The 56,329-nt window shown below is 71.4% G+C and carries 54 protein-coding genes (2 of these 54 cut by a window edge); 22 read left to right on the top strand and 32 right to left on the bottom strand.

The features are described 5' to 3' along the window. Window positions 1-117 carry the 3' portion of an ATP-dependent DNA ligase gene (locus ABFX54_RS02005; protein ID WP_428834486.1) on the top strand. It extends 954 nt beyond the left edge of the window, so the window shows 117 of its 1,071 coding nt (coding positions 955-1,071); its start codon lies beyond the left edge, outside the window; the stop codon is at window positions 115-117. Between the two features lie 26 nt (window positions 118-143). Beyond that, window positions 144-482 carry a hypothetical protein gene (locus ABFX54_RS02010; RefSeq protein ID WP_346101120.1) on the top strand — a complete coding sequence of 113 codons (339 nt, stop codon included), beginning with the start codon at window positions 144-146 and terminating at the stop codon, window positions 480-482. A gap of 95 nt (window positions 483-577) precedes the next feature. Here the strand turns inward: ABFX54_RS02010 and ABFX54_RS02015 are convergent, their stop codons facing one another. The 5 genes from ABFX54_RS02015 to ABFX54_RS02035 form a co-directional block, all read right to left on the bottom strand. Beyond that, window positions 578-1,765, bottom strand: a complete 1,188-nt coding sequence (locus ABFX54_RS02015) for a hypothetical protein (protein ID WP_346101121.1) — start codon at window positions 1,763-1,765, stop codon at window positions 578-580. Then, complete coding sequence (locus ABFX54_RS02020) at window positions 1,752-2,270, bottom strand: SigE family RNA polymerase sigma factor (protein ID WP_346101122.1); 519 nt, start codon at window positions 2,268-2,270, stop codon at window positions 1,752-1,754. Before ABFX54_RS02020 ends, ABFX54_RS02015 begins: the two co-directional genes overlap by 14 nt. Before the next feature lie 99 nt (window positions 2,271-2,369). Continuing rightward, window positions 2,370-3,080, bottom strand: coding sequence for a peptidoglycan editing factor PgeF (pgeF, locus tag ABFX54_RS02025; protein ID WP_346101123.1), 711 nt, complete (start codon window positions 3,078-3,080; stop codon window positions 2,370-2,372). 144 nt (window positions 3,081-3,224) lie between these two features. Beyond that, window positions 3,225-3,995 (bottom strand): enoyl-CoA hydratase/isomerase family protein, encoded by a 771-nt coding sequence (locus tag ABFX54_RS02030; protein ID WP_346101124.1) that lies wholly within the window; start codon window positions 3,993-3,995, stop codon window positions 3,225-3,227. Further along, entirely contained in the window at window positions 3,992-5,206 is a 1,215-nt protein-coding gene (locus tag ABFX54_RS02035; RefSeq protein WP_346101125.1) for a CaiB/BaiF CoA transferase family protein, read from the bottom strand. Before ABFX54_RS02035 ends, ABFX54_RS02030 begins: the two co-directional genes overlap by 4 nt. Window positions 5,207-5,324: 118 nt before the next feature. Here ABFX54_RS02035 and ABFX54_RS02040 point away from each other — a divergent pair, with 118 nt between their 5' ends. Then, window positions 5,325-6,257, top strand: a complete 933-nt coding sequence (locus ABFX54_RS02040) for a U32 family peptidase (RefSeq protein ID WP_346101126.1) — start codon at window positions 5,325-5,327, stop codon at window positions 6,255-6,257. Window positions 6,258-6,305: 48 nt separating this feature from the next. On the opposite strand, the gene ABFX54_RS02045 is transcribed toward ABFX54_RS02040, so the two are convergent. Then, window positions 6,306-7,379, bottom strand: coding sequence for a class I SAM-dependent methyltransferase (locus ABFX54_RS02045; protein WP_346101127.1), 1,074 nt, complete (start codon window positions 7,377-7,379; stop codon window positions 6,306-6,308). 129 nt (window positions 7,380-7,508) lie between these two features. Here ABFX54_RS02045 and ABFX54_RS02050 point away from each other — a divergent pair, with 129 nt between their 5' ends. Then, window positions 7,509-8,942, top strand: a complete 1,434-nt coding sequence (locus ABFX54_RS02050; protein WP_346101128.1) for an aldehyde dehydrogenase family protein — start codon at window positions 7,509-7,511, stop codon at window positions 8,940-8,942. Between the two features lie 19 nt (window positions 8,943-8,961). Further along, window positions 8,962-9,837 (top strand): tetratricopeptide repeat protein, encoded by an 876-nt coding sequence (locus ABFX54_RS02055; protein ID WP_346101129.1) that lies wholly within the window; start codon window positions 8,962-8,964, stop codon window positions 9,835-9,837. A 131-nt stretch (window positions 9,838-9,968) separates the two neighbouring features. On the opposite strand, the gene ABFX54_RS02060 is transcribed toward ABFX54_RS02055, so the two are convergent. Then, window positions 9,969-10,361 carry an RNHCP domain-containing protein gene (locus ABFX54_RS02060; RefSeq protein ID WP_346101130.1) on the bottom strand — a complete coding sequence of 131 codons (393 nt, stop codon included), beginning with the start codon at window positions 10,359-10,361 and terminating at the stop codon, window positions 9,969-9,971. Between the two features lies 1 nt (window position 10,362). Continuing rightward, a complete protein-coding gene (locus tag ABFX54_RS02065; protein WP_245955453.1) occupies window positions 10,363-10,710 on the bottom strand; it encodes an RNHCP domain-containing protein in 348 nt (115 codons plus the stop codon). A gap of 331 nt (window positions 10,711-11,041) precedes the next feature. On the opposite strand from ABFX54_RS02065, the gene ABFX54_RS02070 reads away from it, so the two are divergent. Then, the gene (locus ABFX54_RS02070) at window positions 11,042-13,195 is read left to right on the top strand and encodes an acyl-CoA dehydrogenase family protein (RefSeq protein WP_346101131.1); all 2,154 of its coding nucleotides are present in this window, start codon (window positions 11,042-11,044) and stop codon (window positions 13,193-13,195) included. Here ABFX54_RS02070 and ABFX54_RS02075 read toward each other — a convergent pair whose 3' ends face one another. The 4 genes from ABFX54_RS02075 to ligD all read right to left on the bottom strand — a co-directional run bounded on the left by ABFX54_RS02075 (window position 13,196) and on the right by ligD (window position 16,842). Then, complete coding sequence (locus ABFX54_RS02075) at window positions 13,196-13,813, bottom strand: class F sortase (protein ID WP_346101132.1); 618 nt, start codon at window positions 13,811-13,813, stop codon at window positions 13,196-13,198. A gap of 259 nt (window positions 13,814-14,072) precedes the next feature. Next, window positions 14,073-14,933 (bottom strand): MBL fold metallo-hydrolase, encoded by an 861-nt coding sequence (locus ABFX54_RS02080; protein WP_346101133.1) that lies wholly within the window; start codon window positions 14,931-14,933, stop codon window positions 14,073-14,075. 117 nt (window positions 14,934-15,050) lie between these two features. Beyond that, window positions 15,051-15,440 (bottom strand): hypothetical protein, encoded by a 390-nt coding sequence (locus tag ABFX54_RS02085; RefSeq protein ID WP_346101134.1) that lies wholly within the window; start codon window positions 15,438-15,440, stop codon window positions 15,051-15,053. A 427-nt stretch (window positions 15,441-15,867) separates the two neighbouring features. After that, on the bottom strand, window positions 15,868-16,842 hold the full coding sequence (ligD, locus tag ABFX54_RS02090; protein WP_428834483.1) for a non-homologous end-joining DNA ligase: 975 nt from the start codon (window positions 16,840-16,842) through the stop codon (window positions 15,868-15,870). Between the two features lie 403 nt (window positions 16,843-17,245). Here ligD and msrB point away from each other — a divergent pair, with 403 nt between their 5' ends. Further along, the gene (gene msrB / locus ABFX54_RS02095) at window positions 17,246-17,647 is read left to right on the top strand and encodes a peptide-methionine (R)-S-oxide reductase MsrB (protein WP_346101136.1); all 402 of its coding nucleotides are present in this window, start codon (window positions 17,246-17,248) and stop codon (window positions 17,645-17,647) included. 162 nt (window positions 17,648-17,809) lie between these two features. Here msrB and ABFX54_RS02100 read toward each other — a convergent pair whose 3' ends face one another. After that, window positions 17,810-18,217: a hypothetical protein gene (locus tag ABFX54_RS02100; RefSeq protein WP_346101137.1), complete on the bottom strand. Its 408-nt coding sequence runs from the start codon at window positions 18,215-18,217 to the stop codon at window positions 17,810-17,812. Between the two features lie 344 nt (window positions 18,218-18,561). Then, window positions 18,562-18,702 (bottom strand): hypothetical protein, encoded by a 141-nt coding sequence (locus ABFX54_RS02105; RefSeq protein WP_346101138.1) that lies wholly within the window; start codon window positions 18,700-18,702, stop codon window positions 18,562-18,564. A gap of 110 nt (window positions 18,703-18,812) precedes the next feature. Here ABFX54_RS02105 and ABFX54_RS02110 point away from each other — a divergent pair, with 110 nt between their 5' ends. Continuing rightward, the gene (locus ABFX54_RS02110) at window positions 18,813-19,295 is read left to right on the top strand and encodes an ABC transporter permease (RefSeq protein ID WP_346101139.1); all 483 of its coding nucleotides are present in this window, start codon (window positions 18,813-18,815) and stop codon (window positions 19,293-19,295) included. Window positions 19,296-19,322: 27 nt separating this feature from the next. On the opposite strand, the gene hemQ is transcribed toward ABFX54_RS02110, so the two are convergent. After that, window positions 19,323-20,024, bottom strand: a complete 702-nt coding sequence (gene hemQ / locus ABFX54_RS02115; protein WP_346101140.1) for a hydrogen peroxide-dependent heme synthase — start codon at window positions 20,022-20,024, stop codon at window positions 19,323-19,325. A gap of 5 nt (window positions 20,025-20,029) precedes the next feature. Beyond that, the gene (gene hemG / locus ABFX54_RS02120; RefSeq protein WP_346101141.1) at window positions 20,030-21,433 is read right to left on the bottom strand and encodes a protoporphyrinogen oxidase; all 1,404 of its coding nucleotides are present in this window, start codon (window positions 21,431-21,433) and stop codon (window positions 20,030-20,032) included. Between the two features lie 119 nt (window positions 21,434-21,552). Here hemG and ABFX54_RS02125 point away from each other — a divergent pair, with 119 nt between their 5' ends. Continuing rightward, complete coding sequence (locus ABFX54_RS02125) at window positions 21,553-22,602, top strand: DUF4349 domain-containing protein (protein ID WP_346101142.1); 1,050 nt, start codon at window positions 21,553-21,555, stop codon at window positions 22,600-22,602. Between the two features lie 101 nt (window positions 22,603-22,703). Here the strand turns inward: ABFX54_RS02125 and hemE are convergent, their stop codons facing one another. Next, window positions 22,704-23,732, bottom strand: coding sequence for a uroporphyrinogen decarboxylase (gene hemE, locus ABFX54_RS02130; protein ID WP_346101143.1), 1,029 nt, complete (start codon window positions 23,730-23,732; stop codon window positions 22,704-22,706). Between the two features lie 598 nt (window positions 23,733-24,330). Here hemE and ABFX54_RS02135 point away from each other — a divergent pair. From ABFX54_RS02135 to ABFX54_RS02155, 5 genes are all read left to right on the top strand, one after another. Continuing rightward, window positions 24,331-24,927: a DUF3000 domain-containing protein gene (locus tag ABFX54_RS02135; RefSeq protein WP_346101144.1), complete on the top strand. Its 597-nt coding sequence runs from the start codon at window positions 24,331-24,333 to the stop codon at window positions 24,925-24,927. Window positions 24,928-24,972: 45 nt separating this feature from the next. After that, window positions 24,973-26,199 (top strand): ribonuclease D, encoded by a 1,227-nt coding sequence (locus tag ABFX54_RS02140; RefSeq protein WP_346101145.1) that lies wholly within the window; start codon window positions 24,973-24,975, stop codon window positions 26,197-26,199. A 117-nt stretch (window positions 26,200-26,316) separates the two neighbouring features. Next, entirely contained in the window at window positions 26,317-27,462 is a 1,146-nt protein-coding gene (locus tag ABFX54_RS02145) for a Gfo/Idh/MocA family protein (RefSeq protein WP_346101146.1), read from the top strand. Beyond that, entirely contained in the window at window positions 27,459-28,625 is a 1,167-nt protein-coding gene (locus ABFX54_RS02150) for a dihydrodipicolinate synthase family protein (RefSeq protein ID WP_346101147.1), read from the top strand. The genes ABFX54_RS02145 and ABFX54_RS02150 overlap by 4 nt, the downstream gene beginning before the upstream one ends. Further along, window positions 28,622-29,488 (top strand): sugar phosphate isomerase/epimerase family protein, encoded by an 867-nt coding sequence (locus tag ABFX54_RS02155; protein WP_346101148.1) that lies wholly within the window; start codon window positions 28,622-28,624, stop codon window positions 29,486-29,488. Before ABFX54_RS02150 ends, ABFX54_RS02155 begins: the two co-directional genes overlap by 4 nt. Window positions 29,489-29,588: 100 nt before the next feature. On the opposite strand, the gene ABFX54_RS02160 is transcribed toward ABFX54_RS02155, so the two are convergent. The 7 genes from ABFX54_RS02160 to ABFX54_RS02190 all read right to left on the bottom strand — a co-directional run bounded on the left by ABFX54_RS02160 (window position 29,589) and on the right by ABFX54_RS02190 (window position 39,322). Continuing rightward, entirely contained in the window at window positions 29,589-30,203 is a 615-nt protein-coding gene (locus ABFX54_RS02160) for a class I SAM-dependent methyltransferase (RefSeq protein ID WP_346101149.1), read from the bottom strand. 149 nt (window positions 30,204-30,352) lie between these two features. Beyond that, complete coding sequence (locus tag ABFX54_RS02165; protein WP_346101150.1) at window positions 30,353-32,929, bottom strand: PEP/pyruvate-binding domain-containing protein; 2,577 nt, start codon at window positions 32,927-32,929, stop codon at window positions 30,353-30,355. A 161-nt stretch (window positions 32,930-33,090) separates the two neighbouring features. Continuing rightward, window positions 33,091-34,032, bottom strand: a complete 942-nt coding sequence (locus ABFX54_RS02170) for an alkaline phosphatase family protein (protein ID WP_346101151.1) — start codon at window positions 34,030-34,032, stop codon at window positions 33,091-33,093. Window positions 34,033-34,127: 95 nt separating this feature from the next. Next, window positions 34,128-34,901: a sugar phosphate isomerase/epimerase family protein gene (locus tag ABFX54_RS02175; protein ID WP_346101152.1), complete on the bottom strand. Its 774-nt coding sequence runs from the start codon at window positions 34,899-34,901 to the stop codon at window positions 34,128-34,130. A 250-nt stretch (window positions 34,902-35,151) separates the two neighbouring features. Further along, entirely contained in the window at window positions 35,152-36,144 is a 993-nt protein-coding gene (locus ABFX54_RS02180; protein ID WP_346101153.1) for a LacI family DNA-binding transcriptional regulator, read from the bottom strand. 223 nt (window positions 36,145-36,367) lie between these two features. After that, entirely contained in the window at window positions 36,368-37,576 is a 1,209-nt protein-coding gene (locus ABFX54_RS02185; RefSeq protein ID WP_346101154.1) for a hypothetical protein, read from the bottom strand. A gap of 234 nt (window positions 37,577-37,810) precedes the next feature. Beyond that, entirely contained in the window at window positions 37,811-39,322 is a 1,512-nt protein-coding gene (locus ABFX54_RS02190) for an LCP family protein (protein WP_346101155.1), read from the bottom strand. Window positions 39,323-39,530: 208 nt separating this feature from the next. On the opposite strand from ABFX54_RS02190, the gene ABFX54_RS02195 reads away from it, so the two are divergent. The 4 genes from ABFX54_RS02195 (at window position 39,531) to ABFX54_RS02210 (ending at window position 44,067) form a co-directional block, all read left to right on the top strand. Continuing rightward, window positions 39,531-40,259: a hypothetical protein gene (locus tag ABFX54_RS02195; RefSeq protein WP_346101156.1), complete on the top strand. Its 729-nt coding sequence runs from the start codon at window positions 39,531-39,533 to the stop codon at window positions 40,257-40,259. 61 nt (window positions 40,260-40,320) lie between these two features. Continuing rightward, the gene (locus ABFX54_RS02200) at window positions 40,321-41,484 is read left to right on the top strand and encodes a thiolase family protein (RefSeq protein WP_346101299.1); all 1,164 of its coding nucleotides are present in this window, start codon (window positions 40,321-40,323) and stop codon (window positions 41,482-41,484) included. Next, a complete protein-coding gene (locus ABFX54_RS02205; RefSeq protein WP_346101157.1) occupies window positions 41,481-43,583 on the top strand; it encodes a 3-hydroxyacyl-CoA dehydrogenase NAD-binding domain-containing protein in 2,103 nt (700 codons plus the stop codon). Before ABFX54_RS02200 ends, ABFX54_RS02205 begins: the two co-directional genes overlap by 4 nt. Window positions 43,584-43,680: 97 nt before the next feature. Beyond that, a complete protein-coding gene (locus ABFX54_RS02210) occupies window positions 43,681-44,067 on the top strand; it encodes an SSI family serine proteinase inhibitor (RefSeq protein WP_346101158.1) in 387 nt (128 codons plus the stop codon). Window positions 44,068-44,102: 35 nt separating this feature from the next. Here the strand turns inward: ABFX54_RS02210 and ABFX54_RS02215 are convergent, their stop codons facing one another. Both ABFX54_RS02215 and dxs read right to left on the bottom strand, forming a co-directional pair. Next, a complete protein-coding gene (locus ABFX54_RS02215) occupies window positions 44,103-45,575 on the bottom strand; it encodes an amino acid permease (protein WP_346101159.1) in 1,473 nt (490 codons plus the stop codon). A gap of 81 nt (window positions 45,576-45,656) precedes the next feature. Then, a complete protein-coding gene (dxs, locus tag ABFX54_RS02220; RefSeq protein WP_346101300.1) occupies window positions 45,657-47,555 on the bottom strand; it encodes a 1-deoxy-D-xylulose-5-phosphate synthase in 1,899 nt (632 codons plus the stop codon). A gap of 177 nt (window positions 47,556-47,732) precedes the next feature. Between dxs and ABFX54_RS02225 the strand changes: the two genes are divergently transcribed. From ABFX54_RS02225 to ABFX54_RS02235, 3 genes are read left to right on the top strand one after another with little or no spacing between them, the layout of a single operon-like run. Beyond that, a complete protein-coding gene (locus tag ABFX54_RS02225) occupies window positions 47,733-48,578 on the top strand; it encodes a neutral zinc metallopeptidase (RefSeq protein ID WP_346101160.1) in 846 nt (281 codons plus the stop codon). Between the two features lie 47 nt (window positions 48,579-48,625). Then, a complete protein-coding gene (locus tag ABFX54_RS02230) occupies window positions 48,626-49,438 on the top strand; it encodes a neutral zinc metallopeptidase (protein ID WP_346101161.1) in 813 nt (270 codons plus the stop codon). 16 nt (window positions 49,439-49,454) lie between these two features. Further along, on the top strand, window positions 49,455-50,213 hold the full coding sequence (locus ABFX54_RS02235; protein WP_346101162.1) for a neutral zinc metallopeptidase: 759 nt from the start codon (window positions 49,455-49,457) through the stop codon (window positions 50,211-50,213). Window positions 50,214-50,245: 32 nt separating this feature from the next. On the opposite strand, the gene ABFX54_RS02240 is transcribed toward ABFX54_RS02235, so the two are convergent. The 4 genes from ABFX54_RS02240 to ABFX54_RS02255 are packed head-to-tail and all read right to left on the bottom strand — an operon-like array spanning window position 50,246 to window position 54,683. Further along, the gene (locus tag ABFX54_RS02240) at window positions 50,246-51,451 is read right to left on the bottom strand and encodes an ROK family transcriptional regulator (RefSeq protein WP_346101163.1); all 1,206 of its coding nucleotides are present in this window, start codon (window positions 51,449-51,451) and stop codon (window positions 50,246-50,248) included. Window positions 51,452-51,486: 35 nt separating this feature from the next. Beyond that, window positions 51,487-52,749 carry a sugar ABC transporter permease gene (locus ABFX54_RS02245; protein ID WP_346101164.1) on the bottom strand — a complete coding sequence of 421 codons (1,263 nt, stop codon included), beginning with the start codon at window positions 52,747-52,749 and terminating at the stop codon, window positions 51,487-51,489. Further along, entirely contained in the window at window positions 52,746-53,510 is a 765-nt protein-coding gene (locus ABFX54_RS02250; RefSeq protein WP_346101165.1) for an ATP-binding cassette domain-containing protein, read from the bottom strand. Before ABFX54_RS02250 ends, ABFX54_RS02245 begins: the two co-directional genes overlap by 4 nt. Window positions 53,511-53,567: 57 nt before the next feature. Then, window positions 53,568-54,683, bottom strand: a complete 1,116-nt coding sequence (locus ABFX54_RS02255; protein WP_346101166.1) for a sugar ABC transporter substrate-binding protein — start codon at window positions 54,681-54,683, stop codon at window positions 53,568-53,570. Between the two features lie 380 nt (window positions 54,684-55,063). Between ABFX54_RS02255 and ABFX54_RS02260 the strand changes: the two genes are divergently transcribed. Next, the gene (locus ABFX54_RS02260; protein ID WP_346101167.1) at window positions 55,064-55,600 is read left to right on the top strand and encodes a GNAT family N-acetyltransferase; all 537 of its coding nucleotides are present in this window, start codon (window positions 55,064-55,066) and stop codon (window positions 55,598-55,600) included. Window positions 55,601-56,021: 421 nt separating this feature from the next. Here ABFX54_RS02260 and ABFX54_RS02265 read toward each other — a convergent pair whose 3' ends face one another. Together ABFX54_RS02265 and ABFX54_RS02270 are read right to left on the bottom strand one after the other, a co-directional pair. Further along, a complete protein-coding gene (locus tag ABFX54_RS02265) occupies window positions 56,022-56,147 on the bottom strand; it encodes a hypothetical protein (RefSeq protein ID WP_346101168.1) in 126 nt (41 codons plus the stop codon). A 141-nt stretch (window positions 56,148-56,288) separates the two neighbouring features. Beyond that, window positions 56,289-56,329, bottom strand: the end of a protein-coding gene (locus ABFX54_RS02270; RefSeq protein WP_346101169.1) for a sulfite exporter TauE/SafE family protein. 664 nt of this gene lie beyond the right edge of the window; the window shows 41 of its 705 coding nt (coding positions 665-705); its start codon lies beyond the right edge, outside the window; the stop codon is at window positions 56,289-56,291.

A 56,329-nucleotide genomic window follows, 5' to 3' on the forward strand; every position in this document is an offset into this window, starting at 1 on the left:
TTCCGGCACACCGCGCAGTTCCGCCGGTGGCGGCCCGACCGTACGCCCGAATCGTGCACGTATGAGCAGTTGGAGCGTCCAGTCAGTTACAACCTCGATGACATCCTTGCTCGATAGCCTCTAATCCCGTTATATCTCGACATATGACTACTGGGGATGAACTACGAGCCGCCGTGTCCGCGCGTCGCGACCTCGGGCCGGAGTTCGAGGACGCGGTCGTGGAGTCGTTCCTCGACCGGATGGGCAACGAGATCGACCGGCGGGTGGACGAACGCGTGGCCCAGCTCACCCCGGAGGCCGGCAAGGCGGCCCGCTCGGGACCGACGGAAGGGCAGCGACTGGCCCTGGCCATCGTCTCGATGAGCCTGGGCGCGGTCATGACCCTGGTGCTGGCGTTCGCGGACCGGACCAGCGGGCTCTTCTGGGTCTGGCTCGGGATCATCGTGGTGAACGGGATCTACAACTCCAATAAGAAGAGCTGACCCGGCACGTGTGACCCGGCTGCCGGCCGGGTGCGCGCCAGGCCCGCGCTGCCGAGCCGTCCTGCCGAGCCGTCCCTCGCGCGTGATGAGGACTCTCAGCTGAGAGCCTTGAGGTTGACCACCCAGATGACATCGCCCGCGCTCCTCGCCAGGAGCCGCCGGCCGCCGCCGGTGCCGGTGCCGGAGGGCGGGACTTCGTGCGAGCCCGGCGGGTCGAAGACGGCGCTCGCTCCCGTGGTGAGGTCGAACAGCCGCCGCCCGCCGTCCAGGACGGCGAACCGGTTCAAGGCCGGGGGCTCCGTACTGGCGCCGGGCAGTGGCACCGTCCGTGAGCCGTCCGTCCGCCGGGCGAACGGCTTGCCCGCCCTGTCTTCGCGGATGCACCAGTCGGACGAGCACAGGTGCAGCGGAGCATGCAGGCATGCGGACGACGCGCACAGGTCTGCCGTCAGTCGCCGTTTCTCTCCCGTCAGGACGTTGAGCGACTCGGCCGGTTCCTGACCGAGGACAGCGGGCTCGGTCGCGAGCAGCACCCACGGCAGGTCCAGTGCGAGGGCGTTGTCGGCGCCGGGTATCGGCTGGGGCTGACCGCCGGAGAGCGCCGTTCGACGCGCGCCGGACCCGTCGAGCGTGATCAGGTCGTCGCCGATGAGGTCGAAGGGGCCCCCGAGCGTCGGCGGCAGCTTGCGCGGAGTGCCCCCGGACAATGGCACCGTCCAGTACTCGGGGGTGCCGAGCTTCCGGAGCGAGGAGCTCGCCCGGTCCTGCGCACTGTCGATGGAACTGGAAGGCTGGGTCTTCCGCTCGGACGACTTGACGTTGACCGCCCAGACGACATGCCGTTCGTTGGCCCGTACCGTCCGGACATCGGCTCGGCCGGGCAGTCGCACCACTGGAGTGATCCTGCCGGTGGACGCGTCGTACAGGTCGAAGCCGCGTTCGCTGAGCAGCAACAACCGGTGAGTGTCGATCGCCTCGACCCCCTCGTACTTGTGGCCCTCCGGGGAACGGGCGGGAATGCGCAGGGTCGCCCGGGCGACCCTGTCCGTCAGGTCCGTCGCCATGGTGCTGGGAGTCGTCGCCGGCAGAGACACCGGCCAGGTCGGCCTCACCAGGGCGGTGACGACGCCCACGACGACGGCGACGGCGCACGCGGCCAGCGCCGCTCCGGCGCGGCGGCGCCTGCGGCGGCGGCGCAGGGCGTCGATTCCGGCGAGCAGATCCTCGGGCGGCCCGCACTTGGCCGCCGCGTTCAGCGTTTTCGTCAGCTCATCCTCGAACATCGATGTCCCCTGCGTGTTCGCGGTTCCAAGCGGCCTTGAGCTTGTCGAGCGCCCGTGCGGCCTGGCTGCGCACCGTGCCCCTGGACACACCCAGCGCGTCGGCGATCTCCTCGTCGGAGAGGTCGCAGTAGTAGCGCAGGACGACGACCGCGCGCTGGCGCGGGGGTAATCGCGTCACCAGGCGCCACAGCCCCGGTTCGCCGTCGAAGCGGGCGATGTCCGCGTCGGCGATGCCCTCTTCGGGAACTCTGCCGACCAGACGTTCCCGCTTGATCCGGCGCCAGGCGCTGATGTGCAGCCGCGCCATGGTGATGCGGACGAATCCTTCGGGGTCCTGCTTCTTGCGCACCCTCGACCAGGAGCCGCTGAGCTTCAGCAGCGCCTCCTGGGCCAGGTCGGCGGCATCGTGCGGGTTGCCGGTGAGCACGAGCCCGTAGCGCAGCAAAGCGGGCCCGCGGATCTGTACGAACTCCGCCATACTCCCCGGCTGCTCCACGTCGGTCACCTTTCATCTCTTTCCCGCCCAGGACGCGAGGCGAGACCCTGGCTGTTGCACGCTTCAGGGAACGAGATGTATCTGTGATGCCGGGCTACATGGCCGAGCTCAGGCGTCCAGCCAGATGAGGCCGGCGAAACGGCCGCCTGGGCGTTCGCGGCGGTGCGAGTAGAGCTCTTCCGACTCGATCGTGCAGCGTGCGTCGTGGCGCACGTCGGGGACGCCCGCCGCCCGGAGCTGGGACTCGATGCCGGCCCGCAGGTCGAGCGCGGGGGTCTCCCAGGAGGTGGTTGACCAGGTGGCGGGCACCTTCGCGGCGACCTGCTCGCGCAGGTCGGCGGGCACCTCGTAGCAGCGGCCGCACGCGCCGGGGCCGATCAGGGCGGCCATCCTGCCGGGCTCCGCGCCCTTGGCGGCCATCGCCTCCACCAGAGCCGTGGCGATGCCCGCCTCGGTGCCGGGGCGGCCGGAGTGGGCGGCGCCGATCATGCGCGCCACGGGGTCGGCCACCAGGACGGCGGGGCAGTCGGCCCCGAGTGAGGCCAGCGCCAGACGGGGCTCGGTGGTGAACACGCCGTCGAGCATGGGCGGGTCGTCGCCGAACGGCTCACTGACGTACGCCACGTCGGCGCTGTGGACCTGGCGCATGAACACGATGGCGCGCACGCCCAGCTCGGACGCCACGCCCGCGCGGTTGGCCCGCACGGCGGCCGGATCGTCGCCGACCATGCCACCGAGGTTGCGCGTGCCGTAGGGCGGGGCGCTGACCCCACCGTTGCGGTCGGTGATGGCGACGTGGACACCGGGAGCGAGCTGCATGCCTCCGATCTTAGGCCGAGCGTGGGGACGGGCCCGCGCCTCCGTCCCACGACCGCCCTCTCCGTCCCACGACCGGCGCCCCCAGGAACCGGCGCCGCCTTCCCGGGGACCGGCGCCCACCGTCCGCGGACTCGCGGGCCGCGGTCAGTGGCCCTGCCAGGTGGGCTGCTGCTTGGTGAGGAAGGCGGGGACGGCGGCGTGGAAGTCGTCGCTGCCGAAGACCGTGGCCACGATGTCGTCCCCGTCCGGCACGTTCGCCACCCGCAGCCGCCTGACCGCCTCCTTGGCCGCCCACATCGACAGCGGCGCGTGCGACAGCAGCCTTTCCTCCGTCTCCGCCTGCCGGGCGGCGAGGTCCTCGGGCTCGCAGACCTCGCCCACGAAGCCGGCGGCGTGGGCCTCCTCGGCGGTGAACATGCGGGCCCGCAGCAGCATGTCCAGGGTTCTGGCGGGACCGAGGTGGTGGACGAGCAGCGAGTACGTGTTCATGGACAGGCAGTTGCCGAGCGTCCTCGCGATGGGAACCCCGAACCGCGATCCCGGCACGGACAGGCGCAGATCGCAGGCGGCGGCCACGATGAGGCCCGCGCCCACGCAGTAGCCCTGGACGACGGCCAGGGTGGGCACCTTGACGCGTTCGAGGCGGCCGACGATGCGCTCGACCTTGCGCTCGTAGGCGACGCCGTCCTCCCCATCGGTGAAGGCGGCGAACTGGGCGATGTCCGTCCCGGCGACGAACGCCCGCCCGCCGGCCCCCGAGATCGTGAGCAGCTTGATGCCGGGGTCGGCGTCGGCGCGTTCGCAGGCGTCGTGGAGGCCGTCCCACATGGCCCAGGTCAGCGCGTTGTGCTGGGCGGGGCGGTTGAACACCACGCGCAGCACGGGCCCGTCGGTGGTGACGATCAGTTCGCTCACACGATCTCCTTCGGGGTGGCGGATTGTGCCGCCGCGCCTTCGGCGAGCAGCCGGTCGATCTCCTGCTCGGTCAGGCCGCACTCGCGCAGCACCTCGACGGTGTCCGCGCCGAGCGGCGGCCCGGCGCTCCCGCGCCTGGTGGGCGTGCCGGAGAAGCGCATGGCCGAGCCGAGCTGGCGTACGGGGCCCATCTCGGGATGCTCGGCATCCCAGAAGAAGCGCCGCCGGGTGAGGTGGTCGTCGGTGAACACCTGCGCGTAGTCGGCGATGGGCGCGCAGGGCACGCCGGAGGCTTCGAGCGCGGCCACGACGTCGGCCGTGGTGCGCCGGGTGGTGACCTTCTCGATGGCGGGGATGAGCTCGTGGCGCAGGCCGTGCCGGTCGTGGGCGTCGGCGTAGCGCTCGTCGGCGAGCAGGTGGGGCAGGCCGAGCGCGGTGCACAGGCCGTGCCAGGTCTTGGGGGTGACCGCGCCGACCGTGCACCAGCCGTCGCCGGTCCTGACGGCCTGGTACGGCGCCGTGCTCTGGTGCGCCGAGCCGAGCGGCCGGCCGGTCTCGCCGGTGGCGAAATACCTGCCCGCCTCCCAGACGGCGAGTGACACGGCCGACTCCAGCAGCGACACGTCCACGTGCTGGCCCCGGCCGGTCAGGGCGCGGGCGTGCAGGGCGGAGACGGCGCCGAGGGCTCCGTACAGGCCGCAGACCAGGTCCGCGACAGGCACGCCGACCTTGACCGGGTCGCCGTCGGGCATGCCGGTGACGCTCATGAGGCCGCCACGGGCCTGGGCCATGATGTCCAGCCCCGGCAGATCGGCCAGGGGGCCGTCCTGGCCCCAGCCGGAGGCGGAGACGTACACGAGGCCGGGGTTGAGCTCGCTGAGATCGGCGTAGCCGAACCCGAGCTTGCGCATGGCGCCGGGGCGCAGGTTCTCGACCAGCACGTCGGCCTCCCGGATCAGGCGGAGGAAGGCGGCGGCGCCGGGCTCCGACTTGAGGTCGAGGGCGAGCGATCGTTTGTTCCTGTTGAGCCGGGCGAAGGGGGAGCTGTGGCCGGCCGTGAACGGGCCGATGGCGCGTACCTGGTCGCCGCCGTGGGGATGCTCGACCTTGATGACGGTGGCGCCCAGGTCGGCGAGTTGCATCGTCGCGAAGGGGGCGGCCATGAACACGCCCACCTCGACGACTCGGACACCGGATAGTGGACTGGTCATGGGGTACGAAACCTCACTTCAGCCGGGTCTGATCTATTGTCTCCATAAGACCGGCAAAAGGGACAGAGATCCACCCGCTCGGCCGCGCCGAAGTGATCCATGACGAGGAGGCTTCCCGATGACCAGCCTGGCCGAGCTCCACGCGCTGATGGAGCGATTGGGGCACCCGGTGGTGCCTGCGCAGAAACCAGCCGCGCCCGCCGCGTCGCGCTTCTCGGACGGGGCTTCGTACCGCTTCGAGATCCCCAGCGTCGAGGGGCCCGAGGTGCTGGAGGCGGTGGTCGCCGAGGCCGACCGGCTCGGCGTGCCGGTCGCCAGGACCTCGCAGGGCAGCGGCGTGATGATGCTGACGGACGACGAGATCGGGCGGATGGCCAGGCTCGGCGCCGAACGGGGCATCGAGGTCAACCTGTTCCTCGGGCCGAGGGCGGCCTGGGACACCGGCGGCCAGGCCAAGCTCACCCAGGCCGTGGGCGCGGCGGCGCGCGGGAACGCGATGGTCGCCGCCTGCCTGGCCGACGCGCTGCGGGCCTGCTCGCTGGGCATCCGCAGCCTGCTAGTGGGCGACCTCGGCACCCTGGACGTGCTGCGGGAGCTCAAGGCGGACGGGACGCTGCCGCCGAACCTGGTGCTGAAGACGTCCGTGCTGATGCCGCTCACGAACGGACCGACCGCCGCCGTCTACGAGCGGCTCGGCGCGACCACGGTCAACGTGGGCACCGATCTCACCGTGCCGCACCTGGCCGAGATCCGCGCTGCGACCCGGCTGCCGATCGATCTCTACCTGGAGGTGCCGGATGATCAGGGTGGGTTCGTCCGGTTCTACGAGGCGGTGGAGATCGTCCGGGCCGCCGCCCCCGTCTACCTGAAGATGGGCCTGCGCAACGCGCCCAACATCTACCCCTCCGGGGGCCATCTGGGTGTGGTGCCGAAGGAGCTGGGCCGCGAGCGGGTCCGGCGGGCGGCGCTGGTGCAGCGGCTGATCGAGCAGCTCGATCCCGAGCTGGATAAGCCGTCCCAGACCTCCGACCTCGGCGTACCGGAGCCGTAGCCCGGCCCGTTTCAACCGCGGCCCGGCCCGGCTCAACCGTAGCCCGGCTCAGTCGTGCAGGCGGTGGACCGTGAGCGGGCCGCGGCCCCAGCGGCCGATCGCCTCCTCGTCGGCGAAGGCCAGCACGCGCATCATGTTGCCGCCGTCGCTCGCCTCCACACTGCGCCGCAGCCGGGCGGCGTGGGCGGGCGACAGTCTGGTGGTCCCGGCCTCGATCGTGTCGCCGTAGTGGTGGGCGAAGGCGACGCCGGCGAACCCGGTACGGGCCAGCAGCGTGCGCACTGTCTGCGGGGAGTAGAACATCAGGTGGTTCTTGGTGAAGCCGCTCCACTTCGACCCGTACGCCTTGAGCAGCAGCGAGCGGGCGTTCACGGTCAGGATGAGCAGCACCCCGCCCGGCGCCAGCAGGCTCCTGAACCGCTGGAAGTCCTCCAGCGGCCGGGGCAGGTGCGCGAGCACCGACCACAGCGTGATCACGTCGAACCCGCCGGCGGCGATCTCCGGCACCTCCTCCGGCGCGCCGAAGTAGGTGCGGGCCCGGCTCAGCCGCTCGTTGGCCTGGGCCACCGACTCGGGCGACAGGTCCACGCCGTAGGCGTCGAAGCCGCGCCGCTCGGCCAGTTCGAGGAAGAGGCCCACGCCCGAGCCGAAGTCGAGCAGCCGCCGCTCCTTGCCCTCGTCGAAAACGGGCGACATCGCCTTCATGGTCAGGTCGTAGCGGCGCTGCCGGTTGGCGGCGTACTTGCCGGTCAGGAAGGTGCTGTAGCCGGTGGAGTACAGGTCGCCGAGGCGTTCGGGCCGGACGTTGGGGTTGCGGTAGAGGAAGCCGCAGGCGGGGCAGCGGACGACGTGGTAGCGCCAGCCCTTGCCGCCGGTCGGCTCGAAGAGCGGCTGCTGGCGTGACTCCCCGCACATCATGCAGTCGAGGAACTCCTCGATCTCGCCCAGCGGGCGCAGCCGTTCGTAGGCGGCGCGCGACATGATCGGCGCGCGGCCGGTCAGCCGGCGCCACTGCGCCTCGCGGATGAGCCGCTCTCCCGGCCGCACGTAGACCCGCTGCGCCCAGGGCACGCGGTCGTAACGGGAGCCGTAGGCCAGTTTGGCCAGGATTCTGTTGGTCATCGCCACCACCCTTCGTGCGGTTGTGCCCGGGCCGTCCCCGTCTAAGCGTCCGCGTTCAGGCGCTTTACGTGATCTTTTGTGATTCCTCCGCCCTGGCTCCGCGAATCGAGCAAGCATATGCTTGGTCGCGTGCCTGACTACCGCAACCTGATCGGCGGCGAGCTGGTCCCCGCCGCACGCCAGATGGACACCGTCAACCCCGCCACCGGCGAGCCATGGGCCCGCATCCCCGCCAGCGGCGCCGCCGAGGCCGAGGCGGCCGTCGCCGCGGCCACCCGCGCCTTCCCCGCATGGTCGGCGCTGCCCGCGGCGGCCAGGGCGCACGTGCTGCGCAAGGTGTCGGAGCTGTTCGGCCGGCACGCCCAGGAGCTGGCCGAGCTGGAGACGCGCGACAACGGCAGGATCCTGCGCGACACGCTGAAGCGGGACCTGCCGGGGATGGCGTACCTGTGGCAGCTTGCCGCCGGGCAGTGCCTCGACGCGGTCAAGGGCGACACGGTCGTGCTCGGGCCGGACGCACTCGGGCTGACGCGGCGCGAGCCGTACGGGGTGGCGGTCTGCATCATCCCGTGGAACTCCCCCATCTCGACCTTCTCGGCCAAGGCCGCGTACGCGCTGGCCGCCGGGAACACGGTGATCGTCAAGCCGGCCGAGCAGGCGAGCGCGTCGGTGCTGCGGCTGGGCGAGCTGCTGGCCGGCGTCTTCCCGCCCGGCGTGCTCAACATCGTCAGCGGTCTGGGCGAGGAGGTCGGCGACGCCCTCGTACGCCACCGCGGCGTGGGCAAGGTCAGCCTCACCGGCTCGACCGAGACCGGCCGGGCCATCACCAGGGCCTCGGCCGACGCTCTGAAGCCGCTGACGTTCGAGCTGGGCGGCAAGTCACCCAACATCGTCTTCCCCGACGCCGACCTGGACGCCGCCACCCAGGGCGTCACCGTGAACTCCGTCTACACGGGCAACGCGGGCCAGGTGTGCGTGGCGGGCTCACGCATCCTCATCCACCGCTCGATCTGGTCGGAGATGCTCGGCCGGATCGAGCGCGCCTGCGCGGACCTGGTCCTGGGCGATCCGCTGGACCTGGCGACGACGATGGGGCCGATCGTGTCGGCCGGGCAGTACGAGCGGGTGACGTCATACCTGGAGCTGGCCGAGAAGGAGGGCGCGCGGCTCGTCTTCGGCGGGCGGAGCGGCGCCGAGGTGGTGCCTGAGCTGCCCGGCGGCTACTGGGTGGCGCCCACGCTCTACACGAGCGAGGACAACGCGCTGCGGGTGTGCCAGGAGGAGATCTTCGGGCCGGTGGCGGTGGCGCTGCCGTTCTCGACCGACGAGGAGGCGCTGGCGATCGCGAACGACTCACCGTACGGGCTGGCGGCCGGCGTCTGGACCCGCGACCTCGGCCGGGCCCACCGCTTCGTCCGCGATCTGCGCAGCGGCACGGTGTGGGTGAACACCTTCCGCCAGATGCCTCCGGGGCTGCCGTTCGGCGGGGTCAAGGACAGCGGGTACGGCCACGATTCGGTGCTGGAGTACACCCGGGAAAAGGCAGCCATTATCCAGATCTAGTCGGATACATTTACCCCTCATGAGCGAGGGGATCAAGGACACGTCAGGGCTGTCGGAAGCGGCCGCACAGTCCCGGGCATCGGTGCTGCGCAGCCGGGCCGAATCGTACATCGCCCTGTCGCGGCACGACGCCGCGATCGCGGATCTGACCGAGTCGATCGCGCTGGTGCCGGACAACGCCAGGGCCTGGCGGCTGCGCGGGGAGAGCCATCGCGTGATCGAACGGTACGAAACCGCGCTCGACGACTTCGACGAGGCACTGAAGCTGGAGCCGGACAGCGCTTACGCCCTGGGCTCGCGCGGCCAGACCTACGCCGCCATGGGCCGCCTGGAGGAGGCGATGGCCGACTTCGAGCACGCGCTCACCCTGTCGCCCGACTCCCTGTGGATCCTGGAGGCGAAGGCCGACGCCCTGGTGGACCTGGACCGGCTGGACGAGGCCCTGGCCGAGCACGGCAAGATCATCGCGTTGAACGACGAGCTGGCGTACTCGTGGGTCGCCCGCGGCGATCTCTACCAGCGGATGAACCTCTACCCGGAGGCGATCGACGACTACACCAAGGCCCTGGAGGCCGACCCCGACTACGTGCGGGCGCTGAGCCGCAGGGGCGAGGCGCTGCGCATGGCCGACCGCTACGAGGAGGCGCTGAAGGACCTCAACCGGGCGCTGGAGCTCGACCCCGGCAACGACCGGGCGCTCGGGAGCCGGGGCGCGGTGCTGAGCGAGCTGGGCGACAACGAGGCGGCGCTGAAGGACCTCGACGCCGCGATCGAGCTGGATCCCGACTACATCTGGGCCTACCGGGTGCGGGGTGAGATCTTCCAGGAGCTGGACCGGCACGAGGAGGCGGTGGCCGACTTCACCCGGGCGCTGCACCTCGAAGCCGATGACTGACACGCGTCACACGGCGGCCCCGTAGGGCGGCTCCCTACCCTCCCGTGGGGCGGCCCAGTACTCGCCGTTCATGTGGGGCGGCCCCGTTCCCGCCGGGGCCGCGGGCGTACCGCGGCTCCGGCGGGGCGGGATCACAGGGCCAGCAGGGCGCTGACCGGCAGGCGGGTGTCCGACAGCGGGCGCATGGCGATGCGCAGCAGCGCCAGCGCGTTGTCGTCGCCCGCGATGCGGTTGGCGCTGAGCCCGCCGCAGGACTGACAGCAGTGGATGATCAGCCACTCCCCGTCCCCGCGCACGGACACGCTCAGCGCCGTCATCCTGCCCCGGCACTCGGCCCGCCGATCCCCCGGGATCCGGTCGTCGACGTGCAGACTGGTCAGGCAGTTCGGGCAGTGGTTGCGGTGCGCGGTGCCGGGCGCGAGCATCGGCACGTCCAGCCGGCACCCGACGCAGCGGAACGCGTCCGCGTGGAAGAGCTCTTTACGTCGCTGGGGCCGTTCCCGGCCCGGATTCCTCCTCGGCATGTCACAGATCACCGAACGCCTCTAGCGGGAACGGCGGCTGCGCCAGCGGCCTGACGGCCATGCGCATGAGGATGAGCTGGTTGTCGTCCCCGCAGATGGGGTTGGACGTCAGCTCACCGCACCGGGTGCAGCGATGGATGACCATCCATTCGCCGGTGCGCAGGACGGCGATCGAGATCGGGAGCATGCGTGATCTGCACTCGTCCCGCAGGTGCAGCGAGTGCAGGCAGCTCGGGCAGTGGTTACGGCGGGCGCCGTCGGGTGCGACCGCGGCGACGGTCAGGCCGCAGCGTACGCACGGGAATGTCTCGGTGTTCGCGAGCGAACGAGGTTTTCCGTCGGTGGACAACCTGGGTACTCCTTGCCGGAATGTCATCTTTGACGAGAGTTCGCGAAGGCTGCGAGAAGGTTCGCGAAATGGCAGCAAGGAAGCGCCCGAGCGGGCCTCGCGGGGCACGCCGGTGGAAGGGCGGACGGGTGTGGTGACGCCTTACGGGGTCGGGATCCGCCTGTGGGTACGGCGAGGCGCGCTGGGCGCGGTGCCGGGCATAGACCCCTCCCCTACGGGCGTGACTGCCCGGAAGCTCCACTGAACGGACACGGCGAGCGTAACGAGGCATGGCGTCCGGTCGCCAGCCATTTTTGTGGAGATGGGCGGAATGATGTTCTAGATTCGGCCCATGGGCATCGGGCTGACCGAGGAACACGTCGAGCTGGCCGCCTCCGTACGCGGCCTGGCCGGCCGGGACCGCAGCCACGCGGCCCTGGCCGGGCAGGGGCTGCTGGGGCTGCACCTGGACGAGGAGTGCGGCGGGCACGGGTACGGCCTGCTGGAGTTGTGCGTCGCGCTGGAGGCGCTGGCCGAACGGCGGGTCGGCGGGGCGTACCTGCCGTCCGTGCTGGCGTCGGCGGCGCTGGCCTGGGCGGACGGCGCCCGTCCGCTGACCGACGACGTGCGGGCCCTGATCGGCGGCCTCGCCGACGGAACCCTGACCGCCGCCGTAGCCATGGGGCCGCCCACGAACCAGGGCTTTCTGGCGCTCGGGTCAGTGGAGGCGGATCTGTTCCTCGTTCCGGTCGAGGGTGCGGGCGGGGCGTGGGCGGTGTTCGATCGCGGCGACGTCAGCGCCGAGCCCGCCGACGGCGTCGATCTCGACCGGCCGCTCTGCTCGGTGACCGCGCGGACCGTACCCGCCGCCCGGGTGCTCGGCGACGTTCCGGTACGGGAGCTCGCGGCCGTCCTGCTCGGCGCGGACGCGTGCGGCGTGGCGGAGTGGGCCGTGACGACGGCGGCCGAGCACGCCAAGGTCCGCGAACAGTTCGGGCGGCCGATCGGGCAGTTCCAGGGCGTCAAGCACCGGGTGGCCGACGCCCTGGTGACGCTGGAACAGGCCAGAGCCGCCGTGTGGGACGCCGCCAGAGCCCTCGACGAGCATCGCGCCCCGGACAGCGACACAGGAAACAGCACGGCCGGCGACACCGCTGGCACCCCGGAGGCCGGCATGTGCGGTGAGGTACGGCTGGCGGTAGGCGTGGCGGCGGTGCTGGCGCCTGATGCCGCTGTCCGGTGTGCGGCGGATGCCATCCAGGTGCTCGGCGGCATGGGGTACACGTTCGAGCACGACGCCCACCGCTACTACCGCAGAGCGCTGTCCGACCGCATGCTCGCCGGCGACCCAGGCCCGTGGGCGGAGGAGACGGCGCGGCTGGCTGTGGCGGGCGTGCGGCGGCGGATGGAGCCGGACCTGCCGGAGGAGGCCGCCGCGCTCAGGGACCGGATCAGGGCCGAGGCGGCGTCACTGCGGGCTGAGGAGCCGGCGGCCAGGCGCGGGCGGTACGCGCGTGAGGGCTGGCTGATGCCGTACCTGCCGCATCCCTGGGGCCGGGACGCCGGGCCGCTCGAACAGGTGATCATCCACCAGGAGTTCCGCGACCTGCGCCGCCCGAACCTGGGCATCGCCGCCTGGGCGGTCCCGTCCATCGTCCGGTACGGCACCCGCGAGCAGCAGGAACGTTTCCTGCCCGGCACGTTCACCGGCGAGATCGTGTGGTGCCAGCTCTTCAGCGAGCCCGGCGCCGGCTCCGACCTGGCGGGGCTGACGACGAAGGCGGTACGAGTGGAGGGCGGCTGGTCGCTGACCGGCCAGAAGATCTGGACATCCCTCGCGCAGTACGCACACTGGGGCATCTGCCTGGCCCGCACCTCCCCCGACCGGCCCAAGCACGACGGCATCTCCTACTTCCTGGTGGACATGGCCTCCCCGGGCGTCACCGTCAAACCCCTCAAGGAGATCAACGGGGACGAGATCTTCAACGAGGTCTTCCTCGACACCGTCTTCGTACCGGACGACCTGGTGGTGGGGGCGGTGAACGACGGCTGGCGCGTGGCCCGCGACACGCTCTCCCATGAACGCGTCGCGCTCGGCGACTCCTGGGGCCCTGGATCGCGGCACGCGGACATGGCCGCGCTCATCGCCCGCCTGCCCGAACTCCGGCAGGCGCAGCGCGAGCGCGCGGGCCGGCTGTGGGCCGAGGGTCAGGCCATCTCGGCGCTCGGCCTGCGGGTGACGCTCTCCCAACTGTCGGACGCCCAGCCGACGGGCTCCCGGCAGGCGGGCGCGGGAGGCCGGGGCACCGCCTCCAGCGTACGCAAGCTGCTCGGCATGCGGCACTCCCAGGAGATCTCGGAGTTCTGCTGGTCGCTCGCGCCCGCCGACCCGTACTGGAACCGCATGATCCTCACCACTCGCGCGTTCACGATCGGCGGAGGCACGACGGAGGTCCAGCTCAACATCATCGCCGAACGCGCCCTGGGCCTCCCGCGCGATCCGTGATCAGTCTTTGAGCCGGTACGGGGCCGCGAGGTGGGCGTACACGATCGTGTTGTCCGCGTAGCTGTGCGCCCGCCGGTCGAACGTGCCGCCGCAGGTCACCAGCCGCAGCCCGGGGTAGGCGAGCTTGGCGTAGACCTTCTTGGCGGGAAATGTGCGCTTCGGGGTGTGCTCGACCTTGTCCACGACGAAGACGGCCACCGAGCGGTCGGCGCGCAGCACCTGCACCTGGTCGCCGCGCCGAACCTCCTTGAGCCGGGCGAAGACGGCCGGCCCCGAGCGCGTGTCCAGGTGGCCGGTTATCACGGCGGCGCCGCGCTGTCCGGGGACGGGGCCGTAGCGGTACCAGCCGGCCAGGTCGGGAGGGTCGAACGGCGGGTTCTCGATGGCGCCCTCCGCGTCCAGGCCCAGCTCCATGAGGGGCGCGGCCACGCCGATGGAGGGGATGTAGACGGCGGTGGGCTTGGCGGCCTTCATGGGCCTGGCCACCTTCGACAGCGGCACGTCCATGATCGGCAGGTCGCTCGCCGCCGGTCCGGGGGCTTTGTCCTGCCGGGCGACCGGCGCGGGATCCGTACCGCCGTCCAGCACCCCGGCGATCCCCAGCCCGATCAGCGCCACCCCGGCCAGCGACGCGACCGCCGCCGCACCCGCGATCAGCCGAGCTCCCGCCGCCCGCCTGACTCGCGGTCCGGTGTCCAGCCCGGCATACGGCCCGGTGCCCGATCTGGCATCCGGCCCAGGATCCGGCGTCGCGTCCGACAGGCGACGCCGGGCGGGCTCTGGCTGCGGGAACGGCGACGCGGGCGGTGGAGGCGGAGAATGGTGGCGGGGGGGGGGGGGGGGGGGGGGGGGGGGGGGGGGGGGGGGGGGGGGGATGCTAACCGTCCCCCCCACCGCCGCCGGCCCGGCCGGAGGCGTCGCGTTCGCGTCTTCTGGCGAGGCTCTGGAGTTGCCCGTTGTGCACCTCGGCCACCCACTCCCAGCCGGCCCTGGCCGACGGGCCCACCCGAGGGTCGCTCGGCTCGCGGCCTTCACGCAGGGCGAGCACGTACGCCCGGTCCAGCTCGATCCGCGCCCGAACCTGACCGGGCCCGCCGACCGACCCGTGACCGGGGACGACGAACTCGACGCCGTCCGCCACCTCCTCCAGCAGCCGCAGCGCGGACAGGTAGTCCTCGATCGGGTCGGCCCCGTCCTCCACGTCGAGCATCGGGACCAGGACGTCGGACAGCATGTCGCCGGCGACGAGGACCCCGCGTTCCTCGACGAACAGCGCCGCGTGGCCGGGAGCGTGCGCCTGGTGCTCGATGATCCGGGCCAGCGGGCCGTCCCAGGGAACCTGCTCCGTCCCGGCGGGCAGGGCGGTGATGTCGCCGAGCAGGTCCGTCGGGACCTGCCCGGCGATCTCCGTCTCGCTCAGGTGCTCGGCGACGCGGGCCTTGGCCTCAGGACTGGACAGTTGCTCGCGGACGGCCGCCGCGCAGCGGGCCGTGCCGTAACGAGGAGCCGTGCCGAACACGGGGTGCCAGAGGACGTGATCCCAGTCCGGATGCGTCGCGAAGCCCGCCACGACGCTCTGCCCCGCGCCGGACAGGTCGTTCGCGAGGCAGGCCAGTTCGTGGTGCTGGATCCCGGGGTCGATGAGCAGCACGCCGTCGCGGCCGTGCACGACGACGCCGTTGGTCTGGACGAACTCGCTCTCGTGAACCAGCACGCCCGCTGCGACCTGCCTCAGCACCAGAGCTCCTTCCCCAGGTGGACGACAACTCGTGGACGGCAACCGCTTTGTTGCCGAGACCGTAGTGACCGACGGCGATCACTGGCAAGGACGAGGGCCACCACCTCAGAAGCCGGGCTATTCGGGCGGTGCGGGCCGGCTCGTGCGGCGGGCGGCGAAGCCGGCCAGGCCCGCGCCCGCCAGGAGCGCCGCTCCGCCCAGCGCGAACGGCCACACCGGCCCGCCACTCGCGGCGAGCGCGCCCCCACCCGTCTCGGGATGCCCCTTCGGCACCCTGTGCTCCTCCTCGCCCGCCGGCCGCCATGGCGGTTCGCTCTCCCGCGTGCCCGGCCGTGAGCCCTCCCGTGTGGGCGGCTCCGACCAGGACTCCTCGTGCTGAGGGGCGCTCGACCAGGAGTCCTGAGGGGACTCGCCCGGCTGGGGGCCGCCGGACGGCTCGTCGCAGAGCAGCGGCAGCGGCAGCAGGCAGACGACCTCCGTGCCGGGCACCTGCCCGCCGGGGTCCACAGCGCCGGAGAGAGCAGGGCCGGAGAGAGCAGGGCCAGAGAGAGCAGGGCCAGAGAGAGCAGGCACAGAGAGAGTTGGGGCGGAGAGGGTGGAGGCGGCGGAGGCGGTGCCCAGACCCGCCGCGAGGCTCACTCCCGCCACCGCGAAGGCGGTCACCGCTCCAGCCGCTGCGAGACGTCGCGCTCTTGCCATGGGAAGGCTCCAGACTCGATTGTCGCCCCCGATGCACATGAGAGCCTGGCGAATTATTAGACCGCCAGTCAAGTAATGTGACCGAAGTGAAACCAGCCGACCACGGAGGGTTCGGCGACGGCGAATCGTGGCGGCCGCGCCCGCATGGCGCCCACCGGGACCGGGCGGCACAGCACCAGGGCACGGGCAGGGAGCCGCCGGTCGTCACGACCGGGCGACAGCGGGAGACGTCCCCTCAGGTGTCGGACCGGGCCTTGCTGGGCTGCACCCGCTTCGGCTCTCCCGGCATCTTCGGGTAGTTGGGCGGATAGGGCATGTCGCCCCGATCGTCCTCGGCGTACATCTCCAGGAGGCGCTCGATCGAGTACGCCCGGTCGTCGATGGCCGCGTGCACGTCGCCCACCTTCGCGAACCGGACCGGCACCGTGCGCAGGTCGAAGTCGCGCGGGTCGGCGTCCTCCAGCTCCTCCCACGTCAGCGGGGTCGACACGGGAGCGTGCGGCCGGGCCCTGACCGAGTAGGCGCTGGCCACCGTGCGGTCCCTGGCGTTCTGGTTGAAGTCGATGAACACCCGCTCGCCGCGCTCTTCCTTCCACCACGCCGTGGTGACCAGGCTCGGGTCACGCGCCTCGACCGCCCTGGCCAGGGCGATGCCGGCGTGACGTACCTGGACGAAGTCCCAGCGCGGCTCGATCCGCACGGCGATGTGCACGCCGCGGTTGCCCGAGGTCTTCACGAACCCGGTGATGCCCAGCTCGCCGAGCACGTCCCTCGTCAGGAACGCCGCCCGGCGCGCCGCGTCGAACTCCAGGCCGGGCTGCGGGTCCAGGTCGACGCGCAGCTCGTCGGGGTGCTCGACATCGGCCGCGCGTACCTGCCAGGGGTGGAAGTCGATGGTGCCGAGGTTGGCGCAGTAGGCGATGGCCGCCACCTCGGTGACCCGCAGGGACTGTGCCGTACGGCCGCTCGGGAAGGTCACGGTCACGGACTGGAGCCAGTCGGGATGCTTGGGAGGCATCCGCTTCTGGTAGATCGCCTCGGTCTGTACGCCATCGGGATGGCGCTTGAGGTTGGTGGGCCGGTCCTTGAGCGCCCGGAGGGCACCCTCGCCGACGCTCACGTAGTACTCGACCAGTTCCCGCTTGGTCGCGCCGATCTCAGGAAAGTAGACCTTGTCGGGATTGGTGACCTTGACGGTCCTCTCTCCCACCTCGAGCTCTATGTACGGCGATGCCATGCCCCCGAACCTACCCTGCCGATGCCCTCCACCCCGCGAAAGAACGGGTCGTACCCGGCGAACACCACGGATGGCGGACCTGCGGGGTGGGCCCGTCCCGGAGCCGCCTCAGTGGCGGGACCGGGGGCTCGACGGGACGGGCCGCTGAGAGCGTCCGCCGCCGTTCCGGGCGCTGGCGCGCCACCCGGCCGGCCGTTCCGACCCCCAGCGGCGCCAGCACGGGCGTGGGCTGTGCCGCTCGGCGGGATCTGCGGACGATCTCACCCCTTCACAGGAGGCGATGACACCCCCATGCCTACAAAGACGCGAATTCACCCCAGAACGGATGCTTCACCCTCTGGAGATCTCTTTTTGCCCGATCTCGTATTCTGGATCCATGGACAAGGTGGTCAAGAGCGAGGCCGAATGGCGGTCCGAACTGTCGCCCGAGGAGTTCCACGTCCTCAGGGAGGCCGGGACCGAGCGCCCGTTCACGGGGGAGTACGTCGACACCAAGACCGAGGGGGTCTACTCGTGCCGCGCCTGCGGGGCCGAGTTGTTCCGATCGGACACGAAGTTCGAGTCACACTGCGGCTGGCCGAGTTTCTTCGAGCCGTCCGAGTCCGAGGCCGTGCGGCTGATCGAGGATCGCAGTCTCGGCATGGTCCGTACGGAGGTGCGCTGCGCGCGGTGCGACTCGCATCTGGGCCACGTGTTCCACGGCGAGGGCTACCCGACGCCGACGGACGATCGCTACTGCATCAACTCCGTCTCGCTACGCCTCGAACCCAAGCAGTGATCACGTAGCGACAGCGCGTATCGATCGCCTCTCACGGGTACGAGTGCCGCGTGCGGTTTGTACATCTTCGCCACCGCTGGGTGACGATCGAGACCATCGGTCGGGTCATCACCCAGCGGTGTGACGTCTGCGCGAGAACCCGCGTCCGCGTCCGCTGACCGGTCATCCCGGGGCCGGATGGGTGACGCGGCAACTGCGGTCGGAGCGGCCGAGGATGTTGGCGAGCACCGGGTTGCCGTTCCCGCCGAACTCCGCCTGGACGAACACGACCGGGTCGGCGACCCCGCGCTCGTGCATGTAGGCCAGGCCGCGCTCGCACAGGGTGATCGCGGTCAACGAATTGTCCGCCGTTTCCGGCAGATCCGTATAAATGCGCAAATATCCGCCGACTGTGCGAATGTCTTTGAGGCGTTTCATCGCCCTGTCGCCCGGACCCCAGTTGGCACGGAAGTACCGCGCCGCCTCCTGATCGGTGTGCCGGGACGGCCCGTCGGCCTTGTGCCCCTCCCCGTCCGCCGGATCGGGCCCTCCGGCCAGCACGTCCTCCGCCGTTGTGCTGCCCGCGACCATCCCAGGATCGGCGGCCCCTCCCTCCCGCGCGGTGCCCTCTCGCACAGCGCCTTCCCCCCCGGTGCCTCCCCGCGCCGGGCCCGGTCGCACTGGATCCGCCTGCCCGGTGGGCCCGAACGCCTGAGCTCTGGGCGCCTGCCGCGTCCCGGCCCCCGCACTCGCCACACCCTTTCCTGGCTCCCCGGGCGAACCGCCACCGCCCACCGTCGGCGCGCCACCCAGCCCGGCCGCAGGCGAGCCGTCAGAGCCACCCGGTAGCCCGTCCTCCCGCGCCACCGCTCCAGGCGACCTGTCCGCGGAACCGAAGGCCGGAGACGTGCCGCCCTCTCCGCTCAACGCGCCGATCACCCCGAGCAGCCCAGCGGCCCCACCCGCCAGCACCAGCACCCCCGCCACCAGCCGCAGCCGCCTGCGGCCCCGCCCTCGCGCCCGCCCGTTCCCACGCCGCCCCGCTCCCCCGCCGCCCGCACCACGACGTCTCTCATCACGGCGATCCGCCTCACGACGGTCCCGCCCATGACGCCCCACCGCATGCCGTCCGGCCGGCCGTCGTTCTCGTCTTTCCGGCTCTGCCACCCCGTCCTCCGGTTCCCCGTTGGAACGTGCCACCCCGCGTACGCCCAACGACCAAGAGATTTCCCCTGATTGTGACAAAGGGGATAGATCAATTCAGTGGGATCGCCAACATGGGTCTTGCTGGGTACGAATCCGGCCACTGTTCCCCACCTCGCTGACCGGCGCGACGGTGCTGATCGAGACGAGGAGGTACGGCCTCTCGCGGCGCATGTACGCCACGCCGATGTCCGGCGGCCGGATCCTGCTCGGCGAGGCGGCGGGGCGGGTGGCCGTGGCGCCGGCCCAGGGGTTGGTCATCATGCTCGGCTCGGCGCTGCTGTTCGGCGTGCGCCGGGGCGACCCGCTCGGCGCGGCCGCGTTGCCGCTGGCGTTCTCGCTCGTCGGCGGCGGGGCCGGCATGCTGCTCGGGGCGGTGATGCGCACCGAGCAGCAGGCGCTCTCCCTCGGACTGCTGCTCGGCCTGGGGCCGGGCGCGGCTCGTGGCGGCTGCGCGCCGCGCTGACCCGTCAGCATCCGCCGGCAAGGCCCGTCAGGGCAGGGCGGCGACGAGCTCCTGCACCGGCTTGCGGGCACCGGTGTAGAACGGGATCTCCACGCGGGTGTGCCGGCGCGCCTTGGCCGCCCGCAGCGTACGCATGAGGTCGACGATCCGGTGCAGCTCGTCGGCCTCGAACGCGAGCATCCACTCGTAGTCGTTGAGCGAGAAGCACGCCACCGTGTTGGCCCGCACGTCGGGGTAGTCGCGCGCCATCCGGCCGTGCTCGGCCAGCATCGCCCGGCGCTCGGAGTCCTCCAGCAGATACCACTCGTAGGAGCGGACGAACGGGTAGACGCTCACGTAGGCGCGCGGCTCCTCCTCGGCGAGGAAGGCCGGGATGTGCGACTTGTTGAACTCGGCCGGCCGGTGCAGCGCCATCGCCGACCAGGCGGGCCTGGTGCGCCGGCCCAGCTCCGTGCGCCGGAACCGGGAGTAGACGTCCTGGAGGTCCTCGGGCGTGGCAGCGTGCCACCAGAACATGAAGTCGGCGTCGGCCCTGAAGCCAGAGACGTCGTAGACCCCCCTGGTCACGACGTCCTTGCCGGCGGCCTGGTCGAGCAGCTCCTGGACCTCCGCCGCGAGGTTGTCGCGGTCGCCTGGGCACGGCTCGGTCAGCTGGAAGACCGACCACATCGTGTAACGGATCACCTGGTTGAGATCGCGGGCCTTCGGCCGCGGAGCGCCCTCTGTCATGGCTCCTATTGTCCTCCGCCGCTCAGGTGGTCCAGAATCCGGGCGGCGGCCGTACGCGCGGTGCCGATGCAGGCGGGGATGCCGATGCCGTCGTAGGCGGCGCCGCACACGGCCAGTCCCGGCTGCACGGCGACCGCGGCGCGCACCCTGGCCACCCGGTCGAGGTGGCCCACGTTGTACTGCGGCAGGCCGCCGCCCCAGCGCGTCACCCGGCTGTCGAGCGGCAGGCCGCGCACGCCCATCACGTCGGCCATCTCGGCCGTGGCCAGGGAGACCAGCTCCGTGTCCTCGCGCTGGAGCAGGTGCTCCTCGCCGATCCTGCCGATCGAGCAGCGCAGGATCACCAGGTCCTTGGCCAGGTGGGGCCACTTCACCGAGCTGAACGTGACCGCCTTGACCGGCCGCCGCTCCACCGGCGGGACCAGGTAGCCGCTGGAGGCGGGCGGCTCGGGGAAGGCGTCCACGGGGTAGGCCAGGGTCACCACGGCCATGCTCGCGTACTGGATGCGGGCCAGCTCGGCGGAGGCCTTGGGCGCCTCGGCCTTGAGCAGCCTGGCCGCCGCCGGGCCCGGCGTGGCCACGATCACCGCGTCGGCCTCGATGATCTCCGGTCGCGGCACCGGGCCCGTCACCAGCCGCCAGCCGGTCTCGGTCCTGTGCAGCTCGCGTACGGTCACCCCGGTCCTGACCTCGGCCTCCGACGCCTTGGCCACCGCCTCGGGCAGGGAGCCGATGCCGTTCCGCAGCGAGGTGAAGACGGGGCCGGCGTCCTTGGGCGCCTCCTCGACGAGCTGCCTGGCCGCGGTCAGCAGCGAGCGCTCAGAACGGGCCACCGCCGCCACCCGCGGCATCGTGGCCTCCAGCGAGAGCATGTCGGCGCGGCCCGCGTAGACGCCGCCGAGCAGCGGCTCGACCAGCCGATCGACCACCTCGGCGCCCATCCTGGCGCGGATGTAGGCGGCCACGGACACGTCGGTGCGGACGAGGGTCGCGGGCAGGATCTGGTCGAGCGGCACGCGTACCAGGCCGCCGGGCGAGACGATGCCCGACTTGGCCAGCTCGGTCAGGTCGGACGGCACGCCCATGACCTGGCCCTTCGGCAGGTGGCGGAGCGCGCCCCTGGTGTAGACGGCCGAGCGCGTGGTGCCGGGGAGCACCAGGTCGTCACCGAGGCCGACCGCTCTGGCCAGCTCTTTCCCCTCGGGACGCCGGGCCAGCATGGCCTCCGCGCCGGCGTCCATGCTCACCCCGGCGACCTCCGAGGCGTACAGTTTGCCGCCGATGCGCGGCGAGCCCTCCAGGACCGTCACCTTGATCCGGTCGCCGGCGCTCTGGTGCAGATACCACGCGGCGGTCAGCCCGGAGATCCCCGCCCCGATGACGACCACGTGCGCCCGTTTCCCATCCACGCCTACCGACGCTACCGCCTCACCGCGTCGCCCACCCTCTCGGGCCGGTGATCTGACACAGTGACCGGAACGTGATTGTCTCCGTCAAACCGAGCTCGCGTACGGCTCGTCATTAGGGCATGAGGAGAATCCGGTACGGCATCGCGTTATCGGCGGCCTGCGCGGCCCTGGCCTTGAGCGGTTGCGGGGGCGGGAGCGCGCTGGTCCAGTCCGACTCGGGGGGCCAGGCCGCCGGCACCCCTTCCAGGGAGTACGCCCAGCGCGCTCCCCAGGACGCCGCCGCCCAGGACGCCGCCGCCCAGGACGGCGACGTGCAGGAGCAGGCGGCCCGGCCGCAGGCGGGGCGGGCCGGGGTGGCCACCGATGTCAAGGTGACCCGGCAGGACCGGCAGGTCATCTACACGGGGAACATGACCGTACGGGCCAAGCAGGTGAGCACGGCCGTCCAGCAGGCCAAGCAGATCGTCACCGCCGCCGGCGGCTACCTGTCGCAGGAGCAGACGAGCTCGGCCAGCGACACCGAGGACTCCGCCACGCTGGAGTTCAAGATCCCGCCGGCGAAGTACGCCGAGGTGGTGGGCAGGTTCGGCAAGGAGCTGGGCAAGCAGCTGTCGATGCAGCAGGGCACCGAGGACGTCACGCTGAAGGTGGCCGACGTCGAGAGCCGGCTGAAGTCGGCCCAGGAGTCGCTGGAGTCGCTGCGCACGCTGCTGAAGAAGGCGGACACGATCGGTCAGGTGCTGCAGGTCGAGCGGGAGATCTCCACGCGGGAGGCCGACCTGGAGTCGTTGCAGGCGCAGCAGAAGGAGCTGGCCGCGCAGGTCTCGATGGCCACGCTGAGCCTGCAGCTGGTGGGCCCCGCGGCCGAGGTGGTGGATCCGGTGGAGGAGCCGGCCGGGTTCCTCGGCGGGCTGCAGTCCGGGTGGAACGCGCTGGTGTCGTTCACGAAGGTCGCGCTGACCGTGATCGGGGCGTTGCTGCCGTGGCTGCTGTTCTCGTCGCCGCTGATCGCGCTGGTGGTCTGGCGCGTCCGGCGTGACCGCGCCCGGCGCCCCGCTCCCCCGTCCGGCCCGGCGCCGGCCCACCGCGCGGGCCGGCCCACGGAACCCGGACCCTCGGAGCCGAGCCCCGAGGAGCCCGGCCCCGGCAAGGAAGCCGTCGAAGCCTGACCGGCCGGCTCGGCACGCTCAGCCCGTGGGGGCTGACCGGCCGGCGTGAGGCACCCGGCCCCGCTCAACCCGGGGAGCCCGACCTGTCGTCGAGGGGACGTTCAGGCGGTGGGGGTGTGCTCGTGGACGAGGTCGGTGAGGCGCTTGAGCTGGTCGGGATCGGTCGAGGGCAGCACGCCGTGGCCCAGGTTGAACACGTGCCCCTCGGCCGCCTCGCCCCGCCGCAGCACCTCGCGCGCCTTGCGCTCGACCACCTCCCACGGCGCCAGCAGGATCGCCGGGTCGAGGTTGCCCTGCAGCGCCTTGCCGGGCCCGACCCGGCGGGCGGCCTCGTCGAGCGGCACCCGCCAGTCGACGCCCACGACGTCGGCCCCGGCCTCGCCGAGCACACCGAGCAGCTCGCCCGTGCCCACGCCGAAGTGGATCCGCGGCACGCCGGCGACGCCCTCGAAGATGCGCCGGGTGTAGGGGAGGATGAACTCGCGGTAGTCGTCGGGCGCCACCGCCCCCACCCAGGAGTCGAAGAGCTGCACGGCCGAGGCTCCGGCCGCGACCTGGATGCGCAGGTGCTGGAGGACGATGCCGGTCAACCGGTCCATGAGCGCGTGCCACAGCTCGGGGGCGCCGTACATCATGGCCTTGGTGCGGTCGTGGTTCTTGGAGGGGCCGCCCTCGATCAGGTAGGAGCCGAGCGTGAACGGCGCGCCGGTGAAGCCGATGAGCGGGGTGGCGCCGAGCTCGCCGGTCAGCGCCTGGATGGCCTCGGTGACGTAGGGGATGTCGCCCGGCTCCAGCGGGCGCAGCGCCTCGATGCCCTTGGCGTCGCGGATCGGGTCGGCGATGACCGGGCCGACGCCCGGCTTGATGTCCAGGTCGATGCCGATGGCCTTGAGCGGCACCACGATGTCGCTGAAGAAGACGGCCGCGTCGACGCCGAGACGGCGGACCGGCTGCATGGTGATCTCGACGATGAGGTCGGGCGTCGCGCACGCGGTGAGCATCGGCACGCCCGCACGGACCTTGTGGTATTCCGGCAGCGACCGCCCGGCCTGACGCATGTACCAGACAGGGGTGTGGGGCACGGGTTCGCGGCGGCAGGCGCGCAGGAAGGCGGAGTCGGCGAGGTTCACCAGACAAGGGTGCCACGGGCGGTGGCCGGTCACGACACCGGCGCGAGGTGTCGGAAAAAGATGCATTGGACACCCCAAATCATGATCAGATAGTCAGATGAAGGTTTACCGGTCTGCTCGGCATCGGCAGCGCACACGGGTCGAACACACCCCATGCCCGCCCAGAGAGCCGGTCTCGACTGGGCCAAATGTTGCCCAAGCCACCGCGCGGCATCGATTCAGCGACCACTTTCGGGACACGCCGAGCGCGTTGCGGGGAATTGTCAGCGGCTCGTGCCAACGTCGGAGCCACGACCCGAAGAAAGGCCCCGGTTCGATGACTCATGCGATGACCGCGTTGTGGAGTTCTCCAGAGCGCCGCGGTGAACGCTGCCCCGCCTGCGCCGACGAGCGGCCTTTCGAACAGCCGCCGTGCCTCGACGGGCACGAGCCCGGCGAGTGCCCCGAGTGGGCCTGCCTCGGCTGCGGCCACGCGATCACGCTCGGCACCGTGGAGTCCACCCGCCCGGCACGCCAGCTGGTTACGGCAGCGGCTTGATCACGAAGGATGAGCACCCCCGTGGTCCCCTTCCGCCCGTCTTCGACCTACGCTTCGGCTATGACGCTCGGTGACCAGCCGCCGCCGCCCGCCGCGTTCACGCGTGCCGCGGCGAGCCTGCGGCAGGCCGAGGTGCGCCCGGAGATCGAGCTCGAGGACCTGCCCGCGCCGCAGCGGCTGGCCCCCTACTCCGCGGCCATCGGCGCGTCGGTCTACCGCGACGACGACGAGCTCGCGGTCGGCCGGCTGATCCTGCTCTACGACCCCGACGGCCAGCGCGGATGGGAGGGCCCGTTCCGGCTGGTGGCCTACGTCAGGGCCGACATGGAGCCGGAGATCACCTCCGACCCGCTGCTCGGGCCCGTCGCCTGGAGCTGGCTGACCGAAGCTCTCGACGCGCATCAAGCCGACTACTCCGCCGCTGGCGGTACGGTGACAAGAGCCGTTTCCGAGGGGTTCGGCAACAAGGCCGACGACCCGGTCACGACCGAGCTTGAGCTGCGGGCATCGTGGTCACCCGCGCAGGAGGATCTGTCCGGCCACGTCGCCGCCTGGTGCGACCTGATGTGCGTGGCCGCGGGCATCCCGCCGCTCCCGCCCGACGTGGCCGCGCTGCCCCGCCGACGTGATGATCCGGAGAGTGACCGAACGAAGTGAGGGCACCAGTCAAGACAGCACGCGCGTCATGAGGTCGGTGAACTCATGACAGAAGAACGCACAGTGGAGCCACTGCTGGAGCCGCGCGAGGGCATCCCCCCCGTCGTCGCCGACGCCGCCGGGCTGGACGAGGTCGTGGCGCGCTTCGCCGCGGGCACGGGCCCGGTCGCGGTCGACGCCGAGCGCGCCTCCGGCTACCGCTACGGCAACCGCGCCTATCTCGTGCAGCTGCGCCGCGCCGGAGCCGGCACCGCGCTCATCGACCCGATCGGCTGCCCTGACCTGTCGGCGCTCGATCAGGCCGTGGCGGAGGCCGAGATCGTCCTGCACGCCGCGTCGCAGGACCTTCCGTGCCTGATGGAGGTGGGGTTCAAGCCGCGCGAGATGTTCGACACGGAGCTCGCGGGCCGGCTGCTCGGCTACGAGCGGGTGGGCCTCGGCACGATGGTCGAGACCGTGCTCGGGCTGCGGCTGGAGAAGGGCCATTCGGCGGCCGACTGGTCCACCAGGCCGCTGCCCGAAGACTGGCTGCGTTACGCGGCGCTCGACGTGGAAGTGCTGGTCGAGCTGCGTGACGTGCTCCACGGGGAGCTGGCGGACTCGGGCAAGCTGGAGTGGGCGCGCGAGGAGTTCGCCGCCGTGCTCGGCACCCCGCCGCCGGTGCCGCGCTCCGATCCGTGGCGGCGCACGTCGGGCATTCACAAGGTACGCAACGTCCGGGCGCTGGCGATCGTGCGGGAGCTGTGGACCATGCGCGACCAGCTCGCCCGCGAGGCCGACCTGGCGCCGGGGCGGGTGCTGCCGGACTCCGCGATCGTCGCCGCCGCGCTGGAAGGCCCGCGCACGAAGAAGGCATTGACCGAAATTTCAGCATTCACCGGGCGAAGTGCGCGCAGGCACATGAACGACTGGCTCGCCGCGGTGGCCAGGGCCAGAAACCTGCCCGACCACCAGCTGCCCCAGCCCAGCACGCCCGGTGACGGCCCGCCCCCGCCCAACCGCTGGGCCGACCGCGACCCGGCCGCCGCCAAGCGCCTGGCCGAGGCCCGCGCCCTGGTCGCGGCGCTGGCCGACGAGCACCACATGCCCACCGAGAATCTGCTGCAGCCCGACGCCGTACGCAGGCTCACCTGGGAGCCGCCCGCCGAGATCACCGACGAGAGCGTGACCGCCCGGCTGCGCGAGCTCGGCGCCCGCGAGTGGCAGCTCTCCCTCGCCGCCCACCCCATCGCCAAGGCCCTGGCCAGGCTGGAGGTACGCGGCGGGCCCTAAGCTCGACACCGGGTGACTCACCCGCGGTCGAGGCCCACCTGAGGTTCGCGCCACTTGACGCCCTCGGTGGCCCGGCCGTACCGTTCGGGAAAGCGCTTTCCGTGTGAAGGGAACCTCATGAGCGTGCGCACCATCGGGGTCGTGATGAACGGCGTCACCGGGCGGATGGGCTACCGCCAGCATCTGGTCCGTTCGGTTCTGGCCATCAACGAGCAGGGCGGCGTCACGCTCTCGGACGGTTCCAGGGTCAAGCTCAGGCCCGTACTGGTCGGCCGCAATGCCGACAAGCTTTCTGATATCGCCACAAAGCATGACATTTCGGATTTCACCACTGACCTCGACGCGGCCCTCGCCTCCGACGACAACCTGATCTACTTCGACGCCCAGGTCACCAGCGCCCGGGTGAAGGCCGTGCTGAAGGCCATCGAGGCGGGCAAGCACATCTACGCCGAGAAGCCGACGGCCGAGTCGACGCAGGAGGCGCTCGCGCTGGCCGAGGCCGCCGCGGCCAAGGGCGTCAAGAACGGCGTGGTGCAGGACAAGCTCTTCCTCCCCGGCCTGCTCAAGCTGAAGCGGCTGATCGACGGCGGCTTCTTCGGCCGGATCCTGTCGGTGCGCGGCGAGTTCGGCTACTGGGTGTTCGAGGGCGACTGGCAGGAGGCCCAGCGCCCGTCGTGGAACTACCGCGCCGAGGACGGCGGCGGCATCGTGCTCGACATGTTCCCGCACTGGCACTACGTGCTGGAGAACCTGTTCGGCCGGGTCCGGTCCGTCTACGCCCAGGCCGTGACGCACATCCCCGAGCGGGTGGACGAGCAGGGCAACACCTACCAGGCGACCGCCGACGACGCCGCGTACGGGATCTTCGACCTTGAGGGCGGCATCGTCGCCCAGATCAACTCCTCCTGGACGGTTCGCGTCAACCGCGACGAGCTGGTCGAGTTCCAGGTGGACGGCACGCACGGCAGCGCGGTGGCGGGCCTGCGCAACTGCCGCGCCCAGCACCGCTCGGCCACCCCGAAGCCCGTCTGGAACCCCGACCTCCCGGCCACGGCCCGCTTCCGCGACGGCTGGCAGGAAGTGCCGGACAACGCCGAGTTCGACAACGGCTTCAAGATCCAGTGGGAGGCGTTCATCCGCCACGTGCTGGAGGACGCGCCCTTCCCGAACGACTTCGCCTCGGGCGCCCGGGGCGTGCAGCTCGCCGAGCTGGGCCTGCGTTCGAACGCCGAGGGCCGCAGGATCGAGGTGCCGCAGCTGTGAGGATCGACCTGCCCTGCTTCGGGGCGTATCCGCTGAGAGAGCCGGTGAGCTGGCCGGTCGTCGCGACGCCCGCCTCCAGCCGGATCGTGTACGCCGCCGCCCACGTCGTGGCCGACCCGCTGGGCGACAACACGCCCGGCTCCCCCGCGGCCGTGGACTGGGAGGCCACGCTGCGCTTCCGCCGCCACCTGTGGTCGCACGGCCTGCGCGTCGCCGACGCCATGGACACCGCGCAGCGCAACATGGGCCTGGACTGGGCGGCCACCAAGGAGCTCATCCGGCGCACTGCCGAGGAGGCCCGCGCGTACGGGGACCCGGCGACGCTGGTGTCCTGCGGCGCGGGCACCGACCACGCGCCCGATGCGGCCGACCTGAACACGATCATCGCCGCGTACGCCGAGCAGATCGAGACCGTCCAGTCGGCGGGCGCCGGCGTGATCGTCATGGCCTCACGCCAGCTCGCGCGGGCCGCCTCGGGCCCGGCCGACTATCACCAGGTGTACGGCAAGCTGTTCGGCCTGACCGACCGCCCGGTGATCCTGCACTGGCTGGGCGAGATGTTCGATCCGAACCTGGCCGGCTACTGGGGCTCGCGCGACGTGGCGGCGGCCACGGACTCGTTCCTCGAACTGATCCACGCCCACGCCGCGATGGTGGACGGCGTGAAGGTGTCGCTGCTGGACGAGGAGCACGAGGTGGGGCTGCGCGCCGCGCTGCCCGAGGGCGTCAAGCTGTACACGGGTGACGACTTCAACTACCCGTCGCTGATCAGGTCGGGCTCGCACGCGCTGCTCGGCATCTTCGACGCCATCGCCCCGGCCGCGGCGGCGGCGCTGCGGGCGCTGGACACGGCGCAGGCCGCGGGTGACGAGGCGGAGCGGGAACGGGCGCTGGCCGCGTACGAGGAGATCCTGGCCCCGACCGTGCCGCTGTCGCGGAAGATCTTCGAGGCGCCCACGTACAACTACAAGACCGGCATCGTCTTCCTGGCCTGGCTGAACGGCCACCAGGACGCGTTCGCCATGGTGAACGGCGCCCAGTCGGCCCGCTCGCTGCGGCACCTGTCGGAGGTGTTCCGCCTGGCCGACCAGGCCGGGCTGCTGACCGACCAGGAGCTCGCCGTACGCCGCATGAAGGCGCTGCTGGAGGTGAACGGCCTGTGAGCCTGTCGCTGAACCAGTGGACGACCAGGCGATGGTCCCTGGCCGAGGCCGTGGACGGCTGCGTACGTCACGGCCTTCCGGCGATCGGGCTGTGGCGGGAGAAGGTGGCCGAACAGGGCCTCGCGGAGAGCGTCAAGCTGGTACGTTCCGCCGGGCTGCGGGTCTCGTCGTTGTGCCGGGGCGGCTTTCTCACGGGTGGCGGACTGCCCGGTGAGGAAGGGAAGAGGGCGTTCGCCCAGGCGCTGGAGGACAACCGGCGGGCCGTCGACGAGGCGGCGGAGCTTGAGGCGTCCTGTCTCGTGCTGGTGGTGGGCGGTCTGCCGGGAGTGCGGCCGGGCGAGGCGCTGCCCGCGACCGGGTTCACCCGCGATCTGGCCGGGGCCAGGGAGCGGGTGGCCGAGGCGCTGACGGAGCTGGCCCCCTACGCGGGTGAGCGCGGGGTCAGGCTGGCCCTGGAGCCGCTGCATCCGATCTACTGCCCGGACCGCGCCGTGCTGTCCACGCTGGGCCAGGCGCTGGAGCTGAGCCTGGCCTTCCCCGAGGAGCAGGTCGGCGTGGTGGTGGACACCTTCCACGTGTGGTGGGACCCGAGGCTGTTCGAGGACATCGCCAGGGCCGGCCGCCGGATCGCCGGCTACCAGGTGTGCGACTACCTGCATCCGCTGCCCGAGGACGTGCTGCTCGGGCGGGGCATGATGGGTGACGGGGTGATCGACTTCCGGCCGATCACCGAGGCGGTGCTGGCGGCCGGATACACCGGGGACGTCGAGGTGGAGATCTTCAACGCCGACATCTGGGCGGCCGATCCCGACGAGGTCGTGATCACGATGAAGACCCGCTACGCGGACGTCGTGCTTCCCTGAGTCCGGGCGCTGCGCCGACCGGCCGCCTCTCGCCGCCGGTCCGCAGCCCCGGCGCCGGTCCGCACCCCGGTGGCGGCCCCCGAGCTCCTGGGGCCCGCCGTCACTCCGGCTTGTCCCAGACCAGCAGGTAGCGGCGCAGCAGCAGGCGGCGGAACCGGCAGCCGGGCAGCACCTCGCGGGCCAGCCGTTCGGTCTCGCCCCACGACAGCACCGGGGGCAGGGAGGGCACGCTCTTGCCCGGCCCGCTCTTCGGGCCGTGGCGCAGCCGCAGCAGGTGGGAGGCGACCTGGCCGGCGCCGCTGATCACCCAGTCGCGCGGCGAACGGTTCTTGGCCAGGCCGACGACCACCAGCCGCCCGCCCGGCGCCAGCAGCCCGGCCAGGGCGAGGGCGGAGCGGCGGAACTCGGCGTGGTGGGTGACGGCGACGGCGCTGATGAAGTCGTACTTGCCCTCGGGGAGCAGGCCGCGCGGGTCGTCGAGGTAGTCGGCCGTGACGAAGGAGACGTTGTCCAGGTGGCCGTGGCGCTCGCACGCCAGGGCGACGGCCGCGCAGGACCGGTCCGCCGCGGTCACGTCGGGAACCCTGGCGGCCAGCTTGCTCGCCAGCAGCCCGTCGCCGCAACCGATGTCGAGCGCCCGCTCGCAGCCCGCGGGCATGAGCTTCATCACCAGGCTCTGGTAATGAACGTTGTGGTTCCAGTAGGGCTCGGACATTCGATCACCATAGCGGCCGGGGGTTCGCCGGCTCCTGGCTTTTATCCCGTTCGTCTGAGTCCGTCACGCAGCGTGCCGGGAGCGTCGCCAGGCAGGTCGCCGGGGCGATCGGCCGGGACGGTCGCCGGCTCGGCCGCCCGAGACGGTCGCTAGGACGGCAGTGTCACCGTGCCGGCGGCGCCGTCGACGGTGATCTGCTGGCCCGAGGTGATGCGGTGGGTGGCGTCGGCCACGCCGACGACGGCCGGGATGCCGTACTCCCTGGCCACCACCGACCCGTGCGACATCGCCCCGCCCATCTCCATCACCAGGCCGCCCGCCGTCAGGAACAACGGCGTCCAGCCCGGGTCCGTCGAGGGGCAGACCAGGATCTCGCCCGGCTCCAGGTGCGCGCCGATCGGGTCGAGCACCACCCTGGCCACGCCGGTGACCGTGCCCGCCGAGGCCGGCGTGCCCGTCAGCGCGCCGGCGGCGGCGGGCTGGGCGAGGGCCTCGGGCTCCGTGCCGTCGGACAGCAGCACCCGGGGCACGTGCCGGCGCCGTCGCTCCCGCTCGTACGTCTCCCGCCGCCGCGCCACCGGCTCGCGCAGGTCGGCGCCCGAGTCCAGCGCGGCCCGCGTCTCGCGCAGGTCGAGGAAGAACACGTCGCCGGCTGAATCCAGCACCCCGCGCCCGGCCAGGTGTTCCCCGACCACGAGCAGGCTGCTCCGGATCGCCGCCAGGGTCTTGACCAGGTAGAACTTGGGCAGCTCGCGCAGCCCGGCGTACCTGCGCGTGCGTCCGAGCCCGAAGCGCACGACGGCGGCGCGCCAGCGCCCCTTGAGCCGCGCCCGCGCCACCACGTGGGCGATGGCGGCCCGCGCCTCCCGCTCGCCCCTGGCGAACTGCGCGGCGGGCGCGAGGTCGGGGTCGCCGTCCATGCGCAGGTAGTTGGCCAGCACGCCGAGGATGTGGGCGGGCTCCTCCGACCATCGCGGCACGCCCAGGTCGATCTCGGCGACGCCACGGTGGCCGTACTCGGCGAGGAAGGCGGTGATCTCGCGCTGGGCGACGGGCGGCAGCCGTTCCTCCCGGTAGCGTCGGACCAGCTCGGCCACCGTCAGCTCCTTGAACGGCTCCGGCTCCACCCGGGTGGCCAGGCGCCACAGTTCGAGGTCCATCTCCGTGGTCGGGTTGTGGGGCACGCTGCGCAGCACGTCGCCCATCTCGTTGATCGGCACGCCGGAGAGCCTGGACGCCAGCGCGAACAGGCCGTACCCGGTGATCGCGATCGGCATGACCGAGATGATCAGCGGGAACGTGCGGACGAGCACGTGCTCGGCGTGGTCGAGGCGCTGCGCCGGGGTGGCCGACTCGGGCACCCGCAGCCGCCGGTCGAGCTCCTCGCCGAGGCGGACCGTTAAGGCCAGCGCCCGCTCGGGGCTGGTGAGCGCCGTCAGGACGCGGGACGGCACGTGCACGTTCCTGATGAAACGGGCCAGACCGCGCAGAAACGGGCGGCGGGAGCTGTGCGCCAGGGACAGGCGCGGGTCCTCGAACAGCCGCTCCATCACCGACACCGCGCGGGCCTCCCCCAGCGTCAGCGCGCGGGGCAGGATGGCGCGGCCGTTGCGGGAGCGTACGGCGGCGGTGAGGTCGAGCCACAGCCGCTCTCCCGAGCTTGCCAGGAAGGCGGCGCCGTCGAGCGGGTCGGCGGGCGCGTGCCCGGCCAGGCCCGCGCCACCGGCGCTGATCACCCGGAACGCCGCCTGCCCCATCGGGGTGAACGGGCCCATGACGCCCTGCGCGACGTTGACGGAGAAGAAGACCCGCAGGCCGGGACGGGGTCGCTCGGGCAGCGGGTAGAGCGTGGTGATGGGCCTGGCCTGGGTGAGCCAGAGCCGCCCTTCGTGGTCGATGGCCCATTCGGTGTCCTGCGGCGCGCCGTAGTGCCGCTCGACGCGGGTGCCCAGCTCGGCGAGCCGGAGCACCTCCTCGTCGGTCAGGCAGAGCCCGTCGTGCGCGGTCTCGACCCGCTCGGTGCCGCCGCCCGGCAGGGAGCGGATGGCCAGCCGCTTGTCCCCCGCGTGGCGTTCGAGGATCCGGCCGTCGAAGACGAGGAAGCGGTCGGGGTTGACGGCGCCGGAGACGACCGCCTCGCCGAGCCCTGGACTGGCGTCGATCACGGCCTCGTGCCGGCGGCCCGTCACCGGGTTGGCGGTGAACATCACACCCGCCACCCGCGCGTCCACCATCACCTGGACGGCCACCGCGAGCCGCACGGCGGCGTGGTCGATGCCGTTGGACTCGCGGTAGGCCACTGCGCGGTCGGTCCACAGCGAGGCCCAGCAGCGGCGGACGGCGTCCACCACCGCCGCCCCGCCCACCACGTTGAGGAAGGTGTCCTGCTGGCCGGCGAAGCTGGCGAACGGCAGGTCCTCGGCGGTGGCGGAGGAGCGCACCGCGACGGGCACGTCGTCGCCGAGCGCGGCGTAGGACTTCAGGATCTCCTCGTGCACGTCGTCCGGCACCGGCGCCCGGAGCAGGTGCCGCCTGGCCCGCGCGGCCAGGTCGTCGCCGCCGGTCTCAAGACCCCGCGCGACCTGCCGGTACGCCTCCGTGGTCAGCACCCAGCCGGGCGGCACGGGCAGGCCCGCCCTGGTCAGCTCGCCGAGGTTGCCCGCCTTGCCGCCCACCTCGGCGAGCATGCCCGCGTGGATCTCGGAGAACTCCAGAGCCGTCTTCATCGAATGCTCCCTGCCGGTTCGGCGTCGCTTCATCACCAGTGTCACGCAGTCCGGCAAAGAATTCAACACTTGATGAATCAACGTGGCAGGGTCGAGTCGTCGCGGGGCGAGTTGTCCTGGGGCGAGCCGGCCGCGCGGAAGCCGCCCTAGGCTGAGCCGTCCTAGGACGACCCGTCCGCGCGGGAGCCGTCCAGGGGTGAGCCGTCCAGGTCCCAGGCCGGGTCGAGGTCCACGCCGAGCGCGGCGAGGACCGTCGGGGCCACGTCCACCAACCGCGGCCCGCGCAGCGGGCTCTCGCCCAGGTCCTCGCCCAGCCGGTTGGCGATCACGAACACCGTGCGCTCCTCGTCGGAGGTGCCGCCGTGGCCGCCCGCGTCCACGTGCCCGTGGTCGGTGGTGACCAGCACGGTCCAGCGCTCGTCCGGGTACGTCGGCCGCGCCCGGATCGCGGCGAGCAGGCGGGCGAGGTAGGCGTCCTGGGCCTCCAGGGCCGCGGCGTACTCGGGGCAGTGGGGGCCGAGGTCGTGGGCCACCTCGTCGGTGTCGCCGAGGTAGACGAACGTGGCGTCAGGGTCACCGGTTCCCAGCAGGCGTTCGGCGGCCTCGGTGACCTGCTTGTCGGCCAGGGCCCAGCCGATGGCGTACCCGTCGAGGGCCAGGCGATGATCGATCCCCGGGCCGAAGGCGCCGTGCTCGGCGAGGGCGGCCCAGGAGAAGAGGGCGGCGGTGGTGAGGGTGGGGCGGGCCAGCTTCACCCGTGTCAAGAAGTCCGGATATTTAGTGAACTGGGGGCTTGCGAAACCGTTGTCCACGACGCCGTGTTTGTCGGGCCAGACGCCGGTGGCGATCGACGACCACCCGGGGCCGGAGTCGGTACGCGACCGGATCACCCGGCCGCCGTCACCCGCCTCGGGACTCTTGGGCACGACCTCGCCGGGCGACTCGGTGCGCGGCGTACCGGCCTCACCGTAGGGGAGGAGGCTGGTGCCGTACGCACCGGTGGACATGAGCGCCTTCAGGGTGGGCGCGGGCAGCTCCATGAGCCGGTCGTACCGCAGGCCGTCCATGCCGACGACGAGCACCTTGCTAGAGAATGCGGACATCCCCCCATCTAAGCGCCCATCCCCACCGAAACCCATCCACCCCACACCGAACACCGACCGGCGACCGGCGACCGGCGAAGTTCAGTCGGCGATTTTCAGGGAGTGAATCGGCATATCCACTCGGCGGCGCCCGGCAGGATCTCCTCGACCGGCGCCACCTGCGGATACCACGTTCGCTCCCACTCCAGCGACACCCAGCCGTCGAAACCGGCCTCACGCAGCAGGGCGCCCGCCTCGTCCAGGGGCACCGACCCGGTCCACATGGGCACCGGCGTGGTGTCCTGCGCCGAGACGGCGTCCTTGATCTGAACGTACGACAGATAGGGCTCCAGCTCGGCCAGCGACCGCGCCGGCGGTTCGCCGTGCCGCCACGGGTGGAGCAGGTCCCAGAGGGCGCCGGTGGTATCGGGGCAGTCCGCCTCCGCGAGCAGCCCGGCCACGGCCGCGCCGGTCGGCATGCTGTCGTGGGTCTCGACGAGCACGCGGCGGCCCAGGTCGGCGGCGGGTCCGGAGACCGCCTTGAGCCGCCGGGCGCCGACGGCCGGATCGTCGCCGCGCGGAAACACCCGCACGCCGGGCGCACCGAGGTCGGCGGCCAGCCGCAGGTCGGCGAGGAGCGCCTCGATCACCGGCTCATCCGGCCCCGGCTCACAGATACCGACATATCCGGCTAGTGCGGCGATCTCCAGCCCCGCCCCCTCAACCCGCTCCCGCACCGAGGCGCGCTCCTCGGGACCGAGCCCCGCGTGCACGCCGGTGTCCGGATGCAGCCGCAGCTCCAGGCCCTGACAACCATGCCCGGTCGCGATCTCGATCGCCCTGTCCAGCCCTTCGCCGGGCATCCCCAGCGTGCTGACCGCCAGCCTCACACCATTCTCCCCATCAACGCAGTGCCTCCACGCGGTCCACACCGGCCTTCATCACCAGCACGCCACCCTCCGAACAACAACCTCGCCCGACCAAGAACAGGCCCGCCATGATCCCCTTGACCACCCGCCACCTTCCTGGAACCGCAGCCCTTCGGCCATATGTCCCCCTGCGGGCCCACCGCCCTCGATCACACGCCACGTGCGAGCGCTTCCGCCCGGATCGGCCGAGTGGGCACGACGATCTCCGGGGTCAGGGGAGCCTCCGGACGCTTTCCCGGAGGACGACCTCGCCGGCGACCTGTTCGACCACGATCGGGTCGTCCTCGTTCAGTGCCAGGACCAGCGCCCGCGCCCCCATGTCCTTCAGCGGCAACCGTACGGTCGTCAGCGCGGGCACATGATCACGGAGCGTGACGATGTCGTCGAAGCCGGCCACCGAGACGTCCTCCGGCACCCTGACCCCGCGCTCGCGGTAGGCCGCCAGCGCCCCCACCGCCATCACGTCGTTGACCGCGAACACGCACGTCGCGTCCCCGACCTGCTGCGCCGCCGCGTAGCCGCCGTCGCGGTCGAAGGGGCCGTGGATCACCTGCGGGGCGGGCAGGCCCAGCTCGGCGAGCGCGTCGGTGAAGCCGGCGCTCCGGTCGGCCGCCGTCCCCATGACGGGCGGCCCGGCCAGCACCGCGAACTTCGTGTGCCCCAGCCCCGCCAGCGCCCTGGCCAGCTCGGCCGCGCCCTGCCGGTTGGCGGGGGCGACGGTGTCGACCCCGAGCAGGTCCTGGCCGACGCAGGCCGCCCTGCCGCCGCCCGCCTGGTAGCGGGCCAGTTCGTCGCGCAGCCGCCCGGTGACGCCGGGGTCGGCGACGCGCGAGCCGACCAGCAGGACCGCCCGCACGCGCTGGGCGTGCAGCGTCGCCACGTACGCGATCTCCTGCTCGGGGTCGCGATGCGTCGTGCCCACCATGACCAGCAGCCCTTCGGTGGCCGCCGCCCGCATGGCGCCGTCGGCCAAGGCGGCGAAGTAGGGGTCGGTCAGGTCGTGGACGACGATGCCGATGACGTTGCTCGCCCCTCGGGCCAGCGTCTGGGCGGCGATGTTGGCCCGGTAGCCGAGTTCGTCCGCGGCCTGCTCGACGCGCGCCCGCAGGGCCGCGCCCACCTGGCGGGTGCTGCCGTTGAGCACCCGCGAGGCGGTCGCGAGCGAGACGCCCGCCTGCTTGGCGACGTCTTCCAGCGTGACCACGAGACCTCCCGGAAAGCGGTTTCCAAGTCTGCCAGACCGGCACCTGGATCCGCATCCTGCCACGCCCCGGCCCCCGTACGACAGGATGCCGCACCCCGGAAGGGACATCGCCCGTCAAACATCGCCCGTCAAACATCGCCCGCCACATCCGCGGCAAACACGACCGGCACACCACCCCCCCGGCCGCGCCCGTGAAGGGCGCGGCCGGCCTCACATCATCGGGTCAGGCCCAGGGGAACAGGATGTCGAGCAGCCCCTTGCGCTCCTCCTGCGTCGGCGCGGGCACCGGCGCCTGGGTGGCCCCGGAGTCGGTCTCGGTCGGCGTCTGACTGTTGTTGTCCGTCTGCTTGTCCGAGGTGTTGGTCTCGACCCCGTTGTCCCGGCCGTCGTTGTCGCGGTCGTCGGTGTCGTTGATCTGGCCCTGCGGCTCACGGGTGGGCCGGTTGGTGGCCCTCGTGGTCGGCTTCGACTCGCGGGTGGCGGTCGGGCGGGCCGAGGGCTCCCGCGTCGCGGGCTGGCGGACCCGCTGCTGCGGCGTCGCCGGCACCGAGGCCCGCGGCTGGTCCGGCTGGTCGGTGGTCGTGTCCACGGGCTCGTCGTCGGCGGGCTCCTCGGACTCCTCCTCGACCGGCTCGTCCTCGGGCAGCGCCGACTCGGACGGGGTGTTCACCTCGCCCGCGCTCGCGCACTGGGCGCCCGCGCAGGGGTCGTCGGAGGACGTACCGGTGAGCATCCAGCCGGCGCCCACGCCGACGATGACGACCGCGACGGCCGCCACCAGCAGCACCCGTGTGCGGCGGCGCACCTCGCCTTCGCCCTTCGCGCGCCCGCCGTAGGAGTCCTTGCCGTCGCCGTCGTCGGTCCAGCCGGACCCGAGGAAGCCGCGCTTGGGCCGGTCGTCGTCGAGGTCGTCGCGCTCGTCGCGGTCGCTGTCGTATCCGCGGTCCAGCGGGAGATACGGGTTGTCGCTGTCGATCCGGTGCGGCCCGCTGAGCCCGTCGTCCAGGTCGTGCGGCCCGCTGGGTCCCCCGAAGTCGTGCGCGCCGCTGGGTCCCCCGAAGTCGTGCGCGCCGCTCGGGCCGCCGAAGTCGTGGGCGCCACTGGGCCCGCCGAAGTCGTGCGCGCCGCTCGGGCCGCCGAGGTCGTAGCCCCCGGACGAGCTCAGCACGTCATGCGGACCGCTCGCGCCGCCCAGCGCGTCGCGGGAACCCGGTCCGTCCAGCACGTCATGGGGCCCGCCGAGCACGTCGTGCGGGTCAGGGGCGAGCAATCCCCTCGGCGGGGGGTCGTCGAGCACGTCACGCGGCCCGTCGATCGGTTGCGAGCCCTTGTCAAGAGGCAGGATGTAGGTCTCGTTGCCGACCACCTGGATAGCGGGTTGCTCGTCGGTGTCCTCGGTGCTCCACCGGGGGGACAGCACATCACCCGTCATCAACTCCGGGTTTAACGGCCTACCCTGCCCATCCTCGTATGGCCTGTCGTTCTCGTCGCGCGCCACGGTGGAACCTCTCTAGTTCGAAATCAGACCGCGCCCCTTCCTACCACTACTTGTCGGGATATTTCACTTGTTTCGCTAGAATTACTCTCCGTAACATTTGCCCCAATGGCGTTTCCTGTCACGTCTGTACGGGTAGGTAACGCCTTCACCCACCCGGTCAGTACGGGGTCACTTGCACGGGTTCGTGTTGCTGTCGACGACCCTGTCCTTGAGCGAGTCGGGAATCGCCGAGACCACCCGCACGCCGGGCCAGTCCTTGCCGATGACGAGCTGGATGATCGGCCCGCCGGGCGCCTGGGCGGCCTTCGCCTTCCCCTTGTACGGCTGCGCCGTCAGCGGCCTGACCTTGCCCGCGACAGGCGTGCGCTTGTCCTTCGACAGCCGCGCTGCCACCGCGTCACCGTAGGCGGGGCCCTGCTCGGCGTCCTTCTTGGCGTACCGTACGGCGGTCGTCGGGGTCAGGGCGGCGTTGCCCACCTGCGTGACCACGAACCCCTGGGTGGCCAGCTCGTCGGCCACCTGGAGCGCCTTGCCCTCCTCGCCGGTGGCGTTGAGCACCTGGAGGCGCACCTGCTTGTTCTCGATCTTCGGCGTGGCCGGCTTGCCAGGGGTGGGGGCTGCGGTGACCTCGACGTCGTTGCGCACGCTCTCGAAGAAGTTGCTCGCCGCCGGCTCGGAGAACTGCACCCGCGCCTTGTCCTGCGGGTACTCCTCGATCGGCACCGTGATGCCCTTGAGCTCCTTGGCGGTCAGACCCTTGACGCTGTTGGCGATCTCCAGCATCCGGTCGAGCGACAGGCCGTCGTCCACGGTCACGGCCTTGATGCCGGCCTGGAGGAAGTCGTTCAGCTTGGCCGGGTCGGTGAGCAGGCCGCCGTTGGTGATCTCCTTCAGCACCTGGGTGAGGAAGATCTGCTGGCGGGTGATCCGGCTCAGGTCGCTGCCGTCGCCCAGGGCGTACCGGGTGCGTACGTACCCCAGCGCCTGCTCGCCCTTCACCCGGTGCTTGCCCGGGCCGAGCACGAGCTTGGACTTCGGGTCGTTGACCGCCTTGGGCAGGCAGATCTCGATGCCGCCGATGGCGTCGATGATGCCCTTGAAGCCGGTGAAGTCCACCTTCACGAAGTGGTTGATCTTGATGTTGGTGAGGGATTCGAGGGTCTTGATCGTGCAGTTGATGCCGCCGTCGTTGAAGGCGGAGTTGATCTGGCGGATGCCGGGGGTGAGCGCGGTGCCGTTCCTGGCCTTGCACGCGGGGATCAGCACCATGGAGTCACGCGGGAAGCTGATCATGGTGGCGTTGTCGCGGTTGGGGGCGATGTGCAGGAGCATGATCGTGTCCGTGCGCTCCCCCGCGCCCACGGTGGTGGCGCCGTACTTCTGGTTGTTGCCGTCGCGGGAGTCGGAGCCGACGAGCAGGACGTTGAGCGCGCCGGTGTCGGGCGGCCGGCTGGGGCCGACGTCGATGGCGTCGCGGACGATCTGGCCTTCGAGGTAGCGGTAGTAGCCGTAGCCGCCGAGCACCGAGGCCACCAGCACAATGGTCAGCCCCACGGCCACCCAGCCGAGCGGCGTCAGCGGGTTGCGCCGGGGCTCGGAACGGCGTCCTCTGTGGTCCGGCGGAGGTAGGGGTGGCGCGACCCTGCGGCCAAGAACCGCCTCGTCCTGCTGCTCCCTCATGCGGTTCACCCCTCGCACCATGATCGCGAAGCATAGCCACAAACAGGCCCTCAAGAGGACAGGTCCCAGCATCTCGCGCCTACTTCGCTCCTCCATGATGGAACAGACCTGGCGTCCTGGGTACTCATGCGTCACCTCCATCGAGGGCTCCATCCAAAGCACGCGAATGCGGGGCGTCATGACGCACAGTGCCGTCATCATGACGTTCATGCTGTTGACCGAGATGGCGTCTCCCCCCGGCGCCAAGGAGATGGCGAGGCTGCGCGAGCGGGCCAGAGCCGGCCGGCGCGGCGCGTTCGTGGCGCTGGTCGCCTCGATCTCGCTGCTGACCACCGTGCAGTTGATCGCCGACAGGGCCACGACCAGGGAGCAGGTGCTGCCGCAGGCTCTGCTGTCCCTCGGCGTCTTCGCCGTCGCCGTGCCCGCGCTGGCGCTCACCCAGGTGGTGTGGGGCGTGCGCGCCCGCATGGTGCGGCGGCGCGAACAGGAGCTGTACGCCTTCGTCCGTTCGGGCCGGGCCCGCCCGCTGACCCGGCTGGCCGTCGCCGCGGGCTGGACGGTGACGCTCCTGCTCGGCTGGACCGTGCCGCGCTTCTTCCGCGAGGCCGCCTGGTACACCTTCGCCGACGCGCTGGCCTGGACCGTCGAGGTCCTGTCGGTGGTGAGCGTGGCCGCGGGGGTGCTGTTCCTGCTGTGGCTGGCCCGCGACGTGGCGATGGCGGTGGCGCGCGCCCTGCGCTCGGGCGGATCACCCGGCGATCCCTGGGACCCCGGCCTCGGCACGCGAGCGCGGAAGGGCGCGGTGCTCTGGACGGGCGCGGTCGTGGCGGTCGTGGCCCTGCTCGGGGCCCGCGCCCACCTCTGGGAGCCGGCCACCGGCATCGTCTACCTGCTGCTCGCCGCCGCGCTCGTCTGCGGAGTAGTTACTGACGAGTAGCATAGACACGGAACCCCTGCTAACAACGAGGAGCGAATCCGTGCCTTCCTCTCGTGACGTCGTGTTCGTCGACGGCGTGCGCACACCTTTCGGCAGGTCGGGGCCGAAGGGGCTGTACGCGGAGACCCGCGCGGACGACCTGGTCGTCCGCGTCATCCGCGAGCTCATCAGGCGTAACCCCAACCTGCCCCCCGAGCGCGTGGACGAGGTCGCCATCGCCGCGACCACCCAGATCGGCGACCAGGGCCTGACCATCGGACGATCGGCGGCCGTGCTGGCCGGGCTGCCCAAGACGGTGCCCGGTTACGCGATCGACCGCATGTGCGCGGGCGCGATGACCGCGGTGACCACGGTCGCGGGCGGCATCGCGTTCGGCGCGTACGACATCGCCATCGCCGGCGGCGTCGAGCACATGGGCCGCCACCCCATGGGCGAGGGCGTCGACCCCAACCCGCGGTTCCTGTCGGAGAAGCTGGTCGACCCGAGCGCCCTGGTCATGGGCATGACGGCGGAGAACCTGCACGACCGCTACCCCACGATCACCAAGGAGCGCGCCGACGCGTACGCGGTGCTGTCGCAGGAGAAGGCGGCCAAGGCGTACGCCGACGACAAGATCCAGCCCGACCTGGTGCCGACCGCGATCAGGACGGCGGAGCGGGGCTGGGGCCTGGCCGTCGAGGACGAGGCCCCGAGGCCGGGCACCACGATGGAGGCGCTGGGCGGGCTCAAGACGCCGTTCCGGCCGCACGGCCACGTCACGGCCGGCAACTCCTCCGGCATCAACGACGGCGCCACCGGCTGCGTCGTGGCCGCCGCGAACGTCGCGGAGGAGCTGGAGCTTGGGCCGAAGATGCGGCTGGTGTCGTACGCGTTCGCGGGCGTGGACCCCGAGGTGATGGGCGTGGGTCCGATCCCGTCCACCGAGCGGGCCCTGCGGCTGGCGGATCTCGACATCTCCGACATCGGGCTGTTCGAGATCAACGAGGCGTTCGCCGTCCAGGTGCTGGCGTTCCTGGAGCACTTCGGCATCGCCGACGACGATCCCCGCGTGAACGCCTACGGCGGCGCGATCGCCTACGGCCACCCGCTCGCCTCCTCGGGCGTGCGGCTGATGACGCAGCTCGCACGGCAGTTCGGCGAGCGTCCCGACGTGCGTTACGGCATCACCACGATGTGCGTCGGCATGGGCATGGGCGGCACCGTGATCTGGGAGAACCTCGCATGAGCAACGACACCAACGGCATGGACACCTGGCGTTCGCTGCTCAGCGAGCGCAACAGCGACGAGGTCGTCACCAAGGCGCTCGTGCGCGACGTGCGGCTGCCGTACGGCGCCGGCACGATGGCGCTGATCACGCTGGACAACGGCTTCGACCACACCAAGCCGAGCACGTTCGGCCCGCACGGCCTGTTCGCGCTCAACGGCGCGCTGTCGGAGATCGCCCAGCGCACCGACCTGGCGGCCGTGGGCGTCACCGGCAAGCCGTTCGTGTTCGCCGTGGGGGCCGACCTCAAGGGCGCGGCGAGCCTGGCCACCCGGGAGGAGGCGCTGGCCATCGGCGCGCTCGGCCACCACGTCTTCCGGCGGCTGGGCGAGCTGGCGATCCCGTCGTTCGCGTTCGTGAACGGCGCGGCCATGGGCGGCGGGCTGGAGATCGCGCTGCACTGCAGATACCGGACGATCTCGGCGGGCGTGCCCGCGGTGGCGCTGCCGGAGTGCTTCCTCGGCCTGGTGCCTGGCTGGGGCGGCACGCAGCTGCTCCCCCGCCTGATCGGCCCGGCGAACGCGATCAAGCTGATCATCGAGAACCCGCTGTCGCAGAACCGCATGATCAAGGGCAGGGACGCGTACGCGCTGGGCGTCGCCGACGCGATGTTCGAGCCCGCCGACTTCCTGGAGGAGTCGCTGCGCTGGGCCGCCCGCGTGGTCAAGGGCGAGGTCACCATGGAGCGGCCCGCCCGTGACGACGACTGGGCCAAGGCCGTCGGCGACGCGCGTTTCCTGGTGGACATGAAGCTGCGCGGCGCCTCGCCCGCCCCGTACCGTGCGCTCGACCTGATCGCGCTGGCCGAGACCGCCACCCGCGACGAGGGCTTCGCCGCCGAGGACGAGGCGCTGGCCGACCTGCTCATGAGCGACGAGCTGCGGGCCGGGCTCTACTCCTTCGACCTGGTGCAGCGCCGGGCCAAGCGGCCCGCGGGGGCGCCGGACGCGGCGCTGGCCCGCAAGGTCACCAAGGTCGGCGTGGTGGGCGCGGGGCTCATGGCCTCGCAGATGGCGCTGCTGTTCGCCCGCCGCCTGGAGGTGCCGGTCGTGCTGACCGACCTCGACCAGGCCAGGCTGGACAAGGGCGTGGGTTACGTGCACGCCGAGGTGGACAAGCTGCTCGGCAAGGGCCGCGTGTCGCAGGACCAGGCCAACCGGCTGAAGTCGCTGGTGAGCGGCTCGCTGACGAAGGACGCCTTCGCCGACGCCGACTTCGTGATCGAGGCCGTGTTCGAGGACCTGGCGGTCAAGAAGCAGGTGTTCGCCGAGGTCGAGGCCGTGGTGTCGGCGGGGTGCGTGCTGGCCACCAACACCTCGTCGCTGTCGCTGACGGAGATGGGCGCGGGCCTGGCGCATCCTGAGCGGCTGGTCGGCTTCCACTTCTTCAACCCGGTCGCGGTCATGCCGCTGCTGGAGATCATCAGGGGCGCGGCGACGGACGACGCCACGCTGGCCACCGCGTTCGCCGTGGGCAAGGCGCTGAGGAAGTCGTCGGTGCTGGTCAAGGACGCCCCGGCGTTCGTGGTCAACCGGCTGCTGACCTGCTTCATGGGCGAGGTCGTCGCGGCCGTGGACGAGGGCACGCCGCTGGAGACGGCCGAGCACGCGCTCGACGGGCTCGGGCTGCCGATGACGCCGTTCGCGCTGCTGCAGCTCGTCGGGCCTGCGGTCGGCCTGCACGTGGCCGAGACGCTGCACGAGGCGTTCCCCGACCGCTTCGGCGTCTCGGAGAACATGGCCAAGCTGGTCGCCTCGGGCAAGCCGGGCGTCTACCGGCCTGACTTCACCCTCGACCCGGAGGCGGTGGCGCTCTTCGCGGGCGGCTCGTCGCCCTCGACGGCCGAGCAGGTGCGCGAGCGGGTGCTCGCCGCGCTGGCCAGGGAGATCCGCGTCATGCTGGACGAGGGCGTCGTGGCCGCCGCCCAGGACATCGACCTGTGCATGATCCTCGGCGCCGGCTGGCCGTTCCACCTGGGCGGGATCACGCCGTATCTCGACCGGGCCGGCGTCGCCGGGCCGCGCTTTCTCGCGCCCGGCGTGGCCTCGCTGCCGGCCTGATTTTAAGGGCCTTTGAGGAGGCTCGCACGCGGGCCTCCTCACCTCGGCCCTGACTCCGTCGTAGCGTATGGTGCCGTCCTACGAACGGAGAGTAACCATGATGAGAGCAGCAGGCACCCTCGCGCTCTGCGGCACCCTCCTGGCGGGCGCGTCGTCGCCCGCCCTGGCCGTCGCCCCGCCCCCCAAGGTGCAGCTCAAGATCGTCGATGCGGCCAAGAGCGGGGTGACGAAGACCGTCTGGCTGCACTGCGCGCCCGCCGGCGGCACTCATCCCAACGCCCGCGCGGCCTGCCGCCAGCTTGAGCGGGTCGGCGGCAAGCCGGCCGACCTCAACGTGCATCCGAACGCCGTCTGCACCAAGGAGCTCGCCCCGCACGCCGTCGTCGTGGTCGGCCGCTGGTACAGCTCGCGCGTGCAGTGGGCCAAGGTCTTCGCCAACGGCTGCCTGGTACGCGCGGCCACCGGAGCGGTCGTCTCGCTCTGAGCACCCGCTGAGGGCCCGCCCCGGTGATCCCGGTCTCAGTGGCGGGCCTTCTGCCAGGGCATCGCGGTACGGCTGTGCCAGTAGCCGTAGGCGAAGTAGAGCACCACGCCGATGACCATCCAGATCAGGAACCGCAGCCAGGTCTGCACCGGCAGGTTGAGCATGAGGTAGAGGCAGGCCAGCACGGACAGCGCCGGCAGCACCGGCACCAGCGGCGTCTTGAACGCCCGCGGCAGGTCCGGCCTGGTCCTGCGCAGGACGACCACGCCGATCGAGACCACCACGAACGCGAACAGCGTGCCGATGTTCACCAGCTCGGCCAGCTCGCCGAAGGAGACGAAGCCGGCCAGCGCCATCGTCACCACCCCGATGAGCGTCGTGAGCCGGGCCGGGGTGCCGAACCGGGGGTGCACCTTCGCCATGGAGCGCGGCAGCAGCCCGTCACGGCACATCGCGAACAGCACCCGGGTCTGGCCCAGCAGCAGCACCAGCACCACGGTCGTCAGGCCGGCGATGGCGCCCAGGCCGATGATCGAGGCCAGCCAGGGCTGCCCGACCGCGGTGAAGGCTCCTGACAGGGGCGCCTCGGTGCTCAGCTCGCTGTAATGCTGCATGCCGACGACGACGAGTGAGACGGCGACGTACAGGATCGTGCAGATCACCAGCGAGCCGATGATGCCGCGCGGGACGTCGCGCTGCGGATGGACGGTCTCCTCCGCGGCGGTGGCCACGATGTCGAAGCCGATGAAGGCGAAGAAGACGATCGCCGCGGCGGAGAAGATGCCGATCACGCCGAACGCCACCGGCGTGATGCCGAACATCACCTGGAACAGCGGCGCCTCCAGCCCCTCCACGCGCGGGGTGGAGACCGCCTCGGGGATGAACGGCGTGTAATTGGCGCCGTTGATGAAGAACAGCCCCGCCACGATGACCAGCAGGACCACCGCGACCTTGGTGATCACCAGGATCAGGTTGACCCGCGAGGACAGCTTGATCCCGACCACCAGGACCGCGGTCAGGATCGCCACGATGGCGACGGCGGGGACGTTCACCACCGGATCGGCGCCGGCGATGGAGGGGGGCAGGTTGAGCCCGAACGTCGACAGCAGCGAGGCGAAGTAGCCCGACCAGCCGACCGCCACCACGGCCGCGGCCAGCGCCAGCTCCAGGATCAGGTCCCAGCCGATCACCCAGGCGGGGAACTCGCCCAGGGTGGCGAAGGAGAAGGTGTAGGCGGACCCGGCGACCGGGATGGTGGAGGCGAACTCGGCGTAGCACAGGGCCGCGAGTCCGCACACGATGCCGGCGACGACGAACGAGACGGCCACGGCGGGCCCGGCAGTCTCCTTGGCGACCTGTCCGGTCAGCACGAAGATCCCGGTGCCGACGATCACGCCGATGCCGAAGACCGTGAGGTCCGTGGCGGTCAGGCGCTTTCGCAGCTGGTGCTCGGGGGCTTCGGTGTCGCGGATCGACTGCTCGACAGTCTTCGTGCGAAAGATGTCCACGGTCTGCGATATTTCCCACACCCAGGGTGATCATGCCCGTAACCGGGTACGGGCTTGGATCACCTCAGGGTGCGGCGGTGGTCAGCGGCGGACGGGCTCCGCGGCGTTGCTGCGCCGAGCCACCGCCTCGGTGATCTGGCGGGCCAGGTCCTGGCCGGTCAGGCCGATCCGGCCGAGGATCTTGGCCCGCTTGGCGTGGTCGAGGAACTGCTGCGGAATGCCGAAGGTGCGTACGGGGACGTCGACGTCGGCGTCGCGCAGCAGGCGGGCCACGGCGTCGCCCACGCCGCCGACGCGCCCGTTGTCCTCGACCACCGCGACCAGCTTGTGCGCGCCGGCGGCCAGGACGAGCGCCTCGTCGAGCGGCTTGACCCAGCGCGGGTCGACCACGGTGGCCGAGATGCCCTGGGCGTCGAGCAGGACCGCGGCGTCCATGCAGACCTGCGCCATCGGGCCCACGCCCACCAGCAGCACGTCGGGCTCGGCCGCGGCGGCCCGCAGCAGGTCCATCTCGCCCAGCTTGCCCACCGCCTCGATCGGCTCGGCGACCGGGCCCTTGGGGAAGCGCAGCACGGTGGGGCCGTCGGTGACCTCGACGGCCTCGCGCAGCAGCTCGGTCAGGCGGTCGCCGTCGCGCGGCACCGCGACCCGCAGCCCGGGGACGACCTGGAGGATCGACAGGTCCCACATGCCGTTGTGACTGGCGCCGTCGTCGCCGGTGACGCCCGCCCGGTCGAGCACGACCGTGACCGGCAGGCGGTGCAGGGCGACGTCCATGAGGAGCTGGTCGAAGGCGCGGTTGAGGAAGGTGGCGTAGACGGCCACGATCGGGTGCAGGCCGCCGAGCGCGAGCCCGGCGGCGCTGGTCAGCGCGTGCTGCTCGGCGATGCCGACGTCGTAGATGCGGTCGGGGTAGGCCTCGGCGAAGGCGTTGAGCCCCGTCGGGTGGAGCATGGCGGCGGTGATCGCGACCAGGTCGTCGCGCTCCTTGCCGAGCCGGACGAGCTCCTCGCTGAAGACGTTGGTCCAGATGCGGCCCTTGGGCTTCTCCGCGCCGGTGGCGCGGTCGAAGGCGCCGGGCGAGTGGAACTGGTCCTCGTCGTGGTTTTCCGCGGGGGTGTAGCCGCGGCCCTTCTGGGTGAGGGCGTGCACGATGACGGGGCCGCGGAAGTCGCGGGCCTGGCGCAGGGCCGCCTCCATGGCCTGCTCGTCGTGGCCGTCGATGGGGCCGACGTATTTGAGACCGAGGTCCTCGAACATCACCTGGGGCGCCAGGACGTCCTTGACGCCCTTCTTGAAGCCGTGCAGGGCGTCGTAGAGGACGGGAACGTTGCCGATCTTGTCCTTGACGTATTCGAGGACGTCCTCGTAGCGGCGGTTGACCCGCAGCGAGGACAGGTGGGAGGCCAGGCCGCCGATCGTGGGCGAGTAGGAGCGGCCGTTGTCGTTGACCACGATGACGACCGGCAGGTCCTTGATGGCGGCGATGTTGTTGAGCGCCTCCCAGGCCATGCCGCCGGTCAGGGCGCCGTCGCCGATCACCGCGACGGCGGTGCGGCCGGCGTCGCCCGAGGCGTCACGATCGCGGTGCAGCTTGAACGCCTTGGCCAGGCCGTCGGCGTAGGACAGCGCGGTCGAGGCGTGGGAGTTCTCCACGAAGTCGTGCTCGGACTCGGCCTGGCTGGGATAGCCGGACAGGCCGCCCTCCTGCTTGAGCGCCTCGAAGCCGGCGGCCCTGCCGGTGAGCAGTTTGTGCACGTACGACTGGTGGCCGGTGTCCCAGATGATGGGGTCGCGGGGTGAGTCGAACACGCGGTGGAGGGCGATCGTGAGTTCGACCACACCGAGGTTGGGGCCCAGGTGTCCGCCGAACCTCGCGCAGGCGTCGACGAGGACATCACGGATCTCCCCCGCGAGCTGCGGCAGCTCCTCGACAGCGAGCCGTTTTACGTCCTGCGGTCCCTCGATCGAGCCCAGCAACCCGCTCACGGATCCGACCCCCTCTGCTCTTTTGCGCCGATCCCCAAGAGTCTAGTTCGCGGATGCCTCGCTGACTCCATCGAGTCAAATCCACCCACATATGTCCGATCTTGACCTAGTCTTTCGGTACCTATGAACTCCGTCCCCAAAAGCAGACTCGCGACCCTTGTGGCCGCCATGCTGGCACTCGTCCTGGCAGCGACGGCTCTGGTGCTCGTTCTGGCGGACGTGGCCACGACGTCGGCGGCCCCCGTCAACGAGGGCCAGCAGCTCGCCTCACCGCCCGCCAAGCTGGCCGCCGACCGGAGACAGGGGGCCGGAGCGGCCGGCCGGTCCCGGGCGACGGCCAATCCCCTCTACAAGACCGGACGCCTCACCGACGTGAACTGCGCCCCCGGGGCGTTGCCCGCCGGGAGCATGGTGGCGTACCGGCGGTTCCTGACCCGCGTGACCTTCTGCCTGAACAAGGCATGGGCGGCGCAGTTCCGCAAGGCGAAGATGCCCTTCGCCAAGCCGCGGCTGCGCATCATCACCAGGAAGATCAAGACACCCTGTGGCGCGTGGAACACCGGCGCCGACGGCGTCTACTGCTCCACCGACCGCACGATGTACCTGATGATCAGCAAGTCCCAGCTGCGCAACCCGTTCCCGCTGGGCATCACCCGCCTGATCGCCCACGAGTACGGCCACCACGTGCAGCAGGTCTCCGGCATCTGGACCTACTACTGGGCCGCGCGCTCCGTCGCGGGCAAGGCCAAGCGCCTCCAGCTCTCGCGCAACTCCGAGCTGCAGGCCGAGTGCTTCTCCGCGGTCTTCATGAGCACGATGCGTGGCACCCCGCTCGTCACGGACGCCGACTGGGCGTACACGGTGGGCTGGTTCAGGAAGAACGGCGCCAAGGGCTGGCCGCAGAACGACCACGGCCGAGGACCGACGCAGGCGGCGTGGATGACGCGCGGGTTCAACCGCGGCACCCCCGGCTCCTGCAACACCTGGGCGGCCAATCCCCGAAATGTCACCTGATTGATCTTCTTTACCTGGAACTCCTTCTTTCATTAGGGTTCCGTCTCATGCGTATCCCCCGAACGGCGTTGCTGGCGGGTGCCCTGGCGAGCGTGCTCCTCGCCGGCACCGCCCACGCCTCCTCCTCCTCGGCGCCGGCCTTCAAGGCCGCCCTGGCGAAGAACCCGATCTACAAGACGGGCAAGCTCGGCTACGAGACGTGCGACGAGCCGGACGTCCAGAGCGCCGACCTGGACGAGGTCAGGGTCTACCTGGAGGGGGTGCTCGACTGCCTCGACGCCGCCTGGAAGCCCGTGGTCCAGCGCGCCGGCTTCACCTTCGGCAAGCCCACCCTGCGGCTGACCGGCAAGGCGGGCGTGCCGACCGGGTGCGGCAAGTTCCCCGCGGGTGCCCAGGCGGTCTACTGCCCGGCGAACAGGCGGATCACCTTCCTGGTGGAGCCGGGCACCGTGGAGGAGCCCAACGACCTGTGGCTGATGGTCGTGCTGGCCCACGAGTACGGTCACCACGTCCAGCGGCTCACCGGCATGCTCGGCGCGATGACACGCTACAACGGCAAGAACGCGGCCCGGGTCCTGGACGAGTCGCGCCGCATCGAGCTGCAGGCCGAGTGCCTGTCCGGGACGTTCGTCGGCAGCGTGTGGCACTCCCTGGGCCGCAAGGACACCGACTTCACCTTCATCGCGCGGAGAGGCGGCAGCGGGTCCGTCCTGTCCCTCCTCGGCATCAAGGGCAAGGACCAGGCCCAGCAGACGCACGGCAGCGCCAGGAACATCGGCGCCTGGCTCACGCGGGGATACGACACCGAGTCGGCCGGCGGCTGCAACACCTTCAAGGCGCCCAAGTCGCAGGTGTCCTGAGCCCTCCACCGGGATCATGCGCGCTCTCCTCGCCTTCCTCGTAGCGCCGCTCACGTGCGTGGTCGCGGGGCTGCTCCCGCCCGCGCCCGCGCAGGCCGCGGCCAGGATCGGCCAGGGCGGGCTGCTGGGCTCGGCGGGCGGGGAGGTGGTGGCGCAGAAGTGCGCGATCCCCGGGATCCGGCCGGGGAGCACGGCCTCGCTCCGGGCCTTCCACCGGGCGATGGCGGCATGTGCCGACCGCTTCTGGGCGGCGAGGTTCGCCGCCGCCGGGCTGGCGTACGACTCTCCCGAGGTCACGATCACCACGGGCGGCGACTCGGTCTGCGGGGCGATCACCAGCAGCGGGGCGCAGTACTGTCCCGAGCAGCGCACGATCGTCGTCCGGATCACCAAGGGCGACCTGCGGGATCCGTTCCGGATGAACCTGGCGCACTCCGTCGCGCATGAGTGGGGACATCACGTGCAGCAGCTCATCGGGGTGCTGAACGCCCAGGCCGCCCTGTACGCGCCCGCATCGAAGAGCGCGCGCAGGCTGCTCAGCCACCGGCTGGAGATGCAGGCCGAGTGCTTCGCCGGGGTCTTCTACAGCGCCACGCTCAAGTCGATCGGGCCGGACATCGGCTGGAAGGACTGGCTGGCGGCGGTGCGCTCGGCGAACGAGAGCGACATCCACGGCAAACCGCGCAACCTGGCGTCCTGGCAGGACCGGGGTTACCGGGGCGGGGCCGCCGGGTTCTGCAACACCTGGACGGCCGGCGAGCACAAGGTCACCTGAACCCGCGGCGGGTCAGGCGCCGTCTCGGCGGGTCAGGCGGTGACGCGGGCCAGGACCTCCAGCGGGTCGGCCAGGACGTGGGCGAAGGCGAGTTCGGCGGCCCCGACCAGGGTGGCCGCGTCGCCGAGGGCCGAGGTGCGCAGCCGCAGCCGCTCGCGCTGCGGCGCCATCGCGTGCAGGGCGAGCTGTGTCCGCACCTGCGCGGCCGACCCGAGGTAGATGTCGCGCAGAATGCCGCCGAAGACCACGATCTCCGGGTTGAAGATGTTCACCAGATTGGCCACGCCCAGCCCGAGCCAGTCGCCGACCCGGCTGAGCGCCTCCTGGGCCACGATGTCGCCCCGGTCGGCCGCCGCCACGACCGTGCGCACCGCGTCGCGGCCGTGCTGACCGGCCGCGACCCGCCCGGCCGACTCCAGCAGCGCCCGCTCCCCCACCTCTGCTTCGAGGCATCCGTGCGAGCCGCAGCCGCAGGCGCGCCCGCCGGGGTTGACGACCATGTGGCCGACCTCGCCGCCGTAGCCGTCGTGGCCGCCGAGCAGGTGGCCGCCCGCGATGATGCCGCCGCCGATGCCGACGTCGCCGTGCAGGAAGATGAGGTCTCTGACCGCCGCCCCGACGCCGCGGCTGTGCTCGGCGAGCGCGGCCAGGTTGGCGTCGTTGCCCACGCTGACGGGCAGGCCGAGCCCGAGCCTGCGGGCCAGCTCGTCGCCGAACGGCACCTCGTCGGCCATCAGGTTGGGCCCGAACCTGATCACGCCGTCGCCCTTGCGCACGCCGCCGGAGACCGCCGCCGCCGCGCCGACGCAGACCGTGTCGTCCCTGGTCTTGCGGCGCATCTGCCGGGCGAACCCGGACAGTGTCCCGGCCAGCTCGTCCAGCTCGAACCGGTCGCGGTCGCGTACGCACTCCTTGCGGTCGAGGATCACCCCGCCCAGCCCCACGCGGGCCACGGCCAGCCTGTCGGGGCCCACGTCGAAGGCGAACACGTACACCCTGGCCGACTCGGGGCGCACCACGAGCGAGGGCCGGCCGGCCCGGCCCGTCTCTCGCGGCAGCTCCTCCCGCACCAGCCCCGCGGCGGTGAGGTCGGAGGTCAGGGCCATGATCGTGCTGCGGTTGAGCCCCATCTTCGCGGTCAGCTCGGCGCGCGAGATCGGCCCGCCCAGATGGACGTGGCGAAGCAGCGCGCCGAGGTTGTGGCGTCTGATGTCCTCTTGGGAGGGGCCGGCACGCATGGTCTGGGGTTCCTTCAGGGGCTGTGAGTCGCTGATCACCTTAGACCAGCGGCAGCCGCCCGCTTGCGCGCGAGGGCGTCGACTCCCGCCGCGAGCAGCAGCACAGACCCGGTGACCAGGTATTTCACGCTGGCCCCGTACCCCATCAGGCCCATCCCGTTCTCGATCACCGCCACCACGGCGCCGCCCAGCACGGCGTCGAGCACCCTGCCCTTGCCGCCGAACAGGCTGGTGCCGCCGATGACCGCCGCGCCTACCGCGTACAGCAGGACGGAGCTGCCGCCCGTGTTCGGGTCGACGGAGCTGGCCCTGGAGGCGGCCACGATGCCGCCGATCGCGGCCATCGAGGAGCAGAGCACGAACGCGCTGATCTTGATCCGGTCGACCGGGATGCCGGCTCGCCTGGCCGCCTCGGTGTTGCCGCCGACCGCGTACAGGTGACGCCCGAACCCGGTGCGGCGCAGCACCAGTGTCCACACGACCAGCAGCACCAGGATGATCGGCACCACGATCGGCACGCCGGTGAGCGAGACGAGCGCGGGGTTGCGGCTGCGCTCCAGGTTGAGCGCGGCGACCGCGAGCCCGGCGAAGAGCGCCAGCATGCCGACGCGGAAGGCGATCAGCGACAGCGGGTCGGCGACCAGGCCGCGGCTCGCCCGCTTCCTGGCCCGCCGGAGCTGCACGCCGGCGAAGATCGCCACGCACGCCGCGTAGACGGCCCAGCCGAGCCAGGGCGGCAGGTTCTTGTTGGCGATGGCGACGATCACCTCGTCGCGGACGGAGATGTTCGTGCCCTCGTCCACCAGCACCAGGACCAGGCCCTGGAAGGCGAGGAACGCGGCCAGGGTGACCACGAACGACGGTATGCCGACCTTGGCGACCAGCGAGCCCAGCACCGTGCCGATGATCACACCGGTGAGGATGGCCGCCGCCACGCAGACGTACCAGGGCAGGCCCGCGCTGGCCAGGGTGACGGCGAGCACCGCCGCGCAGACGCCGCTGGCGAAGCCCGCGGACAGGTCGATCTCGCCGAGCAGCAGCACGAACACCAGGCCCATGGCGATGAGCGTGACGGCCGCGCCCTGCGTGAACAGGTTGGCGAAGTTGATCGCCGTGAGGAAGGCGGGCCGGGCCGCGGCGAAGACCGCGCAGAGCACGACCAGGCCGAGCACGGCAGGCAGCGCTCCCATGTCGCCGCCGCGCACCCGCTGGACGTAGGCGAGGAAGCTGTTCCTGATCGAGGGGGCCTCCGCCGCCGTGACGATGGCCTCCCCGGGCAGTTCTTTGACCTTGTTCATGGGGTGACCCCGTTCTTGAGGCCCAGTTCGCCGCTGCGGCCGGAGGTGATCAGTTCGACGACCTGGGCGTGCGTGACGTCGGAGGTGTTGACCTGGGCGGCCATCCTGCCGAGATAGAGCGCCGCGATGCGGTCGGAGACGGCGAACACGTCGTTCATGTTGTGCGAGATGAGCACGACGGCCAGGCCGGTGTCGGCCAGCCGGCGCACCAGCTCCAGCACCTGCGCGGTCTGGGCCACGCCCAGCGCCGCGGTCGGCTCGTCCAGGATGACGACCTTGCTGTTCCACAGCACGGCCTTGGCGATGGCCACGGTCTGCCGCTGGCCTCCCGAGAGGCTGGAGACCTGCTGCCTGATCGACTTCACCGTCCGTACGGACAGGCCGCTCAGGGTCTTCTCGGCCAGTTCCTCCATGCTGTCCTCGTCCAGCAGGATGCCGTTCTTGCGCTCCCTGCCGAGGAACATGTTCTGGACGATGTCGAGGTTGTCGCACAGGGCGAGGTCCTGGTAGACGATCTCGATGCCCAGCTCGCCCGCGTCGCGGGGACTGTGCACGTGGACCTCGGCGCCGTCGAAGAGCACCTGGCCCGAGTCGATCGGGTAGATCCCGCCGATGCACTTGACCAGGGTGGACTTGCCCGCGCCGTTGTCACCGACGAGCGCGGTGACCTGGCCGGGGTAGGCGGCGAACTCGACGTCGTGCAGGACCTTCACCGGACCGAAGCTCTTGTCGAGCCCGCGCACTTCAAGGAGGGGGTTCATGTGGCTCCCTAAACGGGGGTACGGCCGCGCTCGTGACGCGGGCCGTACCCCTGGGTGTTATTGGATTCCTGCCTCGGTGCACTTCTCGGCGAAGTCACCCTTGCAGAGTTCCTCCTTGGTGACGTAACCGTCGGCCACCACGTCCTTGACGTTGTCGAGGTAGATGGCCTGCGGCTCCATCAGCTCGGCGGGCACGTCCTGGTTCGTCTCCGGGTCCTTGACGCTGCCGCTGGCCGTGGGCTTCTCACCCTTGGCCAGGGCCACGGCGAGCTTGGCCGCGGCGTCGGCCTCCTTCTTGACCGCCTTGTAGACGGTCATGCACTGGTCGCCGGCCAGGATGTTCTGCAGACCCTGGACGGTGGCGTCCTGACCCGTGACCGGGACCTTGCCGTTGAGGTTGTTCTTCTTCAGCACCGTGATGGCGGCGTTGCCGAGGCCGTCGTTGGCGGCCAGGACACCGGCGATCTTCGGCTGCTCGGTCAGCATCTGCTCGAAGATCGTGCCGGCCTGGGTGTTGTCCCAGTCGGGCACGGACTGGTCGGGGCCCTTGACGTAGTCGCCGGAGTCGAACTTCGGCTTCAGCACCCCGTCGTAGCCCTCCTTGAACAGGGTGGCGTTGTTGTCGGTCGGCGACCCGTTCAGGTAGGCGACGATGGGCTTTTCGACCTTCTTGTCGGTCAGGCACTTGCTGAGGCCTTCGCCCTGGAGCGTGCCGACCTTCGTGTTGTCGAAGCTGACGTAGTAGGCGGCGCCGCCACCGAGCGTCAGACGGTCGTAGTCGATCGTGGGCACGCCCTGCGACTTGGCCTTCTCGATCACCGTCTTGCCGGTGCCGCTGTCCAGGTTCACGATCATCAGGACGGTGGCGCCGTTGGTGATCATCTGGTCGGCGATGGTCTGGAACGCGGTCTTGTCGTTCTGCGCGTTCTGGATGTCGTACTCGACACCCGCGGCCTTGAACGCCTCTTCGAGGTACTTGCGGTCAGCCGTCTCCCACCGGGCCGAGGACTTGCTGTCCGGCAGGATGACTCCGACCTTGCCGGCCTTGGCGGCCGAGGAGGCCGGGGCGGACGAGGTCGACGTAGTGGTCTGGCCGCCGTCGCCCCCGCAGGCGGTGAGACCTAGTGCGAGCGCGGCTGCCGCGGCGGTCATGCTGAGGATCCCCTTGCGCATGGTGCAGGGTCCTTTCTTCCGGAGGGGCCCGGATGAATGTTGTTTGCGGCAACGTATTCCGGGATCGATCGCATGGGAAGGGGGTCGGGGCGGCTAGTTTGTTGTTTCCGGTAACAATCCAGAAACGTCACCTCAATCCACCCGACGCCTCCCGGCAACCGTCCGGGGTGTCCGGCACCGGTGACATCGGCGCCGGCGCACTGGCGTTCGGACGCGTTCGTGAGGGCGCGTCCGAACGCTTCGGCCGGCGCCGGAGGGGCTGTGGCCGATCCGGCCCGCGATCCCCAGCCGCCGACTCGTGCGGTGCGCGAGCCGGCCGGAGCGGGTACGACCCCGGTCCGCCTACGATCGATCGTCGACCGACAGCCCTGCGAGGTCCCATGCCATCTTCCGATCACGAGCGGGCATCCCGTCCTGCGGTCCGGCCGCTCGGCGCCGATGATCTCCCCTGGCTGGAGACGCTGTTCGCCGAGAGGTGGAGCGGGAGCGTCTCCGTGAGCCGCGGCGTCGCCCATGACACGACGGCGCTGCCCGGAGTCATCGCCCTCCTCGACGGGGAACGGGCCGGCGTCGCCACCTACCGGATCGACGGCCGGGAGTGCGAGCTCGTCACGCTCGACTCCGTACGTGGCGGCGCGGGTGTCGGCACCGCTCTGGTCGACGCCGTGGCCGAGGCGGCCCGCGCCGAGGGCGCTGAGCGGCTGTGGCTGATCACCACCAACGACAATCTGCGGGCGCTGCGCTTCTACCAGCGGTCCGGCTTCGACCTCGTCGCCGTGCACCGCGACGCCGTCGCCCACTCTCGTGCACTCAAGCCGTCGATCCCCGAAGTCGGCCTCGACGGCATCCCCATCCGGCACGAGCTCGAGCTCGAACTCCCGCTGCCGCCGCCGCCAGACGCGCCGGGCGCCGGGTGAGCCCGGGCAGGCGTGAACGGCTGCGACCTGTGGACGCGAAGGTATCGGTAATGCCGATCACCCCGTGACGGTGGCGCCGCTCTCGCCACTTCCCTGCCCGGCGCGGACATCGGCCGGTTGGTGCACCGGATGAGCCCATCCCGCCATGACCAGGGCGGTGCATGTGAGAGCGAGCGCGAGCGAACGAGACGTGATCACGGGAGGAGAGCCTGCAGTGTTCAGGCGGCGACGAGTGCGGACTCCCGCTGCCGTCATCCGCCGGTCAACCTCGTGGACGCGGCGATGACGCGCGAACTGGACGAGCTGTTCGCGCGAGCGGAGCGGAGCGACCGCCTGGCGGTCATCGTGTTCGACAGCGCCGACCCCTCGAGATGCTCCTGGGTGGTTTGGACTACGACGGAGCGCTCGCCGAGCGGTACGGCTACGTGAACAGAGCCCTGCCCGGCGGCGAGCTGGACGGGTTCGTCGAGGAGTTCGCCTCCCGCGTCGCCTCCTGTTCGAGGCAGGGTTGCAGCAGCGCGGTGACGTCGAACGCGACCTCCCGCAATGGGTGGCCCGGTCCCCCTACCGGCCGGACTCCGCCGGCGGGCGGCCGGACGCGTGACACATCAAGGCCAACGGTGGCGGACGGCCCGCCGGGTGACGCCGCCGGATCGGTCGTGACGGCGGCGCGCGGTCGTGTGGCGTGTCAGGAGAGCCAGCCCTGGGTGAGGGCGTTCTGGGCGATGA

Source organism: Nonomuraea maheshkhaliensis, assembly GCF_039529435.1.
In the GTDB taxonomy this organism is placed as follows: domain Bacteria; phylum Actinomycetota; class Actinomycetes; order Streptosporangiales; family Streptosporangiaceae; genus Nonomuraea; species Nonomuraea maheshkhaliensis.

Coding starts and splice junctions, on each gene's coding strand:
- ABFX54_RS02010 (WP_346101120.1), top strand. CDS start 144: ATGACTACTGGGGATGAACTACGAGCCGCCGTGTCCGCGCGTCGCGAC.
- ABFX54_RS02015 (WP_346101121.1), bottom strand. CDS start 1,765: ATGTTCGAGGATGAGCTGACGAAAACGCTGAACGCGGCGGCCAAGTGC.
- pgeF (WP_346101123.1), bottom strand. CDS start 3,080: ATGCAGCTCGCTCCCGGTGTCCACGTCGCCATCACCGACCGCAACGGT.
- ABFX54_RS02035 (WP_346101125.1), bottom strand. CDS start 5,206: ATGACCAGTCCACTATCCGGTGTCCGAGTCGTCGAGGTGGGCGTGTTC.
- ABFX54_RS02040 (WP_346101126.1), top strand. CDS start 5,325: ATGACCAGCCTGGCCGAGCTCCACGCGCTGATGGAGCGATTGGGGCAC.
- ABFX54_RS02045 (WP_346101127.1), bottom strand. CDS start 7,379: ATGACCAACAGAATCCTGGCCAAACTGGCCTACGGCTCCCGTTACGAC.
- ABFX54_RS02055 (WP_346101129.1), top strand. CDS start 8,962: ATGAGCGAGGGGATCAAGGACACGTCAGGGCTGTCGGAAGCGGCCGCA.
- ABFX54_RS02060 (WP_346101130.1), bottom strand. CDS start 10,361: ATGCCGAGGAGGAATCCGGGCCGGGAACGGCCCCAGCGACGTAAAGAG.
- ABFX54_RS02070 (WP_346101131.1), top strand. CDS start 11,042: ATGGGCATCGGGCTGACCGAGGAACACGTCGAGCTGGCCGCCTCCGTA.
- msrB (WP_346101136.1), top strand. CDS start 17,246: ATGGACAAGGTGGTCAAGAGCGAGGCCGAATGGCGGTCCGAACTGTCG.
- ABFX54_RS02100 (WP_346101137.1), bottom strand. CDS start 18,217: ATGGTCGCGGGCAGCACAACGGCGGAGGACGTGCTGGCCGGAGGGCCC.
- ABFX54_RS02105 (WP_346101138.1), bottom strand. CDS start 18,702: ATGAGAGACGTCGTGGTGCGGGCGGCGGGGGAGCGGGGCGGCGTGGGA.
- hemQ (WP_346101140.1), bottom strand. CDS start 20,024: ATGACAGAGGGCGCTCCGCGGCCGAAGGCCCGCGATCTCAACCAGGTG.
- ABFX54_RS02125 (WP_346101142.1), top strand. CDS start 21,553: ATGAGGAGAATCCGGTACGGCATCGCGTTATCGGCGGCCTGCGCGGCC.
- ABFX54_RS02135 (WP_346101144.1), top strand. CDS start 24,331: ATGACGCTCGGTGACCAGCCGCCGCCGCCCGCCGCGTTCACGCGTGCC.
- ABFX54_RS02140 (WP_346101145.1), top strand. CDS start 24,973: ATGACAGAAGAACGCACAGTGGAGCCACTGCTGGAGCCGCGCGAGGGC.
- ABFX54_RS02145 (WP_346101146.1), top strand. CDS start 26,317: ATGAGCGTGCGCACCATCGGGGTCGTGATGAACGGCGTCACCGGGCGG.
- ABFX54_RS02160 (WP_346101149.1), bottom strand. CDS start 30,203: ATGTCCGAGCCCTACTGGAACCACAACGTTCATTACCAGAGCCTGGTG.
- ABFX54_RS02165 (WP_346101150.1), bottom strand. CDS start 32,929: ATGAAGACGGCTCTGGAGTTCTCCGAGATCCACGCGGGCATGCTCGCC.
- ABFX54_RS02170 (WP_346101151.1), bottom strand. CDS start 34,032: ATGTCCGCATTCTCTAGCAAGGTGCTCGTCGTCGGCATGGACGGCCTG.
- ABFX54_RS02185 (WP_346101154.1), bottom strand. CDS start 37,576: ATGACGGGTGATGTGCTGTCCCCCCGGTGGAGCACCGAGGACACCGAC.
- ABFX54_RS02190 (WP_346101155.1), bottom strand. CDS start 39,322: ATGAGGGAGCAGCAGGACGAGGCGGTTCTTGGCCGCAGGGTCGCGCCA.
- ABFX54_RS02195 (WP_346101156.1), top strand. CDS start 39,531: ATGCTGTTGACCGAGATGGCGTCTCCCCCCGGCGCCAAGGAGATGGCG.
- ABFX54_RS02205 (WP_346101157.1), top strand. CDS start 41,481: ATGAGCAACGACACCAACGGCATGGACACCTGGCGTTCGCTGCTCAGC.
- ABFX54_RS02210 (WP_346101158.1), top strand. CDS start 43,681: ATGATGAGAGCAGCAGGCACCCTCGCGCTCTGCGGCACCCTCCTGGCG.
- ABFX54_RS02225 (WP_346101160.1), top strand. CDS start 47,733: ATGCTGGCACTCGTCCTGGCAGCGACGGCTCTGGTGCTCGTTCTGGCG.
- ABFX54_RS02230 (WP_346101161.1), top strand. CDS start 48,626: ATGCGTATCCCCCGAACGGCGTTGCTGGCGGGTGCCCTGGCGAGCGTG.
- ABFX54_RS02235 (WP_346101162.1), top strand. CDS start 49,455: ATGCGCGCTCTCCTCGCCTTCCTCGTAGCGCCGCTCACGTGCGTGGTC.
- ABFX54_RS02240 (WP_346101163.1), bottom strand. CDS start 51,451: ATGCGTGCCGGCCCCTCCCAAGAGGACATCAGACGCCACAACCTCGGC.
- ABFX54_RS02245 (WP_346101164.1), bottom strand. CDS start 52,749: ATGAACAAGGTCAAAGAACTGCCCGGGGAGGCCATCGTCACGGCGGCG.
- ABFX54_RS02250 (WP_346101165.1), bottom strand. CDS start 53,510: ATGAACCCCCTCCTTGAAGTGCGCGGGCTCGACAAGAGCTTCGGTCCG.
- ABFX54_RS02255 (WP_346101166.1), bottom strand. CDS start 54,683: ATGCGCAAGGGGATCCTCAGCATGACCGCCGCGGCAGCCGCGCTCGCA.
- ABFX54_RS02260 (WP_346101167.1), top strand. CDS start 55,064: ATGCCATCTTCCGATCACGAGCGGGCATCCCGTCCTGCGGTCCGGCCG.